Here is a 57,671-nt window from a genome sequence, read left to right as displayed (position 1 = left end):
GGGCGGTCCGACGCTCGACAAGCGGTCGGTGGACGTGCCCGGTCAGATCAAGACGATCGGCAAGCACTCGGTGCAGGTCCGCCTGCACCCGGACGTGACCACCGATCTGCCGATCGCGGTCGTCACGAACTGATCGACACCGTTCGGCGGCTGTGACCGACCGAATACCGAGCGTTACCGAGGGCGGTGCCCGGAGCGAGAGCTCCCGGCACCGCCCTTCTGCGTTGTCCGACACCGGGAGTGGTCGCCGTGGACACGTTCGGAGGAGATCAACCGTGAGCCCGGGGGCCTCGCGACACGCCGTGAGGTGACGCGGGTTTCTGCCGACGGACCTGTGGACGCGCCGGGCGGCGAACGGTCGATCCCGGGCTCCGACACGCTGAATCATGGACGAAATCCGACACGCCGCCGCATCTTGTCCACAGCTGTCCCCATGCCTCTGAGCTGGGAAGACGTCCGATTTTGCGATGTTGTCCCCAGACTGTCCACATGCCGGTCCCCCGGTACTCCAGGCAACCGGTCCGTCCGTACACATTCCATCCCCAGGACGGTGCACACGACGCTTTGATCGCGGGTGCCGGAGCGACCTAACCTCGCCCGGTCGGCCCGCGCGACGGCTTCACCACGCCCGCGGAGCCGGCGTCCGTCGACGTCGGATTCCCGGCGTGCCGTCCCCGGCATGTCGAACCGATGTTCGATACGATGAGTTCCGGGGGTGACGCTGCGTATGGCCTTGACGGATGACCGTCCGGCAGGACGGCCACGTGCGGTCCGCGACGGTGAGCAGTCGCAGAACGGCGGCGGTGCGGGTCAGACGTTCGACCGCCAGCCGCCGCAGGACCTCACCGCGGAGCAGTCGGTCCTCGGCGGGATGCTGCTGAGCAAGGACGCGATCGCCGACGTCGTCGAGGTGCTGCGGCCGGAGGACTTCTACCGGCCCTCGCACCAGACCGTCTACGAGACGATCCTCGACCTCTACGGTCGCGGCGAGCCGGCGGACGCGGTCACCGTGTCCGCGGAGCTGCAGCGCCGCGGCGAGCTGGTGCGCCTGGGCGGCGCGCCCTACCTGCACACCCTGATCGCCACCGTGCCGACCGCGGCCAACGCGGCCTACTACGCGGAGATCGTCGGGGAGAAGGCGATCCTGCGGCGCCTCGTGGAGGCCGGGACGCGGATCGTGCAGCTGGGCTACCACGGCGCCGACGGCGGCGAGGTCGAAGAGGTCGTCGACCGGGCCCAGGCCGCGGTCTACGAGGTCACCGACCGGACGACCACCGAGGACTACACCGTCCTGGAGGAGCTCCTCCAGCCCACGATGGACGAGATCGACGCGATCGCCTCCCGGGGCGGCATGTCCTCGGGCGTGCCGACCGGGTTCGCCGATCTCGACGCCTGTACCAACGGGCTGCACCCCGGGCAGATGATCGTCGTCGCGGCCCGTCCGGGTCTGGGCAAGTCGACCCTGGGCCTGGACTTCGCCCGGTCCTGCTCCATCAAGAACGGCCTGACGAGCGCGTTCTTCTCGCTGGAGATGAGCAAGTCCGAGATCGTGATGCGCCTGCTCTCGGCGGAGGCGCGGATCCGGCTGGCCGACATGCGCGCCGGCCGGATGTCCGACGAGGACTGGACGCGGATGGCGCGGCGGATGTCGGAGATCTCCGAGGCGCCGCTGTTCATCGACGACTCGCCGAACCTGACGCTGATGGAGATCCGGGCCAAGGCGCGACGGCTCAAGCAGCGCAACGACCTGAAGCTGATCATCCTGGACTACCTGCAGCTGATGACGTCGGGCCGCAAGGTCGAGTCACGTCAGCAGGAGGTCTCGGAGTTCTCCCGGCAGATCAAGCTCCTGGCCAAGGAGCTCGAGGTGCCGGTGGTCGCGATGAGCCAGCTCAACCGTGGTCCCGAACAGCGCACGGACAAGCGTCCGATGCTCTCGGACCTGCGTGAGTCGGGATCGATCGAGCAGGACGCCGACATGGTGGTCCTGCTGCACCGCCCGGACGCGTTCGAGCGCGACGACCCCCGGGCCGGTGAGGCGGACCTGATCCTGGCCAAGCACCGGAACGGGCCCACCAACACGATCACGGTGGCGCACCAGCTGCACTACAGCCGGTTCACCGACCTCGCACACGGCTGACCGGCCCGGGCCGCGCCGGGCGGGAGGATCCGTCCGGCCGGAGCGGCAGCGGGGGCCGGGAGACTCAGGCGAAACCGGCCCCGCGGCTCGGTGCGGACGTCGCCGCGATCCCGAGCGTCAGGACGGTGAGCACCACGCCGGCCACGACGACGGCCATCGCCCCGGCGGCCGCACCGGCCAGGAGCATGATCAGGCCTGCGGCGAGCAGGACGCAGGGCAGGGCACCGGCGGCGTGCATCGAACGCTGCGACACCCCGTCGCGGCCGCCCAGGGTCTTCGGGGCCCGCACGGGGCGGGCGCGTCCCAGGGACCGGAACCGTGCGGCGAGGCGGGGGTCCTCGTCACAGAGCTGCCGCTCGATCAGGGCGAGATCACGGCGTTCACGGTCACTGAGCACGTCTGGAAACCCCTTGGGTGGCAACGGTCGCATCGAGAGGCCGGTTGTCCTGGGGCGTCGTCGATCCGGGCCGAGCCTGGATCGGATGCTACGTGACCGGATCGTGACCTACCTGTCGACCCCGCCTCACCTTCCGGATGGTGACGGAAGCCACGGGGCGTGCTACCAGCTCGTGAGGCCCAGCGCGTCCGTCCGGCGGCGGGGGTCGACGTCCAGACGGGCGCAGAGTTCGGTCCAGCTGCCCGCGGCGAGATCCTTCTCGCTCATCGTCCCGACCGGCAGCGGCCAGCGGATGCCGAGGTCCGGGTCGTCAAACCGGACGGAGACGTCCTCGCTCGGGTCGTGCGGGGTGTCGATCCGGTAGCAGGTGTCCACGGTCGGGGTCAGCGCCTGGAAGCCGTGCAGGCAGCCGGCCGGGATGTAGAGCTGGCGCATGTCGGTGTCGTCGAGGAGGAACGAGGCGACGCGGCCGAACGTCGGCGAGCCGGGGCGGGCGTCGATGACGATGTCGTGCATCGCGCCGTGCGCGCAGCGGACGAGCTTGGACTCGCCGGCGCCGAGGCGGCCGTGCATGCCGCGGATGACGCCCTGCACCGAGCGGGACTGCGAGTCCTGGACGAACCGGCCGGTGTCGACGCCGTGCGCCGCCGCGATCGCGGCGTCGAGGGTGGCGGTGTGGAAGTCGTCGTCATCGGCGTGCGGGGCCGGCACGAACTGCACGACACCGTCGATGACCGTCCGGTGAACCTGCATGCCTGACCTCCGAGTTCCGTCCGGGCGAGCCCGGACCCGTCGCTACGCGCCGTCGTCCCGACCGGCCGCCGACCGGCGGCGCCGGTCGTTATTGCATCGCTGACGACAACGAATGCGCCGCCGCGTAGTCACGGACCGCGAGGGAAATGGTCCATGTGGGTGCACGCTCCGTGGTCGGCCGCCCGGCGTCGTGCGGTCCCGAACCCGGACAGAACGGTCCGGACGGCTCCCCTACTATCGGGGATAGTCGATCGAGATCCCGCCAGCCGGGCGCCGGTCGTCCGACGTCCGAGAAGACCCGGAGCGAGGTGGCCATGCCGGTTCCCACGGCGACGCAGTGCCGGTCGTGCGGCGATTCCGACGGCGAGGTCGTCCTGGATCTGGGCCGCCAGCCGTCCTGGGACAGGATGCCGTGGGCCGACGTACCGCTCCCGGACCCCGAGTTCGACCTGCAGATGTGGTTCTGCCGGTCCTGCTCGCTCGCCCAGCTGCGGTGCGACGCCGACGGCGTCGACGAGATGTTCGCCGTCGAGCCGCGTGCCGTCGCCGAGCAGAGCGACCGCTCGATCGCGCGCCTGGACGCCGAGGGTCTCGTCGGGCCGGGGCGGACCGTCGCCGAGTTCGGCAGCCCGCACGGGGAGTCGTGGTTGGCCCGCCTCGCCGGGCGGGGGATGGACGCGCTCGGGGACGGGGACGCCGACCGGCCGGCGGACCTCGTCGTCGACTTCTACGGGCTGCTGCACGAGCCCGACCAGGAGGCGGCCCTGAGCGCCCGGGTGGCCGCGCTCGCCCCCGGCGGCACGCTGGCGATGCAGATGCTGTCGCTGGGCACGGTCCTCGTCGAACGGCAGTGGTACGACCTGCGGCACGGGCACCACGCCTACTGGTCGCTGCCGGCGCTGGACGCCGCGCTGCGCCGACACGGGCTCGGTGTGCACCGGGTGTTCTGGTACCCGATGTCCGGCGGCACGGTGCTGGTCACGGCCCGGCGCGATCCGGAGCCCGACGCGGCCACGCTGCGCCTGATCGAGGCCGAGCGGGCGGCGGGGGTGACCGACGCGGCCGCCCTGCGGGGGCTGCAGCGCGCCGCCGCGGACGCGCACGAGCTGCGGGACTGGCTCGTCGCCGAGCACGACGCGGGCCGGACGGTGGCCGCCTACGGCGCGGCGTCGCGCTCGGTCCCGCTGATCTGTCACGCCGGTCTGCACTCCGGTCTGCTGCGCATGGTCGGGGACGCCTCGCCCACCAAGCAGGGACGCCGGATGCCCGGCACCGACATCCCGGTGGTCACGCCGGACGAGCTCGTCGCCGCCCGCCCGGACCGGGTCCTGCTGTTCCTGGCCGAGCTCGCGGACGAGGTGCGCGACAGCGTCCCCGGGATCGAATCGGCTGGGGGGCAATGGGTGTTGCTGGATCCGGCACCCCGGGTCCTCGAGCTCAGCCCCGCATCGTGACCACCCGCCCGTTCCTGCGCCCGACCGGGTGACGAGCTGTCGCGTGCGCGGCGATAGTGTCGGCGCCCGGGAGGGCAGATGCGAGGTCGACTCGGTGAGCTCGAGGCCACGGTGATGGACGTGTTGTGGCGCTCCACCGCACCCTGCCGGGTCCGTGACGTCCGGGCCGAGCTGGCCCCCGGGCGCCCGCTCGCCTACACCACGGTGATGACCGTGCTGGACAACCTGCACCGCAAGGGCTGGGTGCAGCGCGAGCTCGACGGCCGGGCGTACCTCTACCGGCCCGTCGCCTCCCGAGAGGAGGTCACCGCGCGGGCGCTGCGCGACCTGCTCGACTCCTCCGAGGACGCCGAGGCGGTGCTGCTGCACTTCGTCCGCTCCGCGTCCGAGCGCGAGTCGGAACTGCTGCGCGACGCGCTCGCGGCCACCGAGAGCAGCGGACGCGGAACGAGCATCGGCACCGAGAGCAGCGGACGCGGAACGAGCATCGGCACCGGGAGCGACCCGCTCCCGCCCGCCGGTGCCGATCCCTCCGGGTACGACCAGGACCCGCCCGCCGGGGGTGACGCGCGATGACCGTCGCCGTGACCCTGCTGCTGGGCGCCGCGATCGTCGCCCTCGCCGCCCCGCGCGTGCTGCGGGCGACCGCCGCTCGCGCGGCCGACCCGGTCACCGTGATCGTGGGCTGGTTCCTGGCCATCGCCGGAGTACTGGCGACGACCGTCGTCGGGCTCCTGCTCACGACGTTCCCGCGCGGCGCGGTCGACACCCCGCTGGCGCACCTGGTGCGCCGCCCCTGGTGGTACGCCGTGGCGAACGCGCCGGACCTGCTCGTCTACCGCATCGCGGGCTGGGTGGCGCCGGTGCTCCTGGTGCTGCTGGCCGGGCGGCTGGCCGTCGTCGCGGTCCGCGAGGTGGTGCGCGCCCGCCGTCAGGTCGGCGCCACGCTCGAGGTGCTGCGCGTGCTGGCCGAGACCGACCGCTGCCCGGCGGGTGGCCCGCCGACGCTGTGGCTGCGCTCGGACCGGGTGGCCGCGTTCAGCTACGGCGGCCACGGCGGCGCGGTCGTGCTGACCGACGGCCTGCGCGCCCGGCTGGCCGAGGACGGCGTGGCCGCGGTGGTCGCGCACGAGCGGGCGCACGTCCGCGGACGGCACCACCTGCTGATCGCCGTCGCCGAGGTGCTGGCACGAGCCTTCCCGGCCGTGCGCCTGCTGGCCGAGGCCCCGGCGGCGCTGCGTGAGCAGGTCGAGCTGGCCGCGGACCTGAGCGCGGTGCGCCACTGTGGCCCGGACGCCGTCCGGAACGCGCTGATGGTGCTCACCGGAGCCGGTACCCCGGAGCGGGCGCTGGCGATGGCCCGCGACGCCGTCGACGTCCGGCTGCGCCGCCTCGCCGGGGCGGCGCGGACCCCGTCGGCGACGGCCCGGGTCACCCGCTGCGGCCTGCTCGGCACGGCGTTCGCCGCGACGCCGGTGCTGGCCGCCAGCGCCCTGCTGCTGTCGCTGTCGGTGCTGACCGCCGCGGCCGCCGCCCTCACCTGAGCCGCCACCCTCACCTGAGCCTGCCGGCCTCCTCCGGGCCGGGCGGGCCGGCCGGGCGGCGTCACCGTGCGGCTCAGGCGGCCGTGCGGTCCGATCGCTTCGACCGCATCCAGGACGGGCGGCGGCTCTGCGGCTCCGGGACCGGACCACCGGCGCGCGCCCGCTCCGCGGTGCGGGTGATGTTGCGGACCATCCCGCCGAACACGATCCCGTGGAACGGCGCCACCGACCACCAGTACAGGTAGCCCGGCAGGCCGTGCGGGATGAACACGGCCCGCTGGTGGAAGGTGGACCCGCCCGGGCGCGGCTCGACCGACATCTCCAGCCACGCCTTGCCGGGCACCTTCATCTCCGCCCGCAGGCGCAGCATTCGGTCGGTCTCCCCGGGAGGCGTCGTCGCGTTCGTGCCCGGCTCGGTGATCGCCTCCACGCGCCACCAGTCCAGGGCGTCGCCGGTGTGCAGGTTGTCGGGGTCGCGACGGCCACGGCTGAGCCCGGGGCCCGCGGCGAGCCGGTCCATCCACCCGCGCACCGACCAGGCCAGCGGGAACGAGTACCAGCCGCGTTCCCCGCCGATCCCCTTGATGACCGTCCACAGCTCGGCCGGCGCCGCCGTGGTCTCCTGCTCGCGCTCGTCGAGGTAGACGCTGCCGCCGGTCCACTGCGGGTCGCTCGGCAGCGGGTCGGACGGCACGTCGGCCGACGTCGCACCGGACCAGCGGGTCTCCACGTCACCGGAGGTGATCTTGGACAGGGCCAGCGCGACGGCGCGGTCGTAGCCGATCCGGCCCTCCGGCGGGTCCGGGACCAGCGACGCGATGTCGTTCTCGGAGCACACCACCTCGTGCACCAGCGACTCGATCAGCGGCTTCGCGATCGACTTCGGCACCGGGGTGACGATGTTGATCCAGTGCGCGGACAGCCGCGGGGACAGGATCGGGACCGGCACGATGCGGCGTCGCGGCAGCTCCGCCACCGTCGCGTAACGCTGCATCATCTCCAGGTAGGTCAGCACGTCCGGGCCGCCGATGTCGAACGTCCGGTTGATCTCGCCGGGCAGCGCGGCGACGTCGATCAGGTAGCGCAGCACGTCGCGCACCGCGATCGGCTGCACCCGGTTGTGCACCCAGCTCGGCGTCACCATCAGTGGGAGCCGCTCGGTCAGGTAGCGCAGCATCTCGAAGCTCGCCGACCCGGAGCCGAGGATCACCGCGGCCTGCAGCACGATCGTCGGCACGCCGCTGCGCAGCAGCGTCTCCCCCACCTCGACCCGCGACGCGAGGTGCTCGGACAGGTCGGCGGGTTCGGCGTCGGGGTGCAGCCCGCCCAGGTAGACGATCCGCTTCACCCCGGCCTCGCGGGCGGCCTCGGCCAGGATCAGCGCGGCCCGGCGGTCGGTGGCGGCGAAGCCGGACTCCGACAGCGAGTGCACCAGGAAGTAGACGACGTCGACGCCGGCGCACGCCCGGCGCACGCTGTCGGCGTCGAGCAGGTCGCCCTGCACGATCTCGGCGTGCTCGGCCCACGGGACGTCGCGCAGCTTGTCCGGGTTGCGCACCAGGCAGCGGACCGTGGCGTCGGTGTCGGCCGGGGTGGTCTGCCCCGGCTCCCGTCCGAGCAGGCGCGGGGCCAGTCGTCCGCCGATGTATCCGGTCGCGCCCGTGATCAGGTATCGCACGCGTCCGATTGTCCCCTGTCGCCGGACCCGGCGCCCGGTGCCGCCGGTGCCGCCGCCGACCCTGTGAGTGGCTCCGTGGACGACCCCGGGGCCACCGCCGGTACCGGGACCTCCGGCGGATGACCCTGGGCCGGGTCGAGAGCGTCCACCTCGGACGCGTCCGGCTCGTGTGCCGCGGCCAGCGACCGCACCGCCGACGTCAGCACGGCCAGCAGCGGCACCGCCAGCAGCGCCCCGGCGATCCCGGCGACGACCACCCCCGCGGCGACGGCGAGAGTCACGGCCAGGGGGTGCAGCGCCACCGCGCGGCCCAGCAGCAGCGGCTGCAGCACGTGGCCCTCGAGCTGCTGCACGCCGATCACGATGGCCAGGACGATCAGCGCCGGGACGATGCCGTTCGCGACCAGCGCGATCAGCACCGCGATGAAACCGGTGACGACGGCACCGACGGTCGGCACGAACGCGCCCAGGAACACCAGTGCGGCCAGCGGGAACGCCAGCGGCACCCCGACGATCCACAGTCCGATCCCGATGCCGGTCGCGTCGACGATCGCCACCAGCACCGTCGCGCGGGTGTAGCCGACGAGCGAGGCGAACGCCCGCCGGCCGGCCACGTCGACCCGGGCCCGCCGCGCGGCCGGTGCGAGCTTCTGCACGAAGCCCCAGATCCGCCGTCCGTCGTAGAGCAGGAAGATCAGGCTGAACAGCGCGAGCGCGAACCCGGCGAGCACCTCGGTCACCGTCGCCGCCGTGCTCAGCGCTCCGGAGGTGAAGGCCTGCTGGTTGGCCTGCAGGGTCCGGCCGAGCTGGGCGGGGAGGTCCTGCAGGCTCTCCAGTTGCAGGTTGAACGGCGATGCGGTGAGCAGGCGCTGCATCGACTCCACGGCGGTGCCCAACTGGCCGGCCAACCCGGAGAAGCCACTGACCAGGGTGTTCACCACGAACGTCATCAGCGCGCCGAGCAGGGCCAGCCCGCCCACCAGGACGATCACCGTGGCCGGGCCGCGCGGGACGCGGTGCGCGGTCAGCCAGTGCACGAGCGGGGCGAGCAGCGCCGCGAGCAGGACGGCGATCGCGACCGGGATGACGACCACCCGTAGCTGGATCACCAGGAACACGAGCACGGCGAGACCGAACGCGAGCACCAGCAGCCGCGCGCAGACCTCCGAGGCGACCCGCAACGGCGTCGGGACGGCCGGACGGCGAGGGGCGGGAACTCCGAGCGACGGGGTGGGGCCGGACGGTGCGGGGCCGGACGGTGCGGGGCCGGACGGTGCGGGGCCGGGAGGCGGGCCGGTGTCGTCGGGCATGGGCGCACGGTAGTCCGTTCCCGGCTCACCGGACCGTGTCCCGCGGAGGCGGTGCGGACGGCGGAGCCCGTGCCCGGCACGGAGCAGTGCGGACGGCCGTCGGTCACGCTTCGTCGAACCACACCCGTGTGATGGACGCCCGGGTGCCGCTCCGGTGACCTGATCGGGTCGCCGATGGAGCCGGAGTGTGAGATCCGCAGGAGAGATCGTCGTCGAGGGTGCCGAAACGGTGCCGGACGAGCCGTCGCGCGACCTCCGGCGGTCCGGGCCGGCCGGGCGTTGGTTACTCACTGCTCCATTCAGGGTCACGCTGAGTACTGTCAGCGAGCCCCGAGGGGGTGTCCCGGACCGTCACGCCACCCGTACGAGGGGACATGGCCGGATCGCTGTAACGGTCGAACCGAAGCCGTTTCCACCGCCGAGTGTCACCCGTTGTTGGAGTCAGTGGGCCGAACGGCGGTACGCCAGATACGACGTACAGGCGATCCGCACGAGGCACACGTTCGAAGCGGGAGAACGGGATGCAGGAGGTACGGCGGGTGTACGAGCACGAGGACAAGGATCTGTACGCAGCGGTCAGCCGGCGGCGCGCGGCCCTCGCGGCCTCCGGGCCCGACTCCTGGCCCTTCCCCGGCAAGCACGAGATGCACCAGGAGATCGCGGAGGAGACCCCCATTTTCCACTCGCTGACCGTGGGCGGCTGGCGCAGTCGTCAGAGGGCCGGGGCCGGACGGGCCGGGCGCGCGGTGCGGTCGGTGCACCGACCGACCGTGAGCCGCACCGCGGACGATCTCGCCGCCTTCCACTCGGACCCGCTCCACGCACCGGTCCCGGCTCAGGCCACCACTCGCCGTCGACGTGACGCGGAGCGAGCGGCCGACCGGCGGGCCATCGCGGAGCTGCTCGGCGGCGCCGGACGGCACCGCCTCTCGACCCCGGCCTGATCGGCCGGAGCAGGACGCGGGACGACGGCGGGGGCCGCCGGACCGCACGGGGACGTACCGCCGCAGGTCGGTACCGACCCACCACGAGAACGTTCCACGGGTGCTTCGGCCCGTGGGATGCGGACGGCCGGCTGGGGAGCAGGGCCGTCAGCACGCAAGGCGAGGGCCGGTGCCCGGGACGGAAGAGGAGCCGTCACGGGTACCGGCCTTCGCGCGTTCGTGCCCGGCACGCCCACAGGGCGCGCCGGACGCCCGGGAGTCCGCCTCGAACCGTGGGGAGCGCGGTTCGGTCGCAGAGGTCCCGGTGCGGCCGGCGGGTCGTCGTCGACCCCGGCCACGCGGTGGCGACAAGATCACCACGGACAGTGACCGTAGTGGGGCACCGGGACGGCCACAAGGGTTCCCGCGGACCGTTTCACCGACGCCCGGTCACGATCACCGGCACGATCGGCCCAGTGACCCGAACGTCTGCGCCGACCGGCCGCGGCGCGGGCCACGGACGGCGTCGCGGAGTCCTAAGCTCCGTCGGGTGAGTACGAACGCGACGGACGGTCCCCGCCGGACCGATCGTCCGCTGGACGAGGCCGGTGTGGTCACCGCCGTGCGGCGGGCCGGCGAGCGGGGGGCGACGGTCCGCCCGACCGGGGCCTCGGCACGTGTCCCGGGAGCGCTCGTCCGCACCAGTGACCTGCTCCTGGACTGCTCCGCGCTGACCGGCGTCGTCGCCGTCTCGGCCGACCGGGTGCTGGTGCGCGCCGGGGAACGGCTCGCCGCGCTGTTCGCCGAGCTCGCCGCGTCCGGCCGCAGCCTCGCCGTCGTCCCGGACGCCCCGGGCCTGACGGTCGGGGGCGCGGTCGGGATGGGCGTCTACGGCGGGGCGCCGGGCGAGGGGTCGCTCTCGGCGCAGGTCGTCGCCGCCCGGCTGGTCGACGGCCGGGGCGTGGTCCGCCGGGTCTCCGGCCCCGAGCTGGACGCGGTGCGCTGCGGGCTGGGTGCCCTCGGCGTGCTCACGGCGGTGGAGCTGCGGACGGTGGAGCTCGAGCGCATGCAGGTGCACGAGCAGGCCGGGCGCCTCGACGCGGTGCTCGCCGAGGACGTGCTGCGCGCCCACGGCTGGACCGAGCTCGACGTCGCCGTGCCGTCGGGTCAGGTGATCGCCCGCTGGGCCGACCCGGTGGATCCGGACCGCGTCCCCGTCCCGGCCGCACCGGGGACGGTGACGACCCGGGCCGCGGTGCGCGCCGAGGCGTGGGGACGCGCGGTGTCGCGGCTGGCGTCGAACCCGCCGTGGGCCTCCTGGCCGCCGCCGGCGCGGTGGACGCCGGGCACCGAGGGCCGTCCCTACGAGGTGCTGCCGGACCCGCAGCCGTGGGACCCCGACACCGCGGAGTGGGCGATCCCGGCCGAGGCGCTGGGCAGTGCGCTGCGCGAGCTCGGCGCGGCGGCGACCGCGCGCGGGATGGAACTGCAGCGACCGGTCCGGGTACGGCTCGGAGCCGCGGAGACGGGCCTGCTGCACCCGGCACAGGGACGGGACACCGCCTGGCTGCGGATCCGCACCCGCGCCTCCCAGGAGCCGTTGCGGCGCCTGGCCGGCGCGGTTCTGGAGGACGCGTCCGGGCGCCCGTCCTGGACGTCGCGGCACGAGTGGGGCCCCGACGAGCTCGCCGTCGCCTACCCGGGATGGGCGGAGTTCCAGCGGGTGCGCGACGAGTACGACCCGGACCGCCGGTTCACCGACCCCAACCTGGAGCGCATCCTCGGCCCCTGACCCCGGACCGGTTCCGACGACCGGCACTCCCGTCGGAACCTGTGCGACGAGCGTGCCGCTCGCTGGAAACTCAGGCGGCGGCCAGGGCGGCGCGCAGGCGGGTCGACACGGCGCGGACGCCGGAGACGGCGGCGCGGCGGTCCGAGCGGGTCGGCTCCCCGTCCTCCACGACCTGCTCCCCGGACACCCACACGTCGCGGACCAGCCGCGACCCGCCCGCCCAGACCAGGTTCGAGACCAGCTGGGCGTCGTCGTCCGGGGCGACGAACGCGATGTCGTCGGTGTCGACGTGCACGACGTCGGCCCAGCGGCCCGCCTCCAGCACGCCCAGGTCGTCGCGCCCGATCGCGTGCGCGGCGTCGGCGGTGGCCAGCAGCAGGACGTCGGCGGCGGTCAGCGCGGCGGCGTCGTCGGCGCCGACGCGGGCCAGCAGCCCGGCCAGGCGGGCCTGCTGCCACATGTCCATGTCGTCGCAGGACGCCGGGCCGTCGGTGCCCAGGCCGACCCGGACGCCGGCGCGGCGCAGGTCCAGCAGACGGGCGGTGCCGGCGGCGAGCTTGGAGTTCGAGCCCGGGCAGTGCGCGACGGCGACCGCGTGCCGGGTGAAGACGTCCACGTCGGCGTCGGACAGGTGCACCGAGTGCGCGGCCAGTACACGGCCGCCGAGCGTCCCGGTCTGCTCCAGCAGCGCCGGGACGGAGCCGTGCGCGTCGCGCAGGTGCGCGTCCTCGCCGAGCGACTCCGCGACGTGGGTGTGCAGCAGTGCGCCGCGGGCCCGGGCGTGCTCACCGACCGAGGCCAGTGCCTCGGCGGGCAGCGTGTACGCCGAGTGCGGGCCGTAGCCGAACTCGATCCGCCCGTCGGCGTCCGGGACGAGGCCGTGGGCGTCGATCCGGGCCGAGACGTCGTCGCGCATCTGCTCCCAGGTGCCCAGACGGTCCCAGCCGGGCGCGGCGATGATCCCCGGGGTGAGCACGGCGCGGGACCCCGCGGCACGCACCGCGTCGGCGATCGCGTCGGTGAAGAAGTACATCTCGACGCTGGTGGTGCAGCCGGTGCGCAGCAGGTCCAGGCAGCCGGCCAGCATCCCGGCGTACGCGTCCTGTTCGGTCAGCAGCGCCTCGGCCGGCCACATCACGCCGGTCAGCCACGGCATCAGCGGCAGGTCGCCACCCATCCCGCGCAGCACCGACATCGGGGTGTGGCAGTGGGTGTTGACCATGCCGGGCATCAGCAGGCCGGGCAGCGGCCGCACGGTCGCGTCGGAGGGCGGGGCGTCGACGGCGCGGCCGAAGAACGCGATCCGGCCGGTCGTGTCGACGTCGAGCACCGCGTCGCGCACGATCGGGAAACCCGGCGCGCAGCTCAGCGCGACCGGGGCGGTCAGGCGCTGGACGGTGGGTGCCACGGCCGGGGGCACCGGTGTGCTCACCGGCGGTCCAGCAACGACCGCAGCGAGCGAAACGGCGGCAGCCAGGCACCCTCGTCGGGCAGGGCGTCCAGGGTGACCCGCGGCAGCGGCTCGCGGAACACGCCGTCGATGTCCTCGAGATCGAGGAACGAGATGACCTCGGAGGCCTGCGCGAACCCGGCGTACTCCCGGAAACCGATCACCGTGACGTCGGTGCCGTCGTCGTTGAGCTTCTCCAGCGGCTCCCGGAACGCCCGCCCGTCACCGGAGGCGACGACCAGGTGCCGCAGCCGGCCCTCGGACGCGCGCAGCCCGATGTGGGCGAGCATGTCGTCGTCGACGTCGGAGTCGTCGTGGGTCTTCGGCTTGGCGAACACGGCGAAGCCGACGTTGCGCAGCGCCTCCACCCACGGCCGGACGGTCTCGACGCTGCCCGGGGCGACGTTGGTGAACACGCACGCCTCGGCCTCGGCATCGGGGCCGGCCAGGTCGAGCAGCCAGCGGCCGACGGCGTCGAAGCGCGGCCGGTAGGCCGACGTCGGGCGGGCGCCGAGGAGCGAGCCGAGGCTCATGTCCATGTTGGGGGCGTCCCAGACCAGCAGGACGCGCGGCGGCGGCCCGGGCTGGGTGCCGGTGGCGGAGCCACCCGCACGGGTGTCCGTGCCGACCATGGGCGCCCCGCTCGTCATGCCCCGACCTTATCGCCGTACCTGCGGTGCCCGCCCCGCGGTGGGCGTCGGCGAGACTGACGCCCATGAGCACGACGGATGCGCAGCAGGTGGCCGAGGAGTCCTCGGCCGCGATGGTGGCCGCGGACGCGGCGGCACGCTCGGCCGGGATCGCCGTCGCCGCGATCGGGCCCGGCCACGCGACGGCGACCCTGACCGTCGCCGAGCACCAGGTCAACGGGCACGGCGTCTGCCACGGCGGGGTGCTGTTCCTGCTGGCCGACACGGCGATGGCGCACGCCTGCAACAGCTACGGCACCTCGACCGTCGCCTCCGGCGCGGACATCGCGTTCCTGCGCCCCGGCTCGCTCGGTGACGAGCTCACCGCGACCGCGACCGAGCGCGCGCTGGCCGGGCGCTCCGGGCTCTACGACGTCACCGTGCGCACCGCCGACGGGACGGTCGTCGCGGAGTTCCGCGGCCGCACCCGTCAGGTCCCGGGCCTGGCCGCCCCGCCCCGCGTCTGAGCCGCCCGAGGGGACGGCGTGCGCCGCGGCGCTCAGATGCCGTGCGGCGGCAGGAACGCCGGGCGCAGGTCGTCGTCCGGCTCGTCGTAGTAGCGGTGGAAGACCGGGGTCAGCCCGCCGGAGACCGGCGGGACGATCCAGCTCCAGTCCGCCGGGCACTTGCGACCGGCCTCGTTCTCCCGCGCCACGTGGGTCAGGAAGCGCTCGGACTCGGTGTGGTGGTCGGCCATCGTCACGCCGGCCTCGTCGTAGGAGTGCGTGACGGCCCGGACCAGCTCGATCGCCGCGCGGTCGCGCCACATCGTGCGCACCGAGCGGGTGTCGAGGCCCATCCGCTCCGCGATCTCCGGGAGCAGGTCGTAGCGGTCGCGGTCGGCGAGGTTGCGGGCGCCGATCTCGGTGTCGAGGTACCAGCCGTTGAACGGCGCGGCCGGGTAGACGACGCCGCCGATCTCCAGCGGCATGTTGCTGATCGCGGGCACCGCGTGCCACTTCAGACCCATGCCGGCGAACCAGTCGAGGTCCGGGTGGCTCAGCGGGACCTCCTGCACGGCGTCCGGCGGGACGTCGAACAGGCGCGACCGGCCGTCGCCGCCGGTGACCAGCAGCGGGAGCACGTCGAACCGTCCGCGCGGCTCCGGCCGGGGCCAGCCCAGGGAGACGACGTGGTCGGTGAACGCGACCTGGCCCGGGTCACCGGTGACGGTGCCGTCGTCGTTCGTGTGGCCGGCGTAGCGGATCAGCTGGTCGTTGTGGATCCGCGGGCCGGGGCGGCCCGGGCCGTCCGGGGCGAAGACGGTGATCGTCGAGCGGATCCGCCCGTCCCGGGTGGCCGCGCGCAGGTGCCCGACGCTCTCCTGCGCGACGTCGGCCGGGTCGTGCAGGTGGCGCAGGTCGCGGACCTGCAGCGACTTCCAGTACAGCCGCCCGATGCAGCGCGCGGAGTTCCGCCACGCCACCCGCGCCCCGAACGTCAGCTCGTGGGTGGTGTGGCTGTAGATCCCGGTGCGCTCGATCTCGGTGCGCACCTGGCGGAGCCGCGCCGGGAACGGGATCGCCGGGGTCGTCTCGGCGTAGACCTGGTGCAGGAACTCCTCGGCCCGGGCGGGGTCCACCGCACCCGGCTCGACCTCGGCCGGTGCCGGCTGCTGCTCCTGGGGCGGGGCCGCCGCGGGCTGCGAGCGCGCCGGCATCACCGGACGCCGTGGTCCGGGACTCGGGCGTGCGGGGTTCACGACCGGGCACCGCGTCGGCCGGGACGTGAGAGTCACCTGGCCGTCCACGGTGCTGGGCGGTGCGTTCTCCACCGTCGTCACAGATGTGTCCTTCGGGGTCACTCGGCGGGGGTCCGAGGCGGGCCAGAGTACTTCTTACCCGGTCACGCTCCGTAAGTCACCGGTGGCCCTGAGCTGCACGATCGTGTACAGCAGATCGCGGACGGGGCGGCCCTCCTCCACGGCGCGGGCCTCGAACTTGGTCATCGGACGCCAGTCCGGACGGCGCGACCAGCCACTGCCCGGCGCGCTCTCGTCGCGGAGCTCGAGAGCGGGCTGAGCTGCGCAGACGGCACGCATGCCCTCGGCGTAGTCGGACCAGTCGGTGGCCAGGTGCAGGGTCCCGCCGGGCCGGATCCGGGACGCGGCCAGGGCCGCGAACGCGGGCTGAACGAGCCGGCGCTTGTGGTGACGCCGCTTGGGCCACGGGTCCGGGAAATACACCCGGATGCCGTCGAGCGACGCCGGCGCGACGGCGTGCTCGAGAAGGTCCACGGCGTCCCCGCGGAGCAGTCTCTGGTTGCTCAGCTCCGCGTCGGTGACGCGCATGAGCAGTTGCGCCAGACCGGGTTCGAACACCTCGACGGCGACGTGGTCGATCTCCGGCTCGGCGACGGCCAGCGCCGCGGTCGTCTCGCCCATCCCGGAGCCGATCTCCAGCAGGACGGGGGCGTCGCGGCCGAACCAGGCGTGCGGGTCCCACGGCGTGCCGCTGTCGACGGCACCCGCGACGACGTCGTCGACGTCCCGGCCGAGGCCGGGCCACCAGCGGTCCCAGGCGTTCTGCTGACCCTCGGTCAGGCGGTTGCGCTGGTGGACGAAGCTGCGGATCCGGGAGCCCGGCTCGCGCGGGTCCCGCCGGTCGTCGGGACGACCGGCCGTCTCGGGCACCGCGGGGCTGGACGTCTCAGGCACCGCTGCGCGGGCTGCCGGCGGCCGGGAGCCGCACGTGGGCGGTGGCGCCGGGCAGGCGTCCCCGGACGTAGCCGGCCGCGGTGACGGCGAAGCAGGCCGCGATCGCGGCGGCCGAGGCCGGGTTCTTGTCCCGCAGCTCGCGCACGACGCCGCCGGGGAGGACCTTGAGCGTGTAGCTGCTCTCGGTGGACAGCGAGTCCCCGGTGCCGACGACCTTGGACACGGCGGCCTTGGACAGGCCCTCGGCCCAACCGCGGCGCAGCAGGTAGGCCCACTCGACGCGGTCCTCGCTGACCCGGTGGTCGACCGCGGCGCGCGGCTCGAAGATGATCTTCGGGGTGCGGCCGTCGGCGGTGTAGGCCTGCCGGGCGCGGATGCAGAGCTCGGTCTCCTCGCAGCCCAGCGGGTTCTTCCCGATCCGGCCCATGTCCTCGGCGAAGCCGCCGACGCGCTTGAACACCTCGGCGCGCAGGGACATGTTGCAGCCCATCAGGTTGCGGACCTCGGACCGCTCGGTGGGCTGACCGGTGTAGGTGCAGCCGACCACCCAGTCCAGCTCGCCGGTGGCGTTCGGGTCACGCGGCGCGGCACCCGGCAGCGTCGAGGGACGCCGGGTGGGCCAGCGCGGGTGCGCCACACCGCCGACCCCGATCACCGACGGGTCGGCGTAGGGCGCGAGCAGGGCGCGCAGCCAGCCGGGGCGGGCCGACGCGTCGTCGTCGAGAAAGACGACGATCTCACCGGTCGCCTCGGCGACGGCGGTGTTGCGGGCCCCGGACAGGCCCTGCTTGAAGCGGTTCGGGATCACCCGGACCCCGTGCGGCGCGAACTCGTGGCCGGCCCGGACGAGCAGCGCGTCGTTGTGGTCGACGACGACGATCGTCTCGGTGGCCGCCACGTCCTGCGCGGCCACCGACCTCACGGCGTCGACGATGTCGTCCCACCGCTTCTCGGTGTAGACGCAGACCACGACGCTCGACGTGAGCGTGGTCCCGCGGTCTCCCGCGGAACCGTTCGGGCCTCGGACGCCGGGGGGCACAGCGTTCACGGACTACTCACTCCTCGGTGCACGGATGTCTCCGGCCCCGGGAGCCCGCGACCGGCAGGGCCGATCGCTAGCGCGCGTAGCCGGAGCCCTTACGACGGCGCTCGGCACGCCGGTGCTCTGCGGCCAGCGTACGCAGCACGCGGGTGCCGTCCGCGAAGGTCCGCAGGTTGGTCTCGCCGAACATGCGCTCGCGCTCGACCGACGGCACCTCGGTGATCTTCAGGCCGGCGGCGGCGACACGGCAGTTGAGCACCGTCTCGATCTCGAACCCGTCGCCCCAGATCATCGAGCCGTCCTCGGGCTGCGGGATCGCCGGGTCCGGGAGCTCCAGCTGCGGGACGAGGTCGGCCCAGAAGGCGTTGTACCCGTAGCAGAGGTCGGTGTAGGCGGTGCCGAAGAGGCGGTTCGCGACCCCGTTGAGACCGGCGTTGCCGGTCTTGCGCAACAGCGTGATGTCGTCGCTGCCGCCGCCCTTGCGGAACCGGCTGCCCTTGGCGAAGTCGGCGCCGGCGACCAGCGCGGACACGAACGCCGGGATCTCGCCCGGGTCGGCCGAGCCGTCGGCGTCGAACATGACGATGACGTCACCGGTGGCCGCGGTGAACCCGCAGGCCATGGCGTTGCCCTTGCCCTTGCGGGTCTGGGTGATGACCCGGGCCCACGGCAGGGTGCGACGCGCGGCGGCGACGGTGTTGTCGGTGGAGTTGCCGTCCACCACGATCACCTCGTGCACCGCGGGGCGGACCGCGGCGATCGCGGGGAGCACGATCTCCAGGTTCCGAGCCTCGTTGCGCGTCGGCACGATCACCGAGACGGCGGGGTTCGGGGTGCGCCGGGGTGCCGGGCGCGGCCGGGGGCGACGGAAGCCCTCGGGGGCCTCCGCCTCCGTCAAGGGGGTCGTCCGATGTGCGGACGTGCCCGGGAAGGGCGTCTGTGCCACACCGGTGCCGGTCGGCTGACTCGGACGCACAGGCGCGTTCGAGTCAGGCGTGACGGCCGGGCGGGCGGGCGTTACAGCGCTCACACTTCCTCCATACAGGTCCGCTCTGATGATCCAACGACGGAGTCACGGTCTGGTTGCGGTTTTCGTGTCGAAGTCTTGTGCGGACCCATACGTAGAGACGCCCGGGCCCCACGGGGGTTGCTCCGCTCCGGTGATTCATCTCGGTTCGATCACGCTCGTCCGTTCCGTGCCGTAGTCCTACGCATCCGCTACTGGGCCGGTCGTGGCGACACTCCCCCCATGACGACCTGCACCGATGACCCCGACGTGATCACCGGGCTCCGTGCCCGGATCTCCGATCTCGACGACCGGATCGCGGCGCTCGAGACCGTGACCGGTCTGCGTGAGCCCGGTCACCGCCGGGTCTACCGGCGCGCCGTCTCGGGGCTCCCGCAGCCGCGGACGGTCCCGGACCCGAGCGTCCTGGGCGGGCTGGTGGCCCGCTCGGAGCCGATGACCGGCCCGGTCCGGACCGCGCTGTCCGGCACCCGTCCTCCCCTGATCTCGGACTGGTCCCGGCTTCCGGTCTGGGCCGGGGCGGTCGTGACGGTCGGCGGCGTGGTGATGCTGCTGGCCCTCGCGGCGACGGCGGGCTGGCTCTCCCCGCTCGTCCGGGTGGCCTGCGGGGTGGTGCTCGGGGCGGCGCTGGTGGGCGCCGGCACCCGGGTGGCCCGCCGGTCGGCTCTGGGAACGGCGTCGGCCGCGCTGGCCGGGACCGGGGTCCTGGCGCTGTTCTGCAGCCTGGCCGCGGCGACCGCGCTCTACGCACTGCTGCCGGTGACGGCCGGGCTCGCCGGCTGCCTGCTGGCGGCCGCGGGCGGGATCGCGCTCGCCGGGAGGTGGCGGAGCCTGCCGCTCGCGCTCGGGGTGCTGGTCGCCGCCGAGATCGCGTTGCCGGTCGTCGGGGACGGTCCGGGCGCACTCGGACTGGGCCTCGCGCTGGTGCTGCAGGCGGCCGTCGGCGTCACGGCGCTGCGCCGGACCGACCGGGAGGAGTGGGCGGTGCTGAACCCGGTCGCCGCCCTGTCCACGGCCGTGCACGGCCTGCTCGCGGCCGTCGTCGCGCTGATCTCGTCGAACCCGGCCGACGACGTGGCGGTCGTCGCGGTGGCGGCGGTGGCATTGGCTCTCGGAACGGCCGTCGCCGCGCTCGCGGCGCTGCGTCCTCCGCCCGCGCCGCCCGTCCTGACCCTGCTCCTGGCGCCGCTGCCGCTGCTCGTCTCCGCGGCCGTCCTCGGCGGGACGCCCGGAGCCGCGGTCGCCGGTGCGGCCGGGCTCGCCCTGGCCGCCGCGCGGGTGCTCTACCGGGGGATCCGACTCGCCGCAGCGGCCGCCGCGGCGGTGCTGGTGATGACGGCGACGGCGCTTCTGCTCGACGGCGGGTCGCTCACCCTGGCCCTGCTCGTCGAGGCCCTGGCGCTGGTGACGGTCGCGGGCGTGCTGCGGATGCGCACCGTCCTGACGGCCGGGACGGCCTTCGCGGTGCCCGGGGTCCTGCTGTGCCTCGCGACGCTGGCCGACCCGTCCGCACTGGCCGGCCCCCTTCCCTCCGCCGCGCTCTCCGGCGGGCTCGGTGCGGCTCCGGCCGGGGCCGCGCTGCTGGTCCTGGTCGCGGCCGGGGCGCTCGTCGCGGTGCGCCGGGCGGGACTCGTCGGCGCGGACGGCCGTCCGGTGGCGGCGTGGCTGCCCGCGGCGGTCGTCGGGCTCTACGGGGCGTCGTGGCTGGTCGTCGCCGGGACGCAGCTCGTGCTGCCCGGCGCGGCCGGGTTCCTGACCGGGCACGTCCTGGTCACGGTGGGGATCACGGTGCTGGGGCTGGTCGTGCTCGCCCGGGGTGTGGCCCGGCCGTCGGCGGGCGGGGCCGGCTTCGTGCTCATCGCCGCCGCTCTCGGCAAGCTGGTCCTGTTCGACCTGCCGGCCCTCGACGGTCTCGGTCGGGTCGCGGCGTTCATCGGCGCCGGTCTGCTGCTTCTCGCGGTGGGCGGGCGGTACGCGAACCGCGTGGCCGCCGCCCGGGCCGCGGCTCTCGACCCCGATGGCGACCCCGACGGCGACCCCGCTGGCGATCCCGACTCCGTCCTCGACGACGGGAGCGGCTCCGGGACCGCTCGGATCACCGGCGAGCCTGCCGGGGACGGGGCCTCCGAGGACCGGGTGACCGGCGACGGTGCCGAGCGTGCCGGGACCGTGGCGACGGGATCCGCGTCGTGAGCGCGCCCGCTGCCCTGCCGGTCGATCCCGCTCCTTCCGCGGTCCACCGCTCGTCACCCTCGGAGATCACCGCGCCGGAGATCGCCGCGCCGGACCTGGTGCGGGAGGCGGCGTCGGCGCGGCTCCGCGAGCTCGTCGCGACCCGTCGTGGTCTCGCCGGAGGGCACCACGCCGACCTGCGTGCAGCGCTCGGCCTGGCCCGGCTGACCTGCTCCGCCGGCCTCGCCGCGGACCTCGACGACCTCACCCGCCGGGCCGACGACCGGGCCTGCACCCGCGCCTCCGACCGCGCCGAGGCGTCGCCGTGGCTCGATGCCGAGCTGGACGAGGTCCGGCGCCGGGCCGCGGAGCGCGTCGACGCCACCGTGGGCCCGGCCGTCCGGCGGGTCGCCGCCCGCGTCTGCCCCGGCGCCACGCCGATGCCGCTGCCCGGCGCCGACGCGTCCGGTCCCGACCCCGGGGCGCGCCGGCTCGACACCGTGACGCCGACGCTCGCGGAGGCCTGGCCCGCACACGGCCGACGGGATGCGGTCCAGGAACCGGGGTCCGGACCATGGTCGGACCCACGCCTGCTCACCGGTCTGGCCGGACTCCCGGTGCTCGCCGCCGGCGGTCTCGGCTGGTCGACCGCCCTGACCGTCGCCGGGGTCCTGCTCCTGCTCGGAACCCTGGCGTCCACGCGGTCCGCCTCCACGGCCCGTGCGCGCCGGCGGGCGGAGACCGCGCGGGCGGTGGCGGCCGCCGGTGTCGAGGCCGAGCGTGAGCTGGCCCGCCGGCTGATCGAGGTGGAACGGGGCGTCGGTGCCGCGCTCGACCGGGCGGTCGCCGACCGGCGCGCCCTGCTCGACGCCGAGATCGCGGAGGTGCGCGGTGCGCTTCGCTGACTGGACCGGCTGGCCGCCCGAAGCCGGACCCGTCGACGTGGGCGGGCTGCCCGGACGGGTGCCGGTCGGTGCCCTCGACGTCGACGCGGACGGCGACGGCACGCCGGACACCGTCGTCGTCGCGTCCGGTGACGCGTTCACCCTGTTCACCGACCTGGACGGCGACATGCTGGCCGACCAGGAGGTCCGTCTCGGCGAGCCACGGCCGGACCCACCGGCCGACGACGACCCGTGGTGGGACGCCCTCGGCGACCTGGTCGACGCCGCGCTCGGGCGCTGACGACCGGTCAGCGGTGGAGGACGGTCACTCCCCCGACGGGGACTGGGCCTGACCCTCTCCGGGGCCGCTGCCGCCGCGCCGGATCCGTCCGGGGGCACGGCCCTGGCGCTGCTCGGCGAGGCTCTGGTCGATCGCGTCGGACAGCGCGGCCTGGCGCCGGCGCTCCCGGACGCGCAGCAGCACCAGCATCGAGACGCCGTAGGCGATGCCGACGATCAGCAGGACCACGCCGGTCTTGAACACGATCGCCTGCAGTCCCGACGTGCCGCTCGGGATGTCGACGATCGAGATCATCGCCAGCACGCCGAGCGTGAGCAGGTGGAACAGCAGGACCAGGAGACGGTTCAGCGAGCGCGCGGTGTCCTTGTTCTGGAAGACCTCCTCCAGGAACGGCTCACCGCTGCGGTAGAGGATCTGTCCGACACCGACGGTGATCACGATCCCGACGATGATCAGAGCGATGTATCCGCCCGTACCGACCACGCGGCTGCCTCCCCTGTTTGCCGACGTCGCGGACCCTACCGGGTGTGATCGGGCGCTGCCGCCCTGCGAACGGGCGTTTCGTCCCGTCAGGACCGAACGTGTCAGGCCGCGGCGGTGAGCAGGGAGCGGAGCTTGGCCCGTAGCTCCTCCACCGAGACGTCCCCGGTCAGCGGGGCGCCGGTGAGGGTGCGCAGGTAGAGCCCGTCGCCGACGAGCTGCACCAGCCACGCCAGCACCGGGTCGGTGATCTCCTCGCGCAGGGCGGCGAGCCCGTCGGCGTCCACCCGGGCGAGCACCTCGCGCGCGGCGGTCCCGCTGGCGTCGGCGATGCGCAGCGTCGCGAGGTAGGTGCGGGTCAGGCCGGCCGGTGAGACCGCGCCCGGCACCGACGTCTGCAGGTAGTAGGCCACCGGCCCGTCCGGGTCGGAGCGCATCAGCTCGGCGTCGCGCTCGCTGCGCTCGCGCAGGCGTTCCAGCAGGCCGCCGGCCAGCGCGTCCTTGGACCCGAAGTGGTAGAGCAGCCCGCCCTTGGACACCTCGGCCGCTGTGGCCACCGCGTCCAGGGTCGCGCCGGAGGGCCCCTGCTCGAGCAGGAGCGACTCGTACGCGTCGAGGACGCGGTCGCGGGCACCGGCCATGGAGGAAGTCTAGGGGTGGTCGCTCTCACCCCGGGGAAGCGTGGCCGTTGACGCGCTGTTGACTGTACCGTCTGGACGGTATGAAAAGTACCGGCTGGACGGTACATAACCGTCAAGATCCCGTTGCGAACGCGAGAGAACACCCGATGTCCCTGTTGCACCCCCGTACGCCGGTGCGTCCGGCGCCGACCGGCCTGCGCGCCTGGCTCGCGCTGGCCGTCCTGACCCTGCCCACGTTGCTCGTCTCGATCGACAACACGGTGCTCGGCGTCGCCCTGCCGGCGATCAGCACCGCGCTGCGTCCCGACGCGACGACGCTGCTCTGGGTCGTCGACGTCTACCCGCTGGTGCTGGCCGGGCTGCTGGTCACGATGGGGACCCTGGGCGACCGGATCGGCCGCCGTCGGCTGCTGCTGGTCGGCGTGGCCGGCTTCGGAGTGGTCTCGCTCGCCGCGGCCTACGCCACCGACGCCGCCCAGCTCGTCGCGGCCCGGGCGCTGCTCGGGTTCTTCGGCGCGATGCTGATGCCCTCGACGCTGGCGCTGCTGCGCTCGGTGTTCACCGACCGCGCCCGTCGGCGGACCGCGCTGGCTGTGTGGGCCACCGGCTTCGCGGCCGGAGCCGCGCTCGGCCCGATCGTCGGCGGGGTGCTGCTGGAGCACTTCTGGTGGGGCTCGGTGTTCGTGGTGAACGTGCCGGTGATGGTGCTGCTGCTCGTCGCGGGACGGGCGCTGCTGCCGGAGTCCCGTGAGGCCGCGGCCGACCGGCTCGACCTCGTCGGCGCGCTGTTGTCGCTGCTCACGATGGTGCCGCTGGTGCTGGCGGTGAAGCTGATCGGCTCCGACGGTGTGACGCCGGCGGCCGGGCTGTCGCTGCTGGCCGGTCTCGCCGCGGGATGGGCGTTCGTCGCCCGTGCCCGTGCGCAGGTCCGCGCCGGACGCCGTCCGCTGATCGACATCGACCTGTTCGCCGCTCCGGTGCTGCGCTACAGCGCGCTGGCCAACGCGACGACGATGTTCGGCCTGACCGGTCTGCTGTTCTTCTCCGCGCAGTACCTGCAGCTCGTGCTCGGCCGCTCTCCGCTGCAGGCCGGGTTGCTGCTCCTGCCGGGGTTCGTCGCGACCGTGCTGGCCGGGCTCGGTGCCGCACGGCTGGCCCGGCGGGTGCCGCTGCACGTCCTGGTCGCGATCGGTCTGACGCTCGTGCTGGCCGGCTACGTCGCCTGCCTGTGGCTGCGGGTGGACTCGGCGGTGGTGCTGCTGGTCGCCGCCGCGGTGCTGATCGGGACCGGGATCGGGCTGTCGGAGACGGTCACCAACGACGCGATCCTCGCCGCGGCCCCGCCGGAGCGGGCCGGTGCCGCGTCCGCGGTGTCCGAGACCGCCTACGAGATCGGCGCGGTGTTCGGGACGGCGGTGCTCGGCGGGGTGCTGAGCGCGGTCTACCGGACGGCGGTCGCCGTACCGGACGGTGCGCCGTCCGACGCCCGGGAGACCCTCGGCGGTGCGGTCGACGCCGCGTCCGGCCTTCCCGCCGAGTCGGGCGCGGCCCTGCTGGCCTCGGCCCGCGACGCGTTCTCCCTCGGGGTGGACGTCGCCGCCGGGACGGGTGCGGTCGTGCTGGCCACGGTCCTTCTCCTCGCCGGCCTCGGCCTGCGCCGTGCCCACCGTTCCTCGACCCCGCCACCGGTCGCGGTCCCGTCCCGGGCGCGCGACGAGCGTGACGCTCGTTCCGCCCCACAGGACGAACGCCACGGTCGTCCGGCCCTCCGACCGGACGAGCGTGACGGTCGTGGCGTCCGGCCGGAGGAGCGTGGGACCCCCCACGACCCCGACGACCGGATCACCGTCGCCGCCGGGTCCCGCACCCGCTCCGACTGAACGAGCGTGACGGTCGTGGCGGAAGACGCAACGACCGTCACGCTCGTCGCAGCCGGCGGCGCCTCACCACCCCACCCCGGCTGCGCGAGCGGAGCTCTCGTCCACCCGGCTCGCACGAGCGGAGCTCTCGTCCAAGGGGAGGGTGGCGCGGCCCGGCGACGGGGAGGCGCCGTTGGTCGCTCACCGTGAGATGTCGTCACCTGAGCGTGATCTCGGTGGGCGACCGTCCGGCTGCCGGACGGTGCGCGTCCGGCGACGCGGCGGCGCGTCCGGGCGCGATCGGCACGGACGGGGGTCGCCCGTGTAGTTCACTGTCGGCGTCCGCTGCGGATCCCCTGCCCGACAGGGCCCGCATCCCCGGCAGAGGTGTCAGGAGCAGACGTGCCCCACGAGATGGTCAGCGCGTACACGCTGGTGATCGGCGAGGACGCCGACTCGCCGTCGGTGACGGTGCACACCACGGCCGACGACGCCTGGTCCGCACTGGACCGGGAGATCCGCGACCGGTGCGGCATGCGGGCCCGCCCGCGGCGCGCCGTCGACTCCGACAACGCCTCCCGCCTCGCCGACGCCTGGCGCGCGGCCGACCCCGAGAGCCGCTACTGGCAGGTCACCGCCCACCGGCTGCCGATCATGCTCCCGGAGCTCGCACGACCCCGGGCCGTCGCCGCACGGTGACCCGATCGGGCTTACGTCTTTGCGAGCCCGAATAGCGTTTTCCAAAGCCGTCGATAAGTATTCTTCCGTTGCACGACGGCGTCGTCCCGCCGTCCGGGTCCTTTATTCGACATCCGGTGCCGCGAATGCCGGGTGCTGTTCACCACTCCTGCGCCGACCTGGGGTTGCGCTGGCGTTTCAGGCTCGTCACCGGCGTCCTCCGGCACCCTTCTGAATCGATTTACATGATCGGTGTTGTGAGTGAATTGACAACCAGCCCGGTGGGACGAGCCGGATTCCGCCGGTAACCTCGGCTCCCATCTTTCCCGTCACTTCCCGCATTGCGATGCGGGTCGACGAATCATTCCCGGAGGCGGGCCGGGGCCGGCGAGGAGACAGGACGACATGACTGCAGCGACCGTTCCGGGGACCGACCACACGCCGACCACCAACCAGGGCGTGGTGTCCTGGGTGCAGGAGATCGCTGAGCTGGCCACCCCGGACCGCGTCGTGTGGTGCGACGGGTCCGACGAGGAGTGGACGCGGCTCACCGACCAGCTCGTCGAAGCCGGCACGATCACCCGGCTCGACCCGTCGAAGAAGCCCAACTCGTTCTACGCCGCGTCCGACGCCGGTGACGTCGCCCGCGTCGAGGAGCGCACGTTCATCTGCACCGAGACCGAGCGTGGTGCCGGGCCGACCAACAACTGGGTCGCCCCGGCCGAGATGAAGCAGACGATGACCGAGCTCTACCGCGGCAGCATGCGCGGCCGGACGCTCTACGTCGTCCCGTTCTGCATGGGCCCGACCGACGCCGAGGACCCGATGCTGGGCGTCGAGATCACCGACTCCGAGTACGTCGTGATCTCGATGAAGATCATGACCCGGATGGGCTCGCACGTGCTGCCGCTGCTGGACAAGGCCGGCGACCGCTGGGTGAAGGCACTGCACTCGATCGGCGCCCCGCTCGAGCCGGGCCAGGCCGACGTCGCGTGGCCGCACAACGAGAACAAGTACATCAGCCACTTCCCGGAGACCCGCGAGATCTGGAGCTACGGCTCCGGCTACGGCGGCAACGCCCTGCTCGGCAAGAAGTGCTACGCGCTGCGGATCGCCTCGGCGATCGCCCACGACGAGGGCTGGCTCGCCGAGCACATGCTGATCCTCAAGCTGATCAGCCCGGAGGAGAAGGCCTACTACGTCGCGGCCGCGTTCCCGTCGGCCTGCGGCAAGACGAACCTGGCGATGCTGCAGCCGACCATCCCGGGCTGGCGTGCCGAGACCGTCGGCGACGACATCGCCTGGATGCGCTTCGGCTCCGACGGCCGGCTCTACGCCGTCAACCCCGAGTTCGGCTTCTTCGGCGTCGCGCCGGGCACGAACTGGAACACCAACCCGAACGCGATGCGCACCATCGACAAGGGCAACGCCCTGTTCACCAACGTCGCGCTCACCGACGACGGCGACGTCTGGTGGGAGGGCCTCGAGGGCGACCCGCAGCACCTGACGTCCTGGAAGGGCGAGGACTGGACGCCGGACGCCGGGATCGACGCCGCGCACCCGAACTCGCGCTACACGGTGCCGATCGACCAGTGCCCGGTCGTGGCCCCCGAGTGGCAGGACCCGAACGGCGTGCCGATCTCGGCGATCCTGTTCGGCGGCCGCCGCAAGACGACGGTCCCGCTGGTCACCGAGGCCCGCAGCTGGCAGCACGGCACGTTCATGGGCGCCACCATGTCCTCGGAGAAGACCGCCGCCGCCACCGGCGGGCTCGGCCAGGTCCGCCGCGACCCGATGGCGATGCTGCCGTTCCTCGGCTACAACGTCGGCGACTACTTCGCGCACTGGGTGAACGTGGGCAAGGGCGCCGACGCGGACAAGCTGCCGAAGATCTTCTACGTCAACTGGTTCCGCAAGGGCGACGACGGCCAGATGCTGTGGCCCGGCTTCGGCGAGAACAGCCGCGTCCTCAAGTGGTGCATCGAGCGGATGGAGGGCAAGGCCGCCGCCGTCGACACCGCGATCGGCTACGTGCCCACCCCCGACCAGATGGACCTCGAGGGCCTCGACGCGAACGCCGACGACATCGCCGCGGCGCTGAACGTCGACGTCGACGAGTGGAAGGCCGAGATCCCGCTGATCGAGGAGTGGTTCGCCAAGATCGGCGAGGACAACCTCCCGTCCTCGATCCGCGACGAGTTCGAGGCCCTGAAGCAGCGCCTGGGCGCCTAGCACGAGCGGGCCGGACGACACCGGTCCCGATCACCGGCCCGTCACCCCACGTGGGTGGCGGGCCGGTGCCGTGTCCGGACCGCAACCCGTCCGGGCGCCACGGAACGGTGACAAGGCTCGTTGCGCGACCTAACCTCCCTGCGGGACCGACGCCACCGCCGGCGTCGGCTGCACGATGGGGGTCGCGCCGTGGTCACAACCGAGAAGCCGAGAGAACCCGACGGCCCGGCGCCGAGCCGCCGTCGACGGGACCCGAAGCAGATCGCGATCTGGACCGCGGTCGCGCTTTTCGGAGCGTTGGCCTGGGGGATCGTCGCGATCTCCCGCGGCGAGGACGTCTCCGCGGCCTGGCTGGTGTTCGCCGCCGTCGCCTCGTACGCGATCGCCTACCGCTTCTACTCGCGCTTCATCGCCTACAAGGCGCTGCGCGTCGACGACACCCGGGCGACCCCGGCCGAGCGCGTCAACGACGGGCAGGACTACCAGCCCACCGACCGCCGCGTGCTGTTCGGGCACCACTTCGCCGCGATCGCCGGAGCCGGGCCCCTGGTCGGGCCGGTGTTGGCCGCGCAGCTGGGCTACCTGCCCGGCACGCTGTGGATCATCCTCGGCGTCATCTTCGCCGGGGCCGTGCAGGACATGGTCACGCTGTTCTTCTCCACCCGCCGCGGCGGGCGCAGCCTGGGCCAGATGGCCCGCGAGGAGATCGGGCCGATCGGCGGCATCGCCGCGATGATCGCCGTGCTGGCGATCATGATCATCCTGCTGGCGGTGCTCGCGCTCGTCATCGTGCAGGCGCTCTCGGACTCGCCGTGGGGCACGTTCTCGCTGGCCATGACGATCCCGATCGCGCTGTTCATGGGCTTCTACCTGCGGTACATGCGGCCGGGGAAGATCCTCGAGGTCTCCACGATCGGCGTCGTGCTGCTGCTGCTGGCCATCGTGTCCGGTGGCTGGGTGCAGGAGTCCGGCCTGGCCGAGACGTTCACGCTGTCCGGCAACCAGCTCACGCTCGCCCTGGTGATCTACGGCTTCGTCGCCTCGGTGCTGCCGGTCTGGATGCTGCTCGCGCCGCGCGACTACCTGTCGAGCTTCATGAAGATCGGCGTGGTGGTGCTGCTGGCCGTGTCGATCCTGGTCGCGTGGCCGTCGCTGCAGCTGCCGGCGTTCACCCAGTTCGCGTCCAACGGCGCGGGCCCGGTGACGGCCGGGTCGCTGTTCCCGTTCGTGTTCATCACGATCGCCTGCGGTGCGCTGTCCGGCTTCCACGCCCTGGTCGCCTCCGGAACGACGCCGAAGCTGATCCAGAAGGAGTCCCAGGTCCGGGTGATCGGCTACGGGGCGATGCTCACCGAGTCGTTCGTGGCGATCATGGCCCTGGTCGCGGCCTGCATCATCGACCCCGGGCTCTACTTCGCGATGAACATGCCGGCGACGGTGCTCGGCCCGACGCTGGAGTCGGCCTCGGCGGCGGTGTCGAACATCGGCTTCCAGATCACCCCCGCCGAGCTGGCCGCGGCGGCGCAGGCCGTCGAGGAGCAGACGCTCGTCGGACGCACCGGCGGCGCGCCGACGCTGGCCGTGGGCCTGTCGAACATCCTCTCCGAGGTCTTCGGCGGGGACGCGCTGCGGGCGTTCTGGTACCACTTCGCGATCATGTTCGAGGCGCTGTTCATCCTGACCACGGTGGACGCCGGCACCCGCGTCGGTCGCTTCATGCTGCAGGACACGGTCGGCCTCGTCTGGCCGCGCTACAAGGACACGTCGTGGAAGCCGGCCGCGTGGAGCGCGAGTGCGGTGATCGTCGGCCTGTGGGGCTACCTGCTCTACTCCGGCGTCAACGACCCCCTCGGCGGGATCAACCAGCTGTTCCCGCTGTTCGGGATCGCGAACCAGCTGCTCGCCGCCGTCGCGCTGGCCGTCTGCACCACTCTGATGATCAAGTCCGGACGGGCGAAGTACGCCTGGATCACGCTCGTGCCGCTGGCCTTCGACGCCGTCGTGACGCTCACGGCGAGCTTCCAGAAGATCTTCTCGGGCAACCCCAAGCTGGGTTTCTGGGCGCAGCGCACGCAGTACCAGGACGCACTCGACGCCGGGAAGACGAGCCTCGGCTCGGCCAAGACGGTCGAGGCCATGGAGCGGGTGGTGTTCAACTCGACGGTGACCACCGCCCTGACGGCGCTGTTCGCGGTGCTGATCCTGATCGTGCTGGCGGACTCGGTCCGGGTGTGGGTCGCAGCCCTGCAGGGCCGGACGCTGTCGAGCGGCTCCGAGGACGCGTTCGTGCGCTCGGAGATCTGGGCGCCGTCTGGTCTGGTGCCCACCCGCGAGGAGCGCGAGCACGCCCGTGAGCTCGCCGGGACCGGGACGGGACGGAGCGGGACGTGAGCGTGCGGGAGCGGCTCTCGTCGGCCTGGCAGCTGGTGCGGGAGATGGCAGGCGAGCGCGACTACGAGAACTACCTGGCGCACCAGGCCGCGCACCACCCCGGGGAGCCGGTCCGGAGCGAGCGGGAGTTCTGGCGCGAGCGCACCGATCGGCAGGACCGGAACCCCACCGCACGGTGCTGCTGAGGTGGGTCGGGTGGTGTTTTCACTCGATCGGACCAGGCAAGAGCGCAGAGTGATGACTCTGCGGCGTGCCGTACGGCCGGCCGGGTGGCGTCGATTCCGGATCGTCGCAGATCATCGGGATCGTGTTGTGGGACAGGTAGCCTCGGCGCGGGACTCACGTTCCGGTGCGCCGGGGTTCAGGATCGTCCCCACGGTGCTCCGATCGGACGCTCCGTCGTCGCGGTGTGTGACGGCGGACGGCCGGACAACTCCCCGTCGTGCCCCCGCGACGGAACACCGGACGATCCCCGGCGATACATGCCGTGAGCGTCGTCCCGTGTACGACGGCGCAGCGGAGGTGTGACGAAGGTGCTCGATGTACGGGTGTCCGACGGTCTGGACCAGGAGTCGCTCGTCGCGTTCACCGACCGGCTCGCCGCCACCGGCCGAGCCGGTGCGGCGTTGCGGGCGGCACGCACACGGATCGCCGAGGACGTGCGGGCCGGGCGGATCCCCGCCGGTCTGCGCCGCCTCGCGCTGTCGCTGAACACGCCGCTGCCCCCGCGCCCGCGCCGCTCGGACGACGAGCCGGAGACACCGGCCTCGGTCGTCGCCGAGGAGGGACTGGTCGTGCTGTCCGGCGCGTCCGACGACGAGCTCGTCGAGGCGCTGGGGGCACTGCTCGGGCGCGGGATGCGGGTCGTCGTCACGGCGGCGGACCCCGGTGTCCCGCGCGCCCTGCGCGGACGGCTGCCCGCGGCGCTGGCCGCATACGCCGTCGAGGAGCTGCCCTCGCTCGACCCGGCGGAGCTGCGTCGTCTGCGACGCCTGCTCGCCACGTCGACGCCGGACCGGCGGATCCGGGGACGTCAGGAGCTGCCCGCGGCCGACGTCCTCCCGGCCCGCGAGGACATCGCCGGGTGCTGCGCGCGCGCGGCACGCACCGTCGACGGAGCCGACGCCGAGGAGGCCCGCGTCCTGCCGTCGCTGCTGCGCGACCTCGACGCCGAGCGCCGCGCCGCGGTCACCGCCGTCGGACGGTGCGTGGGACGCACGGTCGGCGGGCTGAACGCCTCCCCGCACGTGGGCTGGCTGCGCCCGGCGGTCTACCAGCTGGTGCACAACGTGCACCGCGCCGAGTACGAGCAGCTGCAGAGCCTCGCCGCGCAGCAGCGCGACGGCCTCGAGCGGTTCTCCGGCGGACCCGAGGTCGTCGAGACGGGCCCGGTCCCGGACGACGCCGTCGTGGTCGTCCGGGAGTACCTCTACTTCCTGACCGAGGGCGGGCGCAGCCGCAGCTACTTCCGCCCGGCCGCGCAGCGGGAGGCCCAGCCGGTGCTGAGCCGCTTCCGGGTCGGCGGCGCGGTGCCGCAGTCGGCGCAGGACGTCGGGGCGGTCGCGTTCCACCTGGACCTGGCCGGGCGCCACCACGAGATCGAGCGGCTCTGCCAGGTGCTCGCGATCCCCACCCCGCACGGCCCGAACGACCTCCGCGAGCTGATCGACGCCCTCGACGTCGGCGCCGCCGCGGCCCGGTCGGTTGGGGCACTGCGTCACGACGTGCTGTTCCTGCAGCAGGGCTCGCCGGTCGTGGTCCCGGACCTGACCGCGGCCGAGCGGGTCGCCCGCGCGATCGTCGACTACGACGAGCACGGCGACCCGGCCGAGGCCGCCGACGAGCTCGACCGCCAGGCCGACGAGCTGGCCGTCGTCGTGCCGGCGCGGGCGATGGCGCCCGAGCACGAGCGCGCGGTCGCGGCGCTGCGGGCACACGACGCCGACGCCTACGGCGAGGCCCTCGACGAGCTGGAGGCCGCCCGTCGCGACGCCGCCGACCAGCATGCGTGCGACGAGCTGCTGGCCCGCCTGCGCACCGACGCGCCCGCGCTCTCGGACGCCTGGGCCGCGGCGAGCGGGGCCCGCGGGGGCGGTTACGGGCTGCTCTGCTTCGCCGGCTCGGACACGCTGCTCTCCGCCCTGCCGGCGGCGGACAGCGCCGACCTGGTCGTCGTCCTCGGGGCCGGGGCGCTCTCGGCGGACGCGCTGCTGCTGACCGCCGTCGCGCCGCGGATGGTCGCGGTCGTCGGCGAGGAGCGGCGGGCGACGTCCGGGACCACCCTGCTCGAGGTGCTCAACCAGGCCTCGGCACGGTTCCTGCGGGGACGCACCGGTGTTGTTCAGGAGGCCACGGCCGACGACGCGGACCCGGTCGCGATCCCGGCGCAGAACAGCGCTCGCGGCGAGGACTGACCGACGCGCTCGGGACGTCCGGCTCAGCCGGGGCCGACCGAGCGGATGGCGCCCTCGATCCGCTCCAGCAGGACGAACGGGTCGTCGGCGCAGGGCTCCTGGCGTTCCCACCGCGACTCCGGCTCGCGCCCCGGGAGGAACAGCGACCAGCGCCCCGGTTCCGGGGTGTCCACCCGGAGCTGGGCCAGCGCCGTCGACGACCACGCCGCCCCCAGCTCGGGGAACGTGGGCGGGCGCCGGTCCAGGATCGTGATGGTGGAGCCGGTCGTGGTGTAGCCGATCCGCCGTCGTCCCTGCTCGTGGTCGCCGACCAGGTCGGAGCACCAGGTCGCGAGCCGGGTCCGGACCTCTTCGGGAACGCTCATGGGCGAACATCGTCCACGATCGCGAGGTCTCCGGGAAGAGCGGGACCGACTACCGTCTCCGGGTATGGGTGAGCAGCACGAGGTGAGCCGGTTCGGGCACGTGGAGGCGGCGGATCTGCCGCCCGACCTGGCCGAGCGGATCACCGCCATCGCGGAGAAGTCGGGCTTCGTCCCGAACGTGTTCCGGGCGCTGGGCCGGCGCCCCCGCGAGCTGCGGGCGTTCCTGGACTACCACGACGCGCTGATGGACTCGAACGACGGACTGAGCAAGGCCGAGCGCGAGCTGGTCGTCGTGGCGACGTCCGGGGCGAACCACTGCACGTACTGCGTGGTGGCGCACGGGGCGATCCTGCGGGTCCGGACGAAGGACGCCGAGATCGCGGACAAGGTGGCGACCAACCCGTACGGCGTGGAGCTCTCGCCGCGCGAGCGGGCGATCGTCGACCTCGCCCTGCTGATCGCCACCGACTCGGCCGCGCTGACCGAGTCCGAGATCGACGACGCCCGGATCGCGGGCCTGTCCGAGGACGAGATCTGGGACGTCGGCGCGATCACCGCGCTGTTCGCGATGTCCAACCGCCTGGCCCACCTGACGGCCCTGCGCCCGAACCCGGAGTTCTACCTGATGGGCCGCCTGCCCCGCTGATCCCGCCACCCGTGGAGCGTCCGTGCGGTGCCGCGGCACGGACGCTCCGCGAGTGCGGCGGGAGCGGTGTCACCGGGCGTCGCCGGCGGCGTCGATCGAGAAGTTCACCTCTCCGCCGTCGACCTGGGTGACGGTGGTGACGACGTCCATCGACTCCCCGTCCGAGGTGATCGTGCAGGGCGCGGTGGCGCCGGCGCTGGGCTGCAGGTCCCCGTTGCAGGTGGCGGTCTGGACCTCGACGCCGACCTGGTCGGTGACGATGGCGTCGACCTTCTTCGCCAGCACCGCGCTCGGGATGGCGCGGGCCTGCGTGACGACGTCGAACTTCGCGGTGTCGCCCTCGACCGCGCTGACCGTCGCCACCGCCCCGACCGGCTGGCCGTCGGAGGTGAACTCGCAGGTGATCGTGCGGCCGATCTTGGCGGGGAGGTCCTCGGCGCAGAGCACGGTGCCGCCGTCGATCGGGACGCCCTTGGCGGTGAACTGGGTCGCGATCGTGGAGGCGACGTCGGCCCGCGGGACCTGGGACGTGCAGGCGGAGGTGGACAGGACGAGCGCACCGGCGGCGCCGGCGGCCAGGGCGAGACGGGCGATGCGGACGGTGGCGGACATGGTTTCTCCTCGATGTCGTGTCCGCCGTTCCGGTTCCTGGTGAACCGGTCGGTGTCTCGGACGAGAGGAAGACTCGCCCGCACCGCTGGCAATCGGCTTGCAGGCCGGACCGGCCGCACTTGCAGGGGTCCGGCGACCGGTTGCAAGTGCTCAGGCGGTGCGGCCCTCGGAACGCTCGACGACCTGCAGGTCCGCACCCAGCCCGGCCAGCACCTCGGCGACGGTGTCGCGCCCGCCGGCCACCCCGGCCGAGAACGCCGTCGCGTACCGCTCGGCGGACAGCGCGGCGCGGACCAGCCTGACGTTGCGCTCGGAGTCGGCCGGGTCCATCTGCTCGGGCCGGAAACCGACATCGCCGCCGATCGCGCTGACGGCGCCGAGCAGCCGGGCTCCCGCCTCGCCTTTCCCGGCCGCGCCCAGCGCGCCGCCCAGGACGTGTACCGCGACCAGCCAGGACGTCACGTCCGGCTGGGCGCCGAAGGCCCGGACGACGGCGGTGGCCTCGCCGAGGGCCTGCGCGACCTCCCCGCGGTCGAGCCGGGTCTTGACCCGGATCCAGGCCGAGGAGCCCTCGGCGAAGCCGTGCCCGGCCACGCGCGCGACGGCGATGGAGGCGTCGAGCAGCTCGATCGCGGTGTCGCTCGCCCCGCCGAGCCGGGCGATGATGCCCAGCGTCATCAGCGACTCGGCCTCCCCCGGCCCGTCGCCGAGGGACCGTGCGGTCTCCAGGGCGCGTTGCGCCAGCGCGGGTGCGGCGGCGGGGTCGTGGGCTCCGGCGAGGTTGGCCTGGAACGCCAGGCCGCGGGTGACCTTGGTGGGTTCGCGGGTCGCGTCCATCCCGGCCAGTCCGGCGGCGATCGACGCGGCCGCATCCTCGCCGTCGCCGGCCAGGTACTGCAGCGGCCCGGCCGCGAAGTGGGCGAGCCCGACGGCCTCGGGGTCGGCGTCCGGCCCGGCGGCGGCCAGCGCCGCGCTCGCCCAGCCGATCCCCTCGGCGATCCGGCCGGTGCGGTACCAGTACCAGCCCATCGCCCCGGACAGGCGCAGCGCGGTGTCGGTGTCGCCGTCGGCGAGCGCGGTCTCGAACGCCAGCCGGACGTTGGCCTGCTCGGTGCGGACCCGCCCGAACCAGGTGACCGCGTCCGGGCCGAGCCAGTTCCGGTCGGCCTCGGTCACCAGGTCGCGGACCCACGTCCGGTGCCGGGCCCTCGTGTCGGCGCGTTCGGCGTTGGTCTGTATCCGGGCGCCGTAGCTGCGCAACGTCTCCAGCAGGAGGTGGCGGCGCGGCCCGGACGCGGTGAGGTCGACCGTCACCAGCGACTTCGCGACGAGCACGGCCAGCCCGTCCGCGGTGGCGACCGGGGAGCCGCCGGAGACGGCCGTGACCGCGGCGGCGTCGAAACCGCCGGCGAACGCGCTGAGCAGGGCGAACAGCCGTCGACGGTCGGGGTCGAGCTCGTCGACGGAGAGCGACAGCGAGGCCTCCAGGCTGCGGTGGCGGTCCGGTGCCGTCCGCGGGCCGCCGACGAGGAGCGCGAACCGGTCGTCGAGACCGGCGGCGATCTCGGAGACCGACATCGACCGGCTGCGCGCGGCGGCGAGCTCGATCGCCAGCGGGAGCCCGTCGAGCTCGCGGCAGATCGCGGTGACGTGGGCCAGCTCATCGTCGGTCGGGGCCCAGCGGGGCGCCACCGCGCGCGCCCGGTCGACGAACAGCTGGGCCGGGTCGGACGTGCCGGTCAGCGGCCCGAGCTCGAAGAGCTGCTCGCCGGGCACGTCGAGGGGCTCGCGGCTGGTGGCCAGCACCCGCACCCCCGGGCAGTGCGGCAGCACCGCGGTGAGCAGGTCGGCGACAGCGCCGGCCACGTGCTCGCAGTTGTCCAGGACGACGAGCACCGAGGCCTCGCGCAGGATCGCGGCGAGCATCTCGGCGTTCTGTGCGGTGACGACGCCGAGCGCCTCGGCGACGGTGACGGCCAGCAGCGACGGCTCGGTGAGTCCGGCCAGCTCCACCAGCCACGGGCCGTTCTGCTCGGCGCCGGGGTCCGGGCGGGCCGCGTCGATCGCCAGCCGGGTCTTGCCGACCCCGCCGGGCCCGACGACCGTGACGAGCCGGTTGCGGCCCAGCTCCGCCCGCAGGGCGTCCAGCTCGGCCTCGCGGCCCACCAGCGGGGTGAGCGGCACCGGCAGGTTCGACGGCGGTCGCTGTGCAGCCGGGACCGACGCCGCCGGCGCGGGTTCGGCGTGCGCCAGCGACGGGTCCTGGTCGAGGACCGCGCGTTCGAGCTGCTGCAGGGACGGGCCCGGGTCGACGCCCAGCTCGTCGAGCAGCACGGTGCGCGCGGCCCGGAGCGCGGCGAGCGCGTCGGCCTGTCGGCCGCACCGGTAGAGCGCCCGGGCGCGCAGCTCCCAGCCGCGCTCACGCAGCGGGTGCTCGGCGGTCAGCGACTCCAGCCCGGGCAGCAGCGCGGCGTCCTCGCCGACGGCCAGCCCGGCCGCGGCCCGGTCCTCGCGCGCCGCCGTGTGCAGTTCGGTCAGCCCGGCGACGTCGGCCTGGACGAACGCGCGGTCGGACAGGTCGCCGTAGGGCGTGCCGGCCCACGACGACAACGCCTCGTCCAGCGCCGCGACGGCCTCGTGCGGCCGGCCGGAGCGCAGGGCCTCGGCGCCGCGGGCGACCAGCTCGCCGAAGCGCCACGCGTCCACCGCCACCGCCGGGGCCAGCGCGTAGCCGGCCGGGGTGCGGGTCAGGACGGTGGCCTCGCCGCGCGCGGAACGCCCCGGCTCCAGCTCGCCGCGCAGGCGGGCGACGTAGGTGTGCAGCGACTGCCGCGCCGCGGGCGGTGGATCGCCGTCCCACGCGGCCTCGATCAGGCCGTCCTCGCTGGTCGGACGCCCTCGGGCGACGACGAGTGCGGCCAGCACCGACCGGGCCCGCGGGCCGCCGAGCTTGAGCTCCGACCCGCCGCGGGTGGCCCGGACGCCACCGAGCACCTCGATCCGCAGCGCGGCCGGCCCGGGCTCCTCGTCGGTGTGCGCCACCTCACCCCCGTGGATCACGCCCGTGATCGTAAGTGATCGGCGGCGCGTCCGGAACGGGTGAACCGAGGCGGTTCACGCCGGTCAGAGCACCGTCGCCACACCTCACCCGGCGATGCACGAAAGGAGCTCCCGTCCACCCTTGCCGCACGAACGGAGCTCTCGTGCAGGCCGGGGGGACGGTCAAGGAGTGGGGGCGCGCAGGACCCGGGACAGGAACTCCCGGGTGCGGGGTTCCTTCGGGTTTCCGATCACGTCCTCCGGGGGTCCGATCTCGGTGATCACGCCCTGGTCGACGAACAGGACGCGGTCGGCGATCTCGCGGGCGAACTGGATCTCGTGGGTGACCACGAGCATCGTCATGCCCTCGGCGGCCAGGCCGCGCATGACGTCCAGGACGTCGCCCACCAGCTCCGGGTCGAGAGCCGACGTCGGCTCGTCGAACAGCATCACCGCGGGCTGCATCGACAGCGACCGCGCGATGGCGACCCGCTGCTGCTGCCCGCCGGAGAGCTGGGCCGGGTTCGCCGACTCGCGGTCGGCGAGACCGACCCGGGCCAGGTTCTCCCGCGCGATCCGCTCCGCCTCCTCCTGGGAGCGGCCGAGCGCGCGGCGCTGCGCGATCGTCAGGTTGCCCAGCACGTTCAGGTTCGCGAACAGGTTGAACTGCTGGAACACCATGCCGATCCCGCGGCGGGCGGCGTCGATGTCGACGTCCGGGTCGGTCATCTCGTGCCCGGAGACGACGATCGACCCGCTGGTCGGGGTCTCCAGCAGGTTCACGCACCGCAGCAGCGTCGACTTCCCGGAGCCCGACGCGCCGATGATGCAGAGCACCTCGCCGCGCTCGACCTCCAGGTCGATGCCCTTCAGGACCTCCGTCGAGCCGAAGGACTTGTGCAGCCCCGTGATGCGGATGACGGGCCCGCGGTCGGTCGCGGCGCTCATACCTCGGCCCCCTGCGGGTTGCCGGCACTGCCGTAGCGCCGTTCGAGCCGCCGGGCCAGGTAGGACAGCGGGATGGTGATGATCAGGTAGCAGAGCCCGACGACCAGCAGCGGGGTGAGGCTGCGGACCTGGTTCAGCGCGGCCCGGCCGAACTGGGCGAGCTCCTGCTGGGCCAGCGTCGAGCCGAGCAGGAACGCCAGCGACGAGTCCTTCGTCAGCAGGATCAGCTCGTTGGTCAGCGGCGGCAGCACGATCCGGAACGCCTGCGGGATCACGATGAACACCATCGTCCGGGCCGGCGACATGCCCAGCGAGCGGGCCGCCTCGACCTGGCCGGACGGGACGGCCTGGATGCCGGCCCGGATCGTCTCGCAGATGTAGGCCGACCCGGCGATGCCCAGCGCGATCGTGATCGCCACCGTGCGGTCGAGCAGCGTCCCGAACGCCAGCGGGATGCCGAACCCGATCGCGATCACGACGAGCAGCGCCGGGAGCCCGCGGAAGAACTCGACGTAGGCCGCGGCGAGCCAGCGGTACGGGCGCACCGACGACAGCCGCATCAGGGCCAGGACCAGGCCCAGCGCCAGCGCGAGCAGGAACCCGAGGGCGGTGAAGACGATCGTGTTCTTCAGGGCGACGACGATGACGTCCGGGAACAGGCTCCGGGCGACCTCGAGGTCGAAGAACGCCGTGCGGATGGTCGCCCAGTCCGCGGTGAACGCGACGACCAGGACGACCGCGACGGCGATCGCGTACTGGACGCCGCGGAACACCCGCGCACGACGACGGGGGGAGAGTGCCATGGGGGACGAGATCCTCAGCTCTGCCCGGGGGCCTTGCCGAACCACTTCGCGTAGAGGCGGTCGTAGGTGCCGTCGGACCTGGCGGTGGCGACGGCCCGGTTGATCTGCTGCACCAGTGCGGTGTTGCCCTTGCGGACGCCGAACCCGTACTGCTCCTGGGTGTCGAACTCCTTGGTGACACCCAGCTCCGGGTTCTTCTTCGCGAAGTCCAGCGACGGCCCGTTGTCGCTGATCGCGGCGTCGACCTGGCCGGTCTTCACGGCGGTGAGCAGCAGGCCGAGGTCCTCGAACCCGGTGATCTGCGCGCCGGTGGCGTTCTTCTGCGCGTACTCCTGACCGGTCGTGCTGTTCTGCACGCCGACCTTCTTGCCGTTCAGCTGGCTCACGTCGGTGATCCCGGCGCTCTTCTTGACCAGCAGGGCCTGGGTGGCGTCGAAGTAGGGGTCGGAGAAGTCGATGTTCTGCTTGCGCGTGTCGTTGATCGTCATCGCGGCGGCGCCGAGGTCGCAGACGCCGGTGTTCATGTCGGCGCCGGTCTGGATGTTGTCGAACGGCGTGTCGACGATCTGCTGGGTCACCCCGAGCTGCTTGGCGACCAGGTCGATCATGTCGACGTCGAAGCCGACGATCGCGTCGCCCTGCCGGAACTGGAACGGCTCGTAGGGCAGGTGCGTGCAGGTGGTGAGCTGGCCCGCGTTGACGAGCTGGACGTTGGCGTCGCCCGGCGCGGCGTTCCCGCCGGAGCCGCCACACCCCGCGAGGACGGCGACGAGCCCGGCGGTGAGTACCGCGGCGAATGACGAACGGACGGTACTGCGCACGAGCGACCTCCTGGTCGGGACACGGATCGACCGCCGCTCCGAGCCCCCCTGGCGGCGGTCGAGGCGGTCGACGACCGATCGCGCGGTCTGTGGGACGCGCGTCGGGCCGTGCGGGATCGTGCCATCGCGACAGCCCATTTCCCTAGCGCGCCATTCATTCGTTACCGGACGGTCGCACGCCGGGACCGGCTCGATACGGTGCGCGACCGGACGGGAACTCCCTGCTGGACGCCGCGCGTTGAAATAGTGTGGGTCACACAGACCCGGGTGCGCCGCCGTCGACCGGCGGGCACCGGCACCACCGACGGAGGAACCACCGATGCCCCTGTTCCGCAGACTCACCGCACTGGCCGGTGCCGCCGAGGCGGCCCGCCGCTACGCACGCAGCCACCCCGACCAGGCCGGTAAGGCGCTGGACAAGGCGGCGCAGTTCGTGGACAAGCAGACCAAGGGCAAGTACACGAACCAGATCTCCGGCGCCGCGCGCAAGGCCAAGGACGTCGCCGGTATCCCGCAGCCCGGCTACGGCTACGGCGCGCCCGGCACCACCCCGCCCGCGCCGGGACGTCCGGCCGCCGGCAACCCGCCGCCCGTCACCGGCAACCCGCCGCCCGCGTCCGGCAACGGCTCGGGCACCTACGGCACCACCGAGGGCTACCCGCCGCCGACGCAGCCGGGCCAGCAGCCGCCGCGCTACTGACGGTTCCGCCCGACCCACATCACCGAACGGCGCTCTCGTCGCACAGGTTGCGACGAGAGCGCCGTTCGCTGTCTCGGGGTCTGCGCGCCCGCCCGGCGAAGGCCCCGGCGAGCGGCACGGTCGGGGCAAAGGTTCCGACGAGAGTTCCGTTCGTTGGGCGCGGAGCGCAGTCGTGCCAGGATCGGTGGGGACGCGCGCCGTCGCGTCCCGGGATCGCCGCACCCACCCGTGCGGGCCCCGGCCGGACGGGCCACCGCTACCCGCGGCGGGCCGGGCCAGGAGGAGTCGCCGTGGAGGAACCGCAGGCATGGGTACCGAGCGATCCGAGGTCGCGGCCCAGCCACGACCAGGTCGTCGCCGGTCTCAAGGGCATCGACGAGGGCGGGCCGGAGCTCGTCCAGCTGCTCACCCCGGAGGGTGAGCGCACCACCGACCACCGCTTCGACGCCTACAGCGCCGATGTCGGCGCCGAGGAGCTGAAGGCGCTCTACCGGGACATGGTGCTGGTCCGCCGCGCCGACCGGGAGGGCAACGCGCTGCAGCGCCAGGGCGAGCTCGGGATCTGGGTCCCGCTGCTGGGTCAGGAGGCCGCCCAGGTCGGCTCCGGCCGTGCGCTGCGCAGCCAGGACATGGCGTTCCCCAGCTACCGCGAGCACGGCGTCGCCTGGTGCCGCGGCATCGACCCGACCGAGCTGCTCGGCATCTTCCGCGGCACCGACCACGGCGCCTGGGACTCCGCCGCGACCGGCTTCCACCCGTACACGATCGTCATCGGCAACCAGTGCCTGAACGCGACCGGCTACGCGATGGGCCAGCGCTTCGAGTCCAAGGTGGGCGACCCGGACACCGGCGAGGCCACGATCTGCTACTTCGGTGACGGTGCCACCAGCCAGGGCGACGTGCACGAGGGCTTCGTGTGGGCCGCGGCCTACGACGCGCCGCTGGTGTTCTTCTGCCAGAACAACCAGTGGGCGATCTCCGTGCCGCTCTCCCGCCAGACCCGGGTCCCGCTCTACCAGCGCGCCCGCGGCTACGGCTTCCCCGGCGTCCGCGTCGACGGCAACGACGTCCTGGCCTGCCTGGCCGTCACCCGCTGGGCGCTCGAGGAGTGCCGCACCGGGAACGGGCCCGTGCTGATCGAGGCGTTCACCTACCGGATGGACTCCCACACGACCTCCGACGACGCGACCCGCTACCGCCTCGCCGACGAGGTCGAGCTGTGGAAGCTCAAGGACCCGATCGAACGGGTGCGGGTGCACCTGGTCCGCTCCCTCGGCGTCTCCCAGGACTTCTTCGACGGCGTCGAGGCCGAGTCCGAGGCGCTCGCGGTGCGACTGCGCGAGTACTGCCGCGCGATGCCGTCCCCCGGCCCGGAGCGGATGTTCTCCGAGGTCTACGCCGAACCGTCGCCGCAGGTCGAGGCGCAGCGCGAGGAGTACCTGGCCTACCACGCCTCGTTTGACGGGGAGGCCTGACATGGCGACCCGGACGATGGCGAAGGCGCTCAACGACGGTCTGCGCGCGGCGATGGAGCGCGACCCCAAGGTCCTGGTCATGGGCGAGGACGTCGGCCGGCTCGGCGGCGTCTTCCGGATCACCGACGGCCTGCAGAAGGACTTCGGCGAGCAGCGCGTGCTGGACACGCCGCTGTCGGAGTCCGGGATCATCGGTGCCGCCGTGGGGCTCGCCGTGCGCGGCTTCCGCCCGGTCTGCGAGATCCAGTTCGACGGGTTCGTCTTCCCCGGCTACGACCAGATCGTGTCCCAGCTGGCCAAGCTGCGGTACCGGACGCAGGGCCGGGTGCCGATGCCGGTCGTGGTGCGGATCCCGTTCGGCGGCGGGATCGGCGCCGTCGAGCATCACAGCGAGTCCCCGGAGTCGTTGTTCGCGCACGTCGCGGGCCTGAAGGTGGTGGCGTGCTCGAACGCCGCCGACGCCCACGCGATGATCCAGCAGGCGATCCTCTCCGACGACCCGGTGATCTTCTTCGAGCCCAAGCGCCGGTACTGGGAGAAGGGCGAGGTGGGCGACGACCTCGCCGCCGCGCCGCCGTTGCACTCCTCGCGGGTCGTCCGGCCGGGGTCGTCGATCACGGTCGCGACCTACGGGCCGATGGTGACGACCTGCCTGGACGCCGCCACCGCCGCCGTCGACGACGGCCACGACATCGAGGTGATCGACCTGCGCACGCTGTCCCCTCTCGACCTCGGTCCCGTCGCCGACTCGGTGCGCCGCACCGGACGGCTGGTCGTCGTCTCCGAGGCACCCGGTGAGTCGTCGGTGTCGGCGGAGGTCGCCGCCCGGGTGCAGCAGGAGTGCTTCTTCTCCCTGGAGGCCCCGGTGCTGCGGGTGACCGGCTTCGACACCCCCTATCCCCCGTCGCGGCTCGAAGACGACTTCCTGCCGGACCTGGACCGCGTGCTCGACGCCGTCGACCGCTCGATGGCGTGGTGAGCGCGATGACCGAGGTGTTCCGGCTCCCGGACGTGGGCGAGGGCCTGACCGAGGCGGAGATCCTGGACTGGCGGGTCGCCCCGGGCGACACCGTCACCGTCAACCAGGTGCTGGTGGAGATCGAGACGGCGAAGGCGGCCGTCGAGCTGCCCTCGCCCTACGCCGGGACGGTCGGCGAGCTGCTGGTCGAGCCCGGGCAGACGGTGCAGGTGGGCGCGCCGATCATCGCGATCGAGACGGCCGGGACCGCCGCGTCCCCCGGGTCGTCCCCCGCACCGTCGACGGCGGCGGCCGGCAGTGCGGCGGGCGCGGCCCCGGAGAACGGGGCGAAGATCGGCGAGGCCGGCAAGGACGGACGGATCGCGACGCTGGTCGGCTACGGCCCGCGCCAGGGCACCGCGACCCGTCGCCCGCGCCACGGGGCCGCGGTCACGCCCTCGCCCGCGAACGGCGCGGCCGGGCGCGGCGCGACCGTGCCGCTCGCCCCGCCGCCGGTGCGCAAGCTGGCCCGGGACCTCGGCGTGGACCTGAAGACGCTGACCGGCTCGGGCCCGAACGGCCGGATCACCCGCGCCGACATCGAGGCCGCCGCGGCTGCCCCGGCCGCGTCGCCCGGTGCGGCGGACCCCGGATCCGCGACGACCGACACCGCGGCCGGAAGCGGCACGGCGCCCGCCGCCGGAGCGGCCGTGTCCGGGGCGGCCCTGTCCGGAGCGGCCGTGTCCGGAGGCGCGGGAACGGCCGGGCGGGGTGCGACGGCGCCCGGCACCGCGGGGTCGGGGCCGGCGTCCGTCGGCGGTACCCGCCGCGAGCCGATCCGCGGCGTCCGCAAGGCGACCGCGGCGGCGATGGTGTCCAGCGCGTTCACCGCGCCGCACGTCACCGAGTTCCTGGCCGTCGACGTCACCGAGACGATGGAGCTGCGCGAGCGGATGCGCGCGCGGCGCGACTTCGCCGAGGTGAAGCTGACGCCGCTGGCGTTCGTGGCCAAGGCCGTCTGCCTGGCCGCGGCGCGCACCCCGGAGGTCAACGCGAGCTGGGACGAGCCGGCCGGCGAGATCGTCTTCCACGACCGGGTGCAGCTCGGGATCGCCGCGGCGACCCCGCGCGGGCTGATCGTGCCGAAGGTCCGCGACGCCGACCTGCTCGGCCTGCGCGAGATGGCGGCCGCCCTGGGCACGCTCACCGAGACCGCGCGCAGCGGCCGGACACCCCCGGCGGACCTGGTCGGCGGCACGTTCACGATCACCAACGTCGGCGTGTTCGGCGTGGACACCGGCACCCCGATCATCAACCCGGGCGAGGCGGCGATCCTGGCCGTCGGGGCGATCAAGCCGACGCCGTGGGTGGTCGACGGCGAGCTGGCCGTCCGGACGGTCTGCCGGCTGGCGCTCTCGTTCGACCACCGGCTCGTCGACGGAGAGCAGGGATCGCGGTTCCTGGCCGACGTCGGGGCCCTGCTGGAGGACCCGGGGGTCGCCTTCACCTGGTAGCGGCGCCGCCTCGGATGTCCCGTATCGAACGGGCCGGCGGTTCGGCGCACGGATCGGGAGCGAATCCGGACACCCGTGCGTTGTACGGGTATGCGGATCGTCCTGCTCTACCTCGTGATCGAGACCGTCGCGCTGATCGCGCTCGGCTCCTGGATCGGTCTCGGCCCGACGCTGCTCGTGCTGCTGGCCGGGTCGGTGCTGGGCCTGCTGCTCGCCCGCCGCGAGGGGCTGCGTGCCGCGCAGTCGCTGGCCACGGCCGTGCAGCGCGGCCGGCTGGCGCACGCCGAGGCCACCGACGGGCTGCTCGTCGCCCTGGGTGGGGTGCTGCTGTTCATCCCCGGCCTGGTCACCGACCTGCTCGGGCTCGCGCTGGTCTTCCCGCCGACCCGGGCCCTGGCCCGCCGCCGGCTGGTCGCCGCCGCCGAGCGTGCCGCCCCGGACCTGCGCACCGCGCGGATCCGCCAGGGCGTGACGATCGTGGAGGGCGAGACGGTCACCGGGCCCGGTTTCGGGCCGTCGCGCCCCGCGGTGCACGGCGGGCCGGTCGTCGACGGCAAGGTGATCGACGGCGAGGTCGTCGAGCCGGGCGAGCGCCGCAGCTGACCGGACGCGGTCCCGTCACGGCGGGGGTCCGCTCCCGTCGAGGACGGGGGGTGCGCCGTCACCAGGCGGCGCGGGCCCCGCTCAGCAGTGCGCGCAGCGCGTCGAGACGGCGACGGCGCTGGCCCGCCGGACGCATCCGCAGCGTCGAGTGGTGGCGAGAAGTGGACATACGGTGACGTCCGCGTCGGTGGCTCACGGCGGTCCTCCTTCGTTCCGTTACCCGGCCGTTGCTCTGAACGAGTGTCGCTGGCCACGGCGGGACCGGCTAGTGCTGGCCGATCGGTCCACCGCATCGTGATGACATCGGTGTGTTTCTGGGCCGATCGGGTCACACGCCGTCGAGCTCTCCACGTCCGGGCACCTGTCGAGCCGGTCGAACGACCGCCTCGGGGCCCTTTCGGTGACCACGCACGGTCGCGGCGGGTCCAGCAGTGTCTTGAAGGGTCCCCTCGCTCCTCTCGCAGTCCCGAAGGATCCCCACGAGGCGCGTCGGGCCGGGCGGGGGCGGCCTGGGTTCTGCCGGACGGGCGTCAGGCGCCGACCAGAGACCAGGTCGTCGTGCACCGGGCGGTGACGCGGACGGGCTCCGGCTCCAGGCCGAGATCCTGGACGTCGGGCTCGCCGGCGGGTGCGCTCATCGCGCGCATCGCCATCGCACGCGGCGCGGAGCCGCCGTCGGTGAGGGACCGCAGCGGTCCGAGCCGCATCCCGAGCGCGTCGGCGTAGCCCTCGGCGCGGGCCCGGGCGTCGTCGACGGCACGGCGCTGGGCGACCCGCGCGGCCGGAGACGGGTCCTCCAGCGTCCAGTGCGGACCGTCCACCTGGGCCGGTTCGGTGCGCAGGAGGGCGGCGAGCACGCGTTCCAGCACGGTGAGGTCGGTGATCGTCAGTGCGATCCGCTCGCCGGCGCGGCAGCCGCGTTCCCGCTTGCCCCTCCACTCGGTCCGGACCCAGAGCCTCCTGCTCCGCACGGTGACGCCGGGCCCGGTCAGGACGTCGGCGGCTCCGGCGACCCGACGACCGAGCTCGGCGACCGCGCCCGCCCGGTCCGGCCCGACGGCCTCGTAGGACAGGTCCAGGTCGGCGTGGTCGGCGAGCTGCTCGTGGTGACCCTCGCCGTCGGTCACGATCTCGGGTTCGTCCGGCACGAACGCAGCCAAGCAGACAGCGTGACCACGGCGCCGTCCCGGCCGCCCGTGAGGCACGAGCGTCACGAAACGGTGGTTGCGACCGCTGAAACGTGACTCCCGGTTGACGGTGTGCCGGGCCTCCCCGGTGAGCGTCACGAAACGGTGGTTGCGACCGCTGAAACGTGACTCCCGGTTGACGGTGTGCCGGGCCTCCCCGGTGAGCGTCACGACACGACGGGCGCGACGACCACGATGTGACGCCCGCCGGCGTGGGCGAGGCCGGTCCCGGCTCTGCCGTGAGTCGGATGGCGGACGCTGGTCCGCCCGGGTGGATCTGTCCGACACGCCGAGGGCTCTATCGCGATGTCTACGGATCACGCGAGACCGCTCGATACCGTCCGATGCATGGACCCGGTGCGCAATCCGTTCGCCCCCGGCGCAGGTCAGCGCCCGCCCGAGCTGGCCGGACGGGACCGTGAGGTGGACGCGTTCGAGATCGTCCTCGAACGCGTCGCCCGGGGACGCCCGGAGCGGAGCCTGGTGCTGACCGGGCTGCGCGGAGTGGGCAAGACGGTGCTCCTCGGCGAGCTGCGGTCGATGGCCATGCACGCCGGATGGGGCGCCGGGAAGATCGAGGCTCGCCCGGACGCGGACCTGCGCCGCCCGTTGTCCGCCGCGCTGCACCGTGCGATCCGCGACCTCGCGCTGCGGCACCGCGCACCGGACCGCGTCGACGAGGTGCTCGGCGTGCTCAAGGCGTTCGCGCTGCGCTCGGCGCCGGACGGGGCGAAGCTGCGCGAGCGCTGGCAGCCCGGCATCGACGTGCCGGTGAAGAACGGGCGCGCCGACTCCGGCGACATCGAGATCGACCTGGTCGAGCTGTTCACCGAGGTCGCGTCGCTGGCCGCGGACGTCGGCTCGGGCATCGCGCTGCTGATCGACGAGATGCAGGACCTGCGCCCGGACGACGTGTCCGCGATGTGCGCGGCGTGTCACGAGCTGTCCCAGTCGCGGGCGCCGCTCGTCGTCGTCGGCGCCGGGCTGCCGCACCTGCCGGCGGTCCTCTCGGCGTCGAAGTCCTATTCGGAGCGGCTGTTCACCTACTCCCGGATCGACCGTCTCGACCGCAAGGACGCCGACTTCGCGCTGCTCGCACCGGCCGAGCGGGAGGATGCGACGTTCGACCAGGACGCCCTCGACGTCCTCTACGAACGATCCGGCGGCTACCCCTACTTCATCCAGGCCTACGGCAAGGCCGCCTGGGACGCCGCGCCGCTGAGCCCGATCGGGGCGAAGGACGTCGCGATGGCGGCGCCGGAGGCCGAGGCCGAGCTCGCGGTCGGGTTCTTCGGGTCCCGCTTCGAACGGGCGACCCCGGCCGAGCGCGAGTACCTGCGCGCGATGGCCGAGCTGACCGACGGCCGGGACGAGCCCGTCGTGACCGCCGGCGTCGCGGAGCACCTGGAGCGCAAGGCGTCCTCGCTCTCCCCCGCGCGCGACAGCCTGCTGAAGAAGGGCCTGGTGTTCTCCGCCCAGCGGGGCCAGATCGCGTTCACCGTCCCGCACTTCGGCCGCTATCTCCTCGCACATGCCTGACGGACTGCTCCGAACGGATGAAAGTCAGGAATCTGTCGATCAGCGGTAACACCGGGAACGCGGCGAGCGAATCCCAGGTGAGCCCCGTGGCACCACCGGACCCCCGACCTGGTCGTGCCGCGGGGCTTTCCCACGTCCGGGGTAGTCGTGGGTCCTTCGTGGCGGAACGCGACAACGTCGTAGCATCTGCCCGGTGCCCGACCCCAAACTCCAGATCCAGATGCTGCACGACCGCGTCATGATCAAGAGAGTGGACGGCGACGGTGAACGGCGTAGCTCGGCGGGAATCGTGATCCCGGCAACCGCGCAGGTCGCCAAACGTCTGGTGTGGGGGGAGGTCGTCGGTGTGGGTCAGCACGTCCGCACGGTGAAGTACGGCGACCGGGTCCTCCTGGCACCCGACGACCAGTACGAGGTCGAGGTCCAGGGGTCGGCGTACCTGGTGATGCGCGAGCGGGATCTGCACGCGGTCGCCTCGGAACGCCCCGAACACGGCACCGGGCTCTACCTCTAGCTCGCCGGTGTCCGGCGATGTTGACGGCTGTGCGGAAAGGAAGTCCGACGTCATGCCCGAGCGGCAGCCCTCGTCCGGCGAGGCGATCGAGCAGCAGGTGACGACCCGGGTGTCACCGGACGACGGTGCCGCCGACGGCGCACCCACGTCGACGAACACCCCGGCCGACGGGTCCGGTGCTCCGGAGCCCACCTCCCCGCCGCGCCCGTCCCCCGCTCCGCGGCCCACCATGGCGGCCGGGAAGAACAGCCCGGCCACGAATTCCCAGGCCCCGAACCGCCAGGCCCCGGACGACACCGCCACGGCACAGGAGGGCGCCGGTCGTCCCGACGGCCCGGCCGACTCCCCGACCGTCGCCTCCCCCGCGCACACCGGCGCACCGGTGACCGCGGCCGATGCCGACGCCTCCCTCCCCGACGCGGACGCCCACGACGGCGCGACGCCGAGCCCGACCGCGCCGGGCGCGGACCCCGGCCCGCAGGCCCGGGGCGACCTGTTCACCCCGCCCACCCAGGACGCACGCCCGGCGCCGTCCGACACCCCGGCCGCCGCGGGCCAGGGTGGGCAGAGCGCCCAGCCGTCGAACGGCGGCACCAACGCGGGCACCGCGACGCCGGCCGCCCCGGCGGACGGCACGCAGGCGATGGCCGCGGCCGCCCCCTCGGCCGCGCAGACCCCTCCCGCGCAGACATCTCCTGCCCAGGCCCCGCCCGCCCAGAACGGCGGCCCCCAGAACGGCGGCCCCCAGAACGGCGGCCCCCAGAACGGCGGCCCCCAGAACGGCGGGCTCGAGAACGGCGGCGTCCGGAACGGCTCCCCGACGGCGGCCGCCGCCCAGCCAGGCCCCACGGCCCCCGCCGGCACCCGTCCCGCTGACGCGCCTCCCGGCAACGGACCCGGCAACGGCCCGACCGCCGGTGGTGCGGAGCTGTTCGGCTCCTGGGACGACGAGAGCACCCGCGTCCTCCCCCGGGTCCCGAACACCGAGGCGTCGACCCAGCGCATGCGCGCCGCGGGCCCGGCCGGCGGTGCCGCGGCCGCAGGCGCCGCGGGCCTCGGCGCGGCCGGTGCCACCGCCGCGATGTCCGCGACCACGGGCCCGACCAGCCGGATGCCCGGCGGCTCCGCCGCCGGTGGCCCGGCCGGTGGACCCCCGCCCGCCGCCCCCGGCCCGTCCGGCGGCGGTGACGGCCCGACCGGCCAGGACCCCGACGCCGGCGGTGGATCCGGTCGTCCTCGCCGGATCGGTCTGCTGGTCGCCGCGGGCGTGCTCGGCATCCTCGTGCTGGCCTACCTCGGTGACCTGCTGTTCAGCTCGGGCAGCGTCCCGCGCGGGGTGACGGTCGCCGGTCAGGACATCGGCGGGCTCTCCCGCGCGGCCGCGATCGAGAAGCTGCAGGGCACCATCGAGCCGCGCTCGGGCCTGCCCGTCCAGGTCACCGCGGGTCCGGTGCGCAGCGAGATCGACCCGAAGAAGGCCGGCCTGTCGGTCGACTACAACGGCACGCTCGACCGGGCCGGCGCCCAGCCGCTGAACCCGATCACCCGCGTCTCCTCGTTCTTCACCACCCGTGACGTCGGCGTCGTGAACAAGGCCGACGAGCGTTCCGTCCGCACCGCGATGGAGCAGCTCGCCCCGATCGTCGACCGGGACCCGAAGGACGGCACCGTCCGCTTCGAAGGGCTCAACCCGGTCGCGGTCGCGCCGGAGCCCGGCCAGCAGCTCGACGTGAACGCCGCCGTCACCACGCTGGAGCAGCAGTGGGCCAGCGGCGCCCCGGTCGCCCTGCCGCTGATCATCCAGCAGGCCGCGACCACCCCCGGCGACGTGCAGACGGCGATCGACGACGTCGCGAAGCCGGCCGTGTCTGGCCCGCTGACCGTCACCGGTGAGGGTGCCAACGCCACCGTCGCGCCGGAGGACATCGCGAAGGCGCTGACGTTCAAGGCCGACCCGAACGGCGCGCAGAAGCTCGTCCCGCAGGTCAACGTCGAGTCGATCACCGACGTGGTGACCCCGCAGCTGGAGAAGACCGAGAAGCCCGGCGTCGACGCGACGCTCGACTTCGCGTCCAACCCGCCGAAGGTCGTCCCGTCGCAGGACGGCCGCGGCATCGACTACAAGGCCTCGTTCGCGAACCTGCTGCCGGTGCTGACGACGGCAGGCGGGCCCCGCCAGGTGGCGGCGGTCTACGCGGTGAAGCCGCCGGACATCACGACGGCGGAGATCCAGTCCCTGGGCAGCGCCGGCGAGATCAGCACGTTCACCACCGGCGGGTTCTCCGCCGACTCCGGTCAGAACATCAAGCGTGCCGCCGAGGCCATCGACGGGCAGATCGTCCAGCCCGGCGAGACGTTCAGCCTCAACGGCGCGACCGACCCCCGCGACGCCTCCCGCGGCTACGTCGAGGCCGGGATCATCGAGGACGGCCACCCGGCCCGCGGCGTCGGCGGCGGTGTGTCGCAGCTGGCGACCACGCTCTACAACGCCTCGTACTTCGCCGGCATGGTCGACGTCGAGCACAAGGAGCACAGCTACTACATCAGCCGCTACCCGGTCGCCCGGGAGGCGACGGTGTTCGAGAACCTGATCGACGTCAAGTTCCGCAACGACGGCCCGACCGCCGTGCTGATCAAGACGGCGTGGACCCCGAGCAACGTCACGGTCAAGTTCTTCGGGACCAAGCGCTACGAGGTCTCGTCCCAGTCGGGCCCGAAGACCGACTTCACCGACCCGCAGGTCGTGAAGATCCCGGCGGGGCAGCCGTGCAGCGCCAGCAAGGGCTCGCCCGGGTTCACCGCGACCGACACCCGCACCATGCGGGACGTGCAGACCGGTGAGACCACCAGCAAGACCCGCACCGTGAAGTACAACCCGCAGCCGATCGTGCAGTGCGGCTAGGAGAGCCGCGGTCGGACCCCTTCGGGTGCTGACGAGACGTGGGTCACGTCCCTAATCTGGACATTCCACACCGGAACCAGAGGACGGGGCCCGAGATGCGGATCGCAGACGTACTGAACGGCAAGGGATCGCAGGTCACGACGGTCACGCCGCACACCGCGGTGTCGGAGGTACTCCGGCTGCTCGCCGAGCACAACCTCGGCGCGCTGCCGGTGCTCGACGCCGAGCGGCTGGTCGGCATCGTGTCCGAGCGCGACGTCGTACGGCGGCTGCACCAGCGCGGCACCGACCTGCTCAGCGTGACCGTCGCCGAGATCATGACCTCCGACGTCGTCACCTGTGACCCGAACGACGGCGTCGGCGAGCTGGCGAAGATCATGACCGACCGCCGCTTCCGGCACCTGCCGGTCATCGTGGACGGCCGCCTCGCGGGCATCGTCTCGATCGGCGACCTGGTCAAGGCGCGGATCGACATGCTGGAGCAGGAACGCGAGCAGCTCGAGTCCTACATCGCGCAGTAGGACCACGACGTACGACGACGGCCCGGGTGGAACTCCACCCGGGCCGTCGTCGTGCGTGGGCTCAGGACGTCAGAACGCGGCGTCCTCGAGCTCCATCAGCGCGTTGTCGGCGTTGTCGATGATCGCCTTCTCCGCGGTCAGGCGCGGCAGCACGGTCTTGGCGAAGAACGACGCGACCCCGACCTTGCCCTGGTAGAACGCCTGGTCCTTCGGCGCGACGCCGTCCGAGCCCAGCGCCTCCAGTGCGACCGCGGCCTGGCGCAGCAGCAGCCAGCCGACGAGCAGGTCGCCGACGGCCATCAGCAGCCGCACCGTGTGCTGGCCGACCTTGTAGAGCTCGGTGACGTCCTTGGCCGAGCCGTAGAGGTAGCCGGTGAGCGTGCCGAGCATGCCCTGCACGTCGGTGAGCGCGGTCTTGAGCAGCGCGCGCTCCTCCTTGAGCCGGCCGTTGCCCGCGTCGGAGTCGATGAACGCCGCCACCTCGCCGGCCACGTGGGCCAGGGCCTGACCGTTGTCCCGGACGATCTTGCGGAACAGGAAGTCCAGGGACTGGATCGCGGTGGTGCCCTCGTACAGCGAGTCGATCTTGGCGTCCCGGATGTACTGCTCGATCGCGTAGTCCTGCAGGTAGCCCGAGCCGCCGAGGGTCTGCAGCGACTGGATCAGCTGCTCGGTGGCCCGCTCCGAGCCGACGCCCTTGACGATCGGCAGCAGCAGGTCGTTGACCTTCTCCGAGAGCGAGGTGTCCTCGCCGGTGAACTGCGCGACGCGGATCTTGTCCTGGAACGTCGCGGTGTAGGTGTAGACGGCGCGCAGGCCCTCGGCGTAGGCCTTCTGTAGCATCAGGCTGCGACGCACGTCGGGGTGCTTCGTGATCGCCACGCGCGGGGCGGTCTTGTCTGTCATGCGGGTCAGGTCGGCGCCCTGGACGCGCTCCTTGGCGTAGTCCAGCGCGGTCAGGTAGCCGGCCGAGAGGGTGCCGATGGCCTTGGTGCCGACCATCATCCGGGCGTACTCGATGACCTGGAACATCTGCGCGATGCCGTCGTGCACCTCGCCGAGCAGCCAGCCCTGGGCGGGGACACCGTGCTGGCCGAACGTCAGCTCGCAGGTGGTCGAGGCCTTGAGGCCCATCTTGTGCTCGACGTTGGTCACGAAGGCGCCGTTGCGCTCGCCGGGGGCGCCGGTCTCGGAGTCGAAGTGGAACTTCGGCACCAGGAACAGCGACAGGCCCTTGGTGCCGGGCTTTCCGCCCTCGGGACGGGCCAGCACCAGGTGCATGATGTTCTCGGTCAGGTCCTGCTCGGCCGAGGTGATGAAGCGCTTCACGCCGTCGATCAGCCAGGAGCCGTCGTCCTGCTGGATCGCCTTGGCGCGACCGGCGCCGACGTCGGAACCGGCGTCGGGCTCGGTGAGCACCATCGTCGCGCCCCAGGCGCGGTCGATCATGATCTGGGCCCAGCGCTTCTGCTCGTCGGTGCCGTTGGCGTGGATCACGCCGGCGAAGTTCGGGCCGGCCATGTACATGAACGCGGCCGGGTTGGAGCCGAGCATCATCTCGGCGGCGGCCCACTGCACCGACGGCGGGATGCCGTAGCCGCCGAGCTCGACCGGCAGCCCGAGGCGGAACCACTCGCCGTCCCAGAGGACCTTGTAGGCGTCCTTGAGTCCCTGCGGGGTGGTGACCGAGAACGTCTTCGGGTCGTAGACCGGCGGGTTGCGGTCGATCTCGGTGAAGGACTCGGCCAGCGGGCCGGTGCACACCGCGGACAGCTCGGTGAGCACGCCCTTCGCGGTGTCCTGGTCGACGCCCTCGAAGGGCCCGGTTCCCAGTGTCTCCTGGATGCGGAAGACCTCGAACAGGTTGAACTCGAGATCGCGCAGGTTGCTCGTGTAGTGGCCCATGTGTCTGCACCGCCGTTCGCGCTCTGACCCGGACGATCCACTTACCGGCCGGTAACTGAAGCCAGGATATTACTCACCGGTAACCGAATCAAGGTCGGATCCGCCGGGCGCTCGCACCTGTTCGTGTGCGCAGGTCGACGGCGTGGTGGCCCCTCCACCGGGCCGTGATGACGCAAGATCTTCGGTGTGACGCAGGGGACGGTAGTGACTCCTGTGCTCGTCGCCCGCGGGAGGTCGTGATGGACGGTGCTCGGCTGACCCGGCGGGGCGTGCTCGCGGCGGGACTGGCGGTGGGGACGGCGTCGTTGCTCCCCGGCCCGGAGCGGGCGGACCGGTTCGTGCGGACAGGGGCCGAGGGCCCGCCGCTGACCGAGGGCGCCCCGGCGCCCTACATCGTCAACTGCCCGAGCTGGGGTGCGCGCCGTCCCAGCTCGCCGGTCAAGATCTGGGACCGGCGACCGATCCGGATCCTGGTCCACCACACGGCCACCCCGAACGTCGGCGACCAGTCCCGCGGTGCGGGCGACAGGCTGGCCCGGGCGATCCAGAACTACCACATGAACCACAACGGCTGGCTCGACTCGGGCCAGCACTTCACGATCAGCCGCGGCGGCGTCGTGCTCGAGGGACGCTCGCTGAGCCTGGGCGTGCTGAACGAGGGCCGCCGCCAGGTCGAGGGCGCCCACTGCACGGGGCAGAACGTCGTCGCGATCGGGATCGAGAACGAGGGCACCTACACCGGCGTCGACCCGACGCCCGCCCTGTGGAACTCGCTGCGCGCCACCTGCGCCTACATCTGCTCGCGCTACGGCATCGCGCCGACCGAGCTCTACGGCCACCGCGACTACAAGAACACCGCCTGCCCCGGTGACCGGCTCTACCGGATGCTGCCGCGGCTGCGGGCGGAGGTCGGCGCGACGCTCGGGCGCCGCGTCTCGCGCACCGAGGCGGAGAAGGCGTCCTGGCCGCTGCTGCGTCTCGGCGACTCCGGCCCGGACGTGACGGCCGCGCAGTACCTGCTGCGCGACGCCGGGGCCACGACGACCGAGCCCACCGGACGGTTCGACGAGGGCACCGCCGACGCCGTCCGGACGTTCCAGGTCGCGCACCGCGCCGAGGACGTCAACGGCATCCTCGGCGGCGAGTCCTGGCCGGAGCTGGCGCGCACGGTCAGCCGCGGGCCGGGACGCAACGGCGGCGACGCCTGGCGGGCGGTCGACACCCTCGCCGAGCACCGCCGGGTGGAGAGCGTGCCGGACCGGGTCACGGCGCCGACCTGGCAGCGGCTGCTCGGCACCGGCGGCACCGCGGTCCGGCCGGTCACCGATCCACCGGGGACGGCTCGTCGCTAGGCTCGCCCGGTGCTGACGTCGTGCCCGGCCTGCCATGCCCCCGCAGCGGACCCGTTCTTCTCCGTCGCCGGCCTGCCGGTGCACGGGACGGCGGTGCTGCCGGACCCGGCGCAGGCGCGCGCGGTCCCGGTCGGGGACCAGGTCCTCGTGCTGTGCGAGCGCTGCGGGATGGTCTTCAACCGCGACTTCGACGAGTCCCTTCTCGACTACACCGGCGCGCACGAGGAGTCCCAGCACCACTCCCCGCGGTTCGCCGCCTACGCCGCGGAGATCACCGCGGACTGGGTCGCACGGTTCGGCCTCACCGGTGCGCACGTGGTCGAGGTCGGCTGCGGGTCCGGTGACTTCGCCGCCGAGCTGCTCGCCGCGGGCGTCGGCCGGGTGACCGGGGTCGACCCGCACTTCTCCCCGGACCGGGTCCGCCCCGAGCTGGCCGGACGGCTGACGGCGGTGCCGGAGCTGTTCACCGCCGGTCAGGTGGACCCGGGTACGGCCGCGCTGGTCTGCCGGCACACCCTCGAGCACATCCCGGCGCTGTCGGAGTTCGGTGCCGAGCTGGTCTCCGGGATGCGCCGCGGCGGGGCGTCGACGCTGCTGGCGGAGGTCCCCGACCTCGGGCGGATCCTCACCGAGGGCGCGTTCTGGGACCTGCAGTACGAGCACTGCTCCTACTTCACCCCGGCCACCATGGCCGGCTTCCTGACCGGTCTCGGCTTCGTCGACCCGGCCGTGCGGACGACGTACTCCGACCAGTACGTCGTCGCCGAAGCGGCGCTCGGCGGCGGTGACGCCGTGCCCCCGGAGCTGTCGACCGCCGAGCTCGACACCCTGCGGGCCGGGTGCCACGACTTCGCCGAGCGCGTGTCGTCGCAGGTCGGACGCTGGCGCGGGTGGCTGGCCGAGCGCGCCGGCGCGGGCGACGACGTCGTCGTCTGGGGCGGCGGGGCGAAGGGCCTGACGTTCCTCAACGTCGTCGAGGGCGGCGCGGCCGCGAGCGGCTCCGGTGCGGGCGCGGTGCAGGCCGTCGTCGACATCAACCCGGGTCTGCAGGGCCACTACATGGGCGGGCTCGGCCTGCCCATCCGCGCGCCGCGCGACCTCACCGGCACCCCGCCGCGCAGCGTGCTGCTGATGAACCCGGTCTACACCGGCGAGGTCCGCGGCACCCTCGACGAGCTGGGGCTCGGCAGTACGGAACTGCTCACGGTCTGAGGGCCGTCCGCACCGCTGCCGGCCCGGCCCTCACCAGCGTGGGCCGTCGTCGCACCAGACCTTCCACGGCGCGTTGTCGGCCGACCAGCGGTCGTTGAGCAGCTGGTAGTCCTTGTAGGTGTCCATCGCGGCCCAGAAACCCTCGTGCCGGTTGACGGTCAGCTGGCCGTCGCGGGCGAGGCGCCCGAGCGGCTCGTGCTCGAGGAACAGGTCCTCGGCGTCGTCGAGGTAGTCGTCGAGGAACGACCGCTCGAACATGAAGTACCCGCCGCTGACCCAGCCGGTGACCTGCGTGGGCTTCTCGTTGAACTCGGAGACGACGTCGTTCTCGACGTGCATCTCGCCGAACTTCGACGTCGGGTGCACGCCGGTGACGGTGCCGATCCGGCCGCCGTTGTGGTGCGCCTTGACCAGCTCGTCGATCGGCACGTCGGCGACGCCGTCGCCGTAGGTGAGCATGAACTGCGGGGTGTCGATGTACTGGCGGATCCGCCGCAGGCGGGCGCCGGTGCCGGCGTCGAGGCCGGTCTCGGCGAAGGTGATCTCCCAGTTCTCGTCGGCGGCGTCGTTGTGGAAGCGGGGGCTGTGCTCGCCCTCGGCCAGCGACAGCGTGAAGTCCGACAGGTGCGCGCGGTAGTCCAGGAAGAACTGCTTGATCTCCCAGCTCTTGTAGCCCAGGCAGAGGATGAAGCGCCGGAACCCGTAGTGGCTGTAGAGCTTCATGATGTGCCAGAGCACCGGGCGTCCGCCGATGTCGACCATCGCCTTGGGGAGCCGTTCGCTCACCTCACGGATGCGGGTGCCCTGGCCACCGCACAGGATGACGACGGGAGTGTTCGGATCGGTCACGGGCATGGGCATGGGAAGCCTCCGGGGTGGGGGAGCGGGTGGCAGGGGGAGCGCTGCCGTAGCGATGTGTCCTGGCCGGGTTCGGCGTCCGTCCGCTTGTGGGTCTCGCTGAGGGTCAATCGTCAGGGGAGTTGTTCCTGTCTAGCCGTACGTCCGTCCTGGTAGCAACCACCGGACTGCCCAACCGTCGGACCGCGGCCAGGTCGTCCTCGGTGGCCACGTGCAGGTTCGCCGGGTCCCCGCGGACGGTGACGACGACGTGGCCGCGCTCCACGAGCAGCCCGGAGTTCTCCACCGGG

50 protein-coding genes and 1 pseudogene (2 of these 51 cut by a window edge) are annotated in these 57,671 nt (G+C 73.4%); 29 read left to right on the top strand and 22 right to left on the bottom strand.

What is annotated here, in order from left to right; translation table 11 throughout:
- Positions 1-133, top strand: partial view of a 50S ribosomal protein L9 gene (rplI, locus tag EV383_RS30360; RefSeq protein ID WP_130293581.1) — the 3' end only. It extends 314 nt beyond the left edge of the window; 133 of the gene's 447 nt are visible here — the last part of the coding sequence; the start codon falls outside the window, past its left edge; the stop codon is at positions 131-133.
- Positions 134-727: 594 nt separating this feature from the next.
- Positions 728-2,140, top strand: coding sequence for a replicative DNA helicase (dnaB, locus tag EV383_RS30355; protein WP_130293579.1), 1,413 nt, complete (start codon positions 728-730; stop codon positions 2,138-2,140).
- A 64-nt stretch (positions 2,141-2,204) separates the two neighbouring features.
- On the opposite strand, the gene EV383_RS30350 is transcribed toward dnaB, so the two are convergent.
- Positions 2,205-2,537 (bottom strand): DUF3040 domain-containing protein, encoded by a 333-nt coding sequence (locus EV383_RS30350; RefSeq protein ID WP_165438552.1) that lies wholly within the window; start codon positions 2,535-2,537, stop codon positions 2,205-2,207.
- A 162-nt stretch (positions 2,538-2,699) separates the two neighbouring features.
- Entirely contained in the window at positions 2,700-3,290 is a 591-nt protein-coding gene (locus EV383_RS30345; protein WP_130293574.1) for a dTDP-4-dehydrorhamnose 3,5-epimerase family protein, read from the bottom strand.
- Between the two features lie 314 nt (positions 3,291-3,604).
- On the opposite strand from EV383_RS30345, the gene EV383_RS30340 reads away from it, so the two are divergent.
- The 3 genes and pseudogenes from EV383_RS30340 to EV383_RS30330 all read left to right on the top strand — a co-directional run bounded on the left by EV383_RS30340 (position 3,605) and on the right by EV383_RS30330 (position 6,288).
- Positions 3,605-4,744 carry a class I SAM-dependent methyltransferase gene (locus tag EV383_RS30340; RefSeq protein ID WP_130293572.1) on the top strand — a complete coding sequence of 380 codons (1,140 nt, stop codon included), beginning with the start codon at positions 3,605-3,607 and terminating at the stop codon, positions 4,742-4,744.
- A gap of 78 nt (positions 4,745-4,822) precedes the next feature.
- Positions 4,823-5,164: pseudogene (locus tag EV383_RS30335) on the top strand (BlaI/MecI/CopY family transcriptional regulator); the annotation flags it as partial.
- A 152-nt stretch (positions 5,165-5,316) separates the two neighbouring features.
- Positions 5,317-6,288, top strand: a complete 972-nt coding sequence (locus tag EV383_RS30330; RefSeq protein WP_130293568.1) for a M56 family metallopeptidase — start codon at positions 5,317-5,319, stop codon at positions 6,286-6,288.
- Between the two features lie 73 nt (positions 6,289-6,361).
- Here EV383_RS30330 and EV383_RS30325 read toward each other — a convergent pair whose 3' ends face one another.
- On the bottom strand, positions 6,362-7,966 hold the full coding sequence (locus tag EV383_RS30325) for an SDR family oxidoreductase (protein ID WP_130293566.1): 1,605 nt from the start codon (positions 7,964-7,966) through the stop codon (positions 6,362-6,364).
- Positions 7,954-9,276: an AI-2E family transporter gene (locus EV383_RS30320; protein WP_130293564.1), complete on the bottom strand. Its 1,323-nt coding sequence runs from the start codon at positions 9,274-9,276 to the stop codon at positions 7,954-7,956. The genes EV383_RS30325 and EV383_RS30320 overlap by 13 nt, the downstream gene beginning before the upstream one ends.
- A 521-nt stretch (positions 9,277-9,797) precedes the next feature.
- Here EV383_RS30320 and EV383_RS30315 point away from each other — a divergent pair.
- Together EV383_RS30315 and EV383_RS32810 are read left to right on the top strand one after the other, a co-directional pair.
- On the top strand, positions 9,798-10,220 hold the full coding sequence (locus tag EV383_RS30315) for a hypothetical protein (protein ID WP_130293562.1): 423 nt from the start codon (positions 9,798-9,800) through the stop codon (positions 10,218-10,220).
- A 529-nt stretch (positions 10,221-10,749) separates the two neighbouring features.
- Positions 10,750-11,991: a D-arabinono-1,4-lactone oxidase gene (locus EV383_RS32810; protein WP_130293560.1), complete on the top strand. Its 1,242-nt coding sequence runs from the start codon at positions 10,750-10,752 to the stop codon at positions 11,989-11,991.
- A gap of 70 nt (positions 11,992-12,061) precedes the next feature.
- On the opposite strand, the gene EV383_RS30305 is transcribed toward EV383_RS32810, so the two are convergent.
- Both EV383_RS30305 and EV383_RS30300 read right to left on the bottom strand, forming a co-directional pair.
- Positions 12,062-13,423: an amidohydrolase family protein gene (locus EV383_RS30305; RefSeq protein ID WP_242623380.1), complete on the bottom strand. Its 1,362-nt coding sequence runs from the start codon at positions 13,421-13,423 to the stop codon at positions 12,062-12,064.
- Positions 13,420-14,091, bottom strand: a complete 672-nt coding sequence (locus EV383_RS30300; RefSeq protein WP_130293558.1) for an NYN domain-containing protein — start codon at positions 14,089-14,091, stop codon at positions 13,420-13,422. Before EV383_RS30300 ends, EV383_RS30305 begins: the two co-directional genes overlap by 4 nt.
- A gap of 65 nt (positions 14,092-14,156) precedes the next feature.
- Here EV383_RS30300 and paaI point away from each other — a divergent pair, with 65 nt between their 5' ends.
- Complete coding sequence (gene paaI / locus EV383_RS30295) at positions 14,157-14,597, top strand: hydroxyphenylacetyl-CoA thioesterase PaaI (RefSeq protein WP_242623379.1); 441 nt, start codon at positions 14,157-14,159, stop codon at positions 14,595-14,597.
- A gap of 32 nt (positions 14,598-14,629) precedes the next feature.
- Here paaI and EV383_RS30290 read toward each other — a convergent pair whose 3' ends face one another.
- The 4 genes from EV383_RS30290 to EV383_RS30275 all read right to left on the bottom strand — a co-directional run bounded on the left by EV383_RS30290 (position 14,630) and on the right by EV383_RS30275 (position 18,726).
- Positions 14,630-15,790 carry a nitric oxide synthase oxygenase gene (locus EV383_RS30290; RefSeq protein WP_130293555.1) on the bottom strand — a complete coding sequence of 387 codons (1,161 nt, stop codon included), beginning with the start codon at positions 15,788-15,790 and terminating at the stop codon, positions 14,630-14,632.
- A 177-nt stretch (positions 15,791-15,967) separates the two neighbouring features.
- A complete protein-coding gene (trmB, locus tag EV383_RS30285) occupies positions 15,968-16,702 on the bottom strand; it encodes a tRNA (guanosine(46)-N7)-methyltransferase TrmB (protein WP_242623537.1) in 735 nt (244 codons plus the stop codon).
- 76 nt (positions 16,703-16,778) lie between these two features.
- On the bottom strand, positions 16,779-17,834 hold the full coding sequence (locus EV383_RS30280) for a glycosyltransferase family 2 protein (RefSeq protein WP_207223714.1): 1,056 nt from the start codon (positions 17,832-17,834) through the stop codon (positions 16,779-16,781).
- Between the two features lie 67 nt (positions 17,835-17,901).
- Positions 17,902-18,726, bottom strand: coding sequence for a glycosyltransferase family 2 protein (locus tag EV383_RS30275; protein WP_242623378.1), 825 nt, complete (start codon positions 18,724-18,726; stop codon positions 17,902-17,904).
- A gap of 351 nt (positions 18,727-19,077) precedes the next feature.
- Between EV383_RS30275 and EV383_RS30270 the strand changes: the two genes are divergently transcribed.
- The 3 genes from EV383_RS30270 to EV383_RS30260 are packed head-to-tail and all read left to right on the top strand — an operon-like array spanning position 19,078 to position 22,212.
- On the top strand, positions 19,078-21,048 hold the full coding sequence (locus EV383_RS30270; RefSeq protein WP_165438551.1) for a DUF2339 domain-containing protein: 1,971 nt from the start codon (positions 19,078-19,080) through the stop codon (positions 21,046-21,048).
- A complete protein-coding gene (locus EV383_RS30265; RefSeq protein ID WP_130293551.1) occupies positions 21,045-21,932 on the top strand; it encodes a hypothetical protein in 888 nt (295 codons plus the stop codon). The genes EV383_RS30270 and EV383_RS30265 overlap by 4 nt, the downstream gene beginning before the upstream one ends.
- The gene (locus EV383_RS30260; protein ID WP_130293549.1) at positions 21,919-22,212 is read left to right on the top strand and encodes a hypothetical protein; all 294 of its coding nucleotides are present in this window, start codon (positions 21,919-21,921) and stop codon (positions 22,210-22,212) included. Before EV383_RS30265 ends, EV383_RS30260 begins: the two co-directional genes overlap by 14 nt.
- Before the next feature lie 24 nt (positions 22,213-22,236).
- On the opposite strand, the gene EV383_RS30255 is transcribed toward EV383_RS30260, so the two are convergent.
- Positions 22,237-22,695 carry a hypothetical protein gene (locus EV383_RS30255; protein ID WP_130293547.1) on the bottom strand — a complete coding sequence of 153 codons (459 nt, stop codon included), beginning with the start codon at positions 22,693-22,695 and terminating at the stop codon, positions 22,237-22,239.
- Between the two features lie 101 nt (positions 22,696-22,796).
- Entirely contained in the window at positions 22,797-23,333 is a 537-nt protein-coding gene (locus EV383_RS30250; protein ID WP_130293545.1) for a TetR/AcrR family transcriptional regulator, read from the bottom strand.
- Between the two features lie 146 nt (positions 23,334-23,479).
- Here EV383_RS30250 and EV383_RS30245 point away from each other — a divergent pair, with 146 nt between their 5' ends.
- The 6 genes from EV383_RS30245 to EV383_RS30220 all read left to right on the top strand — a co-directional run bounded on the left by EV383_RS30245 (position 23,480) and on the right by EV383_RS30220 (position 32,907).
- Positions 23,480-25,213, top strand: a complete 1,734-nt coding sequence (locus tag EV383_RS30245) for an MFS transporter (RefSeq protein WP_130293543.1) — start codon at positions 23,480-23,482, stop codon at positions 25,211-25,213.
- A gap of 381 nt (positions 25,214-25,594) precedes the next feature.
- Positions 25,595-25,891: a hypothetical protein gene (locus EV383_RS30240; protein WP_130293541.1), complete on the top strand. Its 297-nt coding sequence runs from the start codon at positions 25,595-25,597 to the stop codon at positions 25,889-25,891.
- Positions 25,892-26,275: 384 nt separating this feature from the next.
- The gene (locus tag EV383_RS30235) at positions 26,276-28,102 is read left to right on the top strand and encodes a phosphoenolpyruvate carboxykinase (GTP) (RefSeq protein ID WP_130293539.1); all 1,827 of its coding nucleotides are present in this window, start codon (positions 26,276-26,278) and stop codon (positions 28,100-28,102) included.
- Positions 28,103-28,291: 189 nt separating this feature from the next.
- Positions 28,292-30,493, top strand: coding sequence for a carbon starvation CstA family protein (locus tag EV383_RS30230; protein WP_207223713.1), 2,202 nt, complete (start codon positions 28,292-28,294; stop codon positions 30,491-30,493).
- Complete coding sequence (locus tag EV383_RS30225) at positions 30,490-30,678, top strand: YbdD/YjiX family protein (RefSeq protein ID WP_242623377.1); 189 nt, start codon at positions 30,490-30,492, stop codon at positions 30,676-30,678. The genes EV383_RS30230 and EV383_RS30225 overlap by 4 nt, the downstream gene beginning before the upstream one ends.
- Before the next feature lie 363 nt (positions 30,679-31,041).
- Positions 31,042-32,907, top strand: a complete 1,866-nt coding sequence (locus EV383_RS30220) for a hypothetical protein (protein ID WP_165438550.1) — start codon at positions 31,042-31,044, stop codon at positions 32,905-32,907.
- Between the two features lie 23 nt (positions 32,908-32,930).
- Here EV383_RS30220 and EV383_RS30215 read toward each other — a convergent pair whose 3' ends face one another.
- Positions 32,931-33,272, bottom strand: a complete 342-nt coding sequence (locus tag EV383_RS30215; protein WP_130293535.1) for a DUF3024 domain-containing protein — start codon at positions 33,270-33,272, stop codon at positions 32,931-32,933.
- Between the two features lie 64 nt (positions 33,273-33,336).
- Between EV383_RS30215 and EV383_RS30210 the strand changes: the two genes are divergently transcribed.
- Complete coding sequence (locus tag EV383_RS30210) at positions 33,337-33,918, top strand: peroxidase-related enzyme (protein ID WP_130293533.1); 582 nt, start codon at positions 33,337-33,339, stop codon at positions 33,916-33,918.
- Between the two features lie 69 nt (positions 33,919-33,987).
- Here EV383_RS30210 and EV383_RS30205 read toward each other — a convergent pair whose 3' ends face one another.
- The 5 genes from EV383_RS30205 to EV383_RS30185 form a co-directional block, all read right to left on the bottom strand.
- Positions 33,988-34,530: a DUF4333 domain-containing protein gene (locus EV383_RS30205; protein WP_130293531.1), complete on the bottom strand. Its 543-nt coding sequence runs from the start codon at positions 34,528-34,530 to the stop codon at positions 33,988-33,990.
- A gap of 150 nt (positions 34,531-34,680) precedes the next feature.
- Entirely contained in the window at positions 34,681-37,590 is a 2,910-nt protein-coding gene (locus EV383_RS30200; RefSeq protein WP_130293529.1) for an AfsR/SARP family transcriptional regulator, read from the bottom strand.
- A gap of 162 nt (positions 37,591-37,752) precedes the next feature.
- Positions 37,753-38,517, bottom strand: coding sequence for an amino acid ABC transporter ATP-binding protein (locus tag EV383_RS30195; protein ID WP_130293526.1), 765 nt, complete (start codon positions 38,515-38,517; stop codon positions 37,753-37,755).
- Positions 38,514-39,320 carry an amino acid ABC transporter permease gene (locus EV383_RS30190; RefSeq protein ID WP_130293524.1) on the bottom strand — a complete coding sequence of 269 codons (807 nt, stop codon included), beginning with the start codon at positions 39,318-39,320 and terminating at the stop codon, positions 38,514-38,516. Before EV383_RS30190 ends, EV383_RS30195 begins: the two co-directional genes overlap by 4 nt.
- A 14-nt stretch (positions 39,321-39,334) precedes the next feature.
- A complete protein-coding gene (locus EV383_RS30185; RefSeq protein WP_242623376.1) occupies positions 39,335-40,141 on the bottom strand; it encodes a basic amino acid ABC transporter substrate-binding protein in 807 nt (268 codons plus the stop codon).
- A 319-nt stretch (positions 40,142-40,460) separates the two neighbouring features.
- Between EV383_RS30185 and EV383_RS32995 the strand changes: the two genes are divergently transcribed.
- The 5 genes from EV383_RS32995 to EV383_RS30160 all read left to right on the top strand — a co-directional run bounded on the left by EV383_RS32995 (position 40,461) and on the right by EV383_RS30160 (position 45,391).
- On the top strand, positions 40,461-40,841 hold the full coding sequence (locus tag EV383_RS32995) for an antitoxin (RefSeq protein WP_130293520.1): 381 nt from the start codon (positions 40,461-40,463) through the stop codon (positions 40,839-40,841).
- A 290-nt stretch (positions 40,842-41,131) separates the two neighbouring features.
- On the top strand, positions 41,132-42,316 hold the full coding sequence (pdhA, locus tag EV383_RS30175; protein WP_130293518.1) for a pyruvate dehydrogenase (acetyl-transferring) E1 component subunit alpha: 1,185 nt from the start codon (positions 41,132-41,134) through the stop codon (positions 42,314-42,316).
- A gap of 1 nt (position 42,317) precedes the next feature.
- The gene (locus EV383_RS30170) at positions 42,318-43,295 is read left to right on the top strand and encodes an alpha-ketoacid dehydrogenase subunit beta (RefSeq protein ID WP_130293516.1); all 978 of its coding nucleotides are present in this window, start codon (positions 42,318-42,320) and stop codon (positions 43,293-43,295) included.
- A 5-nt stretch (positions 43,296-43,300) separates the two neighbouring features.
- Entirely contained in the window at positions 43,301-44,788 is a 1,488-nt protein-coding gene (locus tag EV383_RS30165) for a dihydrolipoamide acetyltransferase family protein (RefSeq protein ID WP_130293513.1), read from the top strand.
- Between the two features lie 90 nt (positions 44,789-44,878).
- On the top strand, positions 44,879-45,391 hold the full coding sequence (locus EV383_RS30160) for an FxsA family protein (protein ID WP_130293511.1): 513 nt from the start codon (positions 44,879-44,881) through the stop codon (positions 45,389-45,391).
- 530 nt (positions 45,392-45,921) lie between these two features.
- Here EV383_RS30160 and EV383_RS31510 read toward each other — a convergent pair.
- Entirely contained in the window at positions 45,922-46,551 is a 630-nt protein-coding gene (locus EV383_RS31510; protein WP_165438549.1) for an SIMPL domain-containing protein, read from the bottom strand.
- Positions 46,552-46,926: 375 nt separating this feature from the next.
- Between EV383_RS31510 and EV383_RS30150 the strand changes: the two genes are divergently transcribed.
- The 4 genes from EV383_RS30150 (at position 46,927) to EV383_RS30135 (ending at position 52,054) form a co-directional block, all read left to right on the top strand.
- Positions 46,927-48,117 (top strand): ATP-binding protein, encoded by a 1,191-nt coding sequence (locus EV383_RS30150; RefSeq protein ID WP_130293507.1) that lies wholly within the window; start codon positions 46,927-46,929, stop codon positions 48,115-48,117.
- Between the two features lie 193 nt (positions 48,118-48,310).
- Positions 48,311-48,631, top strand: a complete 321-nt coding sequence (locus EV383_RS30145) for a GroES family chaperonin (RefSeq protein WP_130293505.1) — start codon at positions 48,311-48,313, stop codon at positions 48,629-48,631.
- Positions 48,632-48,683: 52 nt separating this feature from the next.
- Positions 48,684-51,533 (top strand): VanW family protein, encoded by a 2,850-nt coding sequence (locus EV383_RS32805; RefSeq protein ID WP_130293503.1) that lies wholly within the window; start codon positions 48,684-48,686, stop codon positions 51,531-51,533.
- Between the two features lie 95 nt (positions 51,534-51,628).
- Positions 51,629-52,054 (top strand): CBS domain-containing protein, encoded by a 426-nt coding sequence (locus EV383_RS30135; RefSeq protein WP_130293501.1) that lies wholly within the window; start codon positions 51,629-51,631, stop codon positions 52,052-52,054.
- Positions 52,055-52,123: 69 nt separating this feature from the next.
- Here EV383_RS30135 and EV383_RS30130 read toward each other — a convergent pair whose 3' ends face one another.
- Entirely contained in the window at positions 52,124-53,959 is a 1,836-nt protein-coding gene (locus EV383_RS30130; protein WP_130293499.1) for an acyl-CoA dehydrogenase, read from the bottom strand.
- A 239-nt stretch (positions 53,960-54,198) separates the two neighbouring features.
- Here EV383_RS30130 and EV383_RS30125 point away from each other — a divergent pair, with 239 nt between their 5' ends.
- Both EV383_RS30125 and EV383_RS30120 read left to right on the top strand, forming a co-directional pair.
- Positions 54,199-55,311 carry a peptidoglycan recognition protein family protein gene (locus EV383_RS30125; protein ID WP_130293497.1) on the top strand — a complete coding sequence of 371 codons (1,113 nt, stop codon included), beginning with the start codon at positions 54,199-54,201 and terminating at the stop codon, positions 55,309-55,311.
- 9 nt (positions 55,312-55,320) lie between these two features.
- Positions 55,321-56,523: a class I SAM-dependent methyltransferase gene (locus EV383_RS30120; RefSeq protein WP_130293495.1), complete on the top strand. Its 1,203-nt coding sequence runs from the start codon at positions 55,321-55,323 to the stop codon at positions 56,521-56,523.
- Positions 56,524-56,553: 30 nt separating this feature from the next.
- Here EV383_RS30120 and EV383_RS30115 read toward each other — a convergent pair whose 3' ends face one another.
- Both EV383_RS30115 and EV383_RS30110 read right to left on the bottom strand, forming a co-directional pair.
- On the bottom strand, positions 56,554-57,384 hold the full coding sequence (locus tag EV383_RS30115) for a glucose-1-phosphate cytidylyltransferase (RefSeq protein WP_130293493.1): 831 nt from the start codon (positions 57,382-57,384) through the stop codon (positions 56,554-56,556).
- A gap of 103 nt (positions 57,385-57,487) precedes the next feature.
- On the bottom strand, positions 57,488-57,671 hold the final stretch of the coding sequence (locus tag EV383_RS30110) for a 2-C-methyl-D-erythritol 4-phosphate cytidylyltransferase (RefSeq protein WP_130293491.1). The gene runs 515 nt beyond the window's last position; the window shows 184 of its 699 coding nt (coding positions 516-699); its start codon lies beyond the right edge, outside the window; its stop codon occupies positions 57,488-57,490.

It is taken from the genome of Pseudonocardia sediminis, from assembly GCF_004217185.1.
Classification (GTDB): Bacteria; Actinomycetota; Actinomycetes; order Mycobacteriales; family Pseudonocardiaceae; genus Pseudonocardia; species Pseudonocardia sediminis.
Note: the sequence above shows the minus strand (reverse complement) of the source record. Positions and strands in the feature narration are given on the sequence as shown.

Bases quoted from the DNA above. Each gene is read 5' to 3' on its own strand.
- dnaB (WP_130293579.1), top strand. From the start codon at position 728: ATGGCCTTGACGGATGACCGTCCGGCAGGACGGCCACGTGCGGTCCGC.
- EV383_RS30345 (WP_130293574.1), bottom strand. From the start codon at position 3,290: ATGCAGGTTCACCGGACGGTCATCGACGGTGTCGTGCAGTTCGTGCCG.
- EV383_RS30340 (WP_130293572.1), top strand. From the start codon at position 3,605: ATGCCGGTTCCCACGGCGACGCAGTGCCGGTCGTGCGGCGATTCCGAC.
- EV383_RS30330 (WP_130293568.1), top strand. From the start codon at position 5,317: ATGACCGTCGCCGTGACCCTGCTGCTGGGCGCCGCGATCGTCGCCCTC.
- EV383_RS30320 (WP_130293564.1), bottom strand. From the start codon at position 9,276: ATGCCCGACGACACCGGCCCGCCTCCCGGCCCCGCACCGTCCGGCCCC.
- EV383_RS30315 (WP_130293562.1), top strand. From the start codon at position 9,798: ATGCAGGAGGTACGGCGGGTGTACGAGCACGAGGACAAGGATCTGTAC.
- EV383_RS30300 (WP_130293558.1), bottom strand. From the start codon at position 14,091: ATGACGAGCGGGGCGCCCATGGTCGGCACGGACACCCGTGCGGGTGGC.
- paaI (WP_242623379.1), top strand. From the start codon at position 14,157: ATGAGCACGACGGATGCGCAGCAGGTGGCCGAGGAGTCCTCGGCCGCG.
- EV383_RS30290 (WP_130293555.1), bottom strand. From the start codon at position 15,790: ATGCCGGCGCGCTCGCAGCCCGCGGCGGCCCCGCCCCAGGAGCAGCAG.
- EV383_RS30270 (WP_165438551.1), top strand. From the start codon at position 19,078: ATGACGACCTGCACCGATGACCCCGACGTGATCACCGGGCTCCGTGCC.
- EV383_RS30250 (WP_130293545.1), bottom strand. From the start codon at position 23,333: ATGGCCGGTGCCCGCGACCGCGTCCTCGACGCGTACGAGTCGCTCCTG.
- EV383_RS30245 (WP_130293543.1), top strand. From the start codon at position 23,480: ATGTCCCTGTTGCACCCCCGTACGCCGGTGCGTCCGGCGCCGACCGGC.
- EV383_RS30235 (WP_130293539.1), top strand. From the start codon at position 26,276: ATGACTGCAGCGACCGTTCCGGGGACCGACCACACGCCGACCACCAAC.
- EV383_RS30215 (WP_130293535.1), bottom strand. From the start codon at position 33,272: ATGAGCGTTCCCGAAGAGGTCCGGACCCGGCTCGCGACCTGGTGCTCC.
- EV383_RS30210 (WP_130293533.1), top strand. From the start codon at position 33,337: ATGGGTGAGCAGCACGAGGTGAGCCGGTTCGGGCACGTGGAGGCGGCG.
- EV383_RS30205 (WP_130293531.1), bottom strand. From the start codon at position 34,530: ATGTCCGCCACCGTCCGCATCGCCCGTCTCGCCCTGGCCGCCGGCGCC.
- EV383_RS30195 (WP_130293526.1), bottom strand. From the start codon at position 38,517: ATGAGCGCCGCGACCGACCGCGGGCCCGTCATCCGCATCACGGGGCTG.
- EV383_RS30190 (WP_130293524.1), bottom strand. From the start codon at position 39,320: ATGGCACTCTCCCCCCGTCGTCGTGCGCGGGTGTTCCGCGGCGTCCAG.
- EV383_RS32995 (WP_130293520.1), top strand. From the start codon at position 40,461: ATGCCCCTGTTCCGCAGACTCACCGCACTGGCCGGTGCCGCCGAGGCG.
- EV383_RS30170 (WP_130293516.1), top strand. From the start codon at position 42,318: ATGGCGACCCGGACGATGGCGAAGGCGCTCAACGACGGTCTGCGCGCG.
- EV383_RS30165 (WP_130293513.1), top strand. From the start codon at position 43,301: ATGACCGAGGTGTTCCGGCTCCCGGACGTGGGCGAGGGCCTGACCGAG.
- EV383_RS30160 (WP_130293511.1), top strand. From the start codon at position 44,879: ATGCGGATCGTCCTGCTCTACCTCGTGATCGAGACCGTCGCGCTGATC.
- EV383_RS30150 (WP_130293507.1), top strand. From the start codon at position 46,927: ATGGACCCGGTGCGCAATCCGTTCGCCCCCGGCGCAGGTCAGCGCCCG.
- EV383_RS32805 (WP_130293503.1), top strand. From the start codon at position 48,684: ATGCCCGAGCGGCAGCCCTCGTCCGGCGAGGCGATCGAGCAGCAGGTG.
- EV383_RS30135 (WP_130293501.1), top strand. From the start codon at position 51,629: ATGCGGATCGCAGACGTACTGAACGGCAAGGGATCGCAGGTCACGACG.
- EV383_RS30130 (WP_130293499.1), bottom strand. From the start codon at position 53,959: ATGGGCCACTACACGAGCAACCTGCGCGATCTCGAGTTCAACCTGTTC.
- EV383_RS30125 (WP_130293497.1), top strand. From the start codon at position 54,199: ATGGACGGTGCTCGGCTGACCCGGCGGGGCGTGCTCGCGGCGGGACTG.
- EV383_RS30115 (WP_130293493.1), bottom strand. From the start codon at position 57,384: ATGCCCATGCCCGTGACCGATCCGAACACTCCCGTCGTCATCCTGTGC.